Source organism: Acinetobacter sp. Res13-Abat-PEC15-P4-01 (assembly GCF_015676285.1).
Taxonomy (GTDB): domain Bacteria; phylum Pseudomonadota; class Gammaproteobacteria; order Pseudomonadales; family Moraxellaceae; genus Acinetobacter; species Acinetobacter nematophilus.
Window position 1 is genome coordinate 57,672 of sequence record NZ_JADAIN010000046.1, and the last position, 57,671, is coordinate 115,342.

A 57,671-nucleotide genomic window follows, 5' to 3' on the forward strand; every position below is an offset into this window, starting at 1 on the left:
ACACGGCTGCCGACTTGAAGATAAGAAATACTCCCTGAATCGGTAATTTGGACTTGTGGATGCCAAATAAAAGGTAAATAACTAAAAGCACACCAGAGACATATAGGGATTAGAAAAGAACATAAGCTTAAGATCAGCCTGTTCTTTTGACCCATATCCTTTGCGACATAACCCATATTTGTCATCCTCATTTTTGCTTGAGTATTACGATTGTTGGAAAAAGTAATATTGTTTAAGCAAAATAAGTGCCATGAGACAGAGTAGGGGTAGAATTAAATGAGAAAGTAGGTGTGCGTTGAATGCACAGAATAAATTCAATGATCTTGTTTCTGAAAAACAAAAAGATAGAATTCTATTGAATGAAAATATTGAAAATTAAATAGGGAAGGCAATGAAAAACAAAAACGCAGTGTACTTTGTAAACGATGAGTATGAACAAAATACACAGATGTTATTGAACTGATCCATTAAGATGCCGCGCTATTCATCGGAATATGGCGGCATTCTAATCGCACAAAATCTAGATCATGATTCACTTAAGTTGAACATCAAAACATATTCAACTTAGATGGAAAAATTTATCTTAAAACGGAAGCGGTTCCAAGCCTTTGACGATATCATTAAATTCAGAACCGTTGAGCCAAAATGATTTCTTTAAAAAGAGTGTGGTCATGATACTTTCGGCATCATCACTGTTTGTGTTTTCACAGAACAAACCATATTGACTGCCAAGTACATTATTGTCTTCAATTAAGCGAATATAGTACGCATGTTGTTCATCAGCATAACCAAGAATTGCATCACGTTGAGTAGCCATTTTTATGTCTCCACATAGAAAATCAATCAAATAAGTGCATAACGAAGATCAGCGAACTTGCTCAACAAAATCAATAAAATAACATTGTACTTATACTGTAAATTATTGATTTATGATAAGTATATTGACTGTCTTTGACATCCTTGTTCAAAGAAATGTATCAAAACTGATCGATAGGGCTATTGTTATTCAAAAAAAAGTTGCCGTCAACTTGAATTTGTAACTTTTTCAAGGTATATTGATTTTACTGGTTTTTATGTAGCATACAGGATAAAAAATGACTAAAAAAGTAGAATTTGAACATGGAGGTGCGAGAGCCAATGCTGGACGCAAAGCACAATTCAGTGAGCCTACCAAAGTAATCCGTGTGCCTGAATCCCAAGTTGATTTTATCAAAAATTGGTTACTGAAGAATTTCAAAAATGGTCAGTTGAATGATTTAAGCTCCACCATGAATATTCAAACTGTTCAAGCAAAAAACGATAAGGTTTATCAAATTCCTTTAGCAACTGAACGGGTTGCGGCAGGCGTCCCATTCTCAGTTCAGGACACCATTGAGCAATCTTTGGATATGAACGAGTATCTGATTCGAAATGAAAGCTCAACTTTTATTGTTAAAGCCAATTCTCTTTCAATGTTGGATGTCGGTATAGATATTGAAGATCCATTGATCGTCGATCGTAGTATCACGGCAAAGTCGGGTGATATTGTGATAGCACGTATTGACAATGATTTTACCGTAAAGCGGCTCATGATTGATAAGCATTTTGACCCCCCTAAAGTTTGGTTAAAAGCAGAAAACCCTGAATTTAAGAATATTTATATTGAAGAAGGGCAAGAGTTTGAAATTTGGGGCGTGGTCACCTATAACTTAAAACGAATGCGCTAATCAAGATTTTACCTGGTCAGCTTTTATGACTCAGGTTTTAAAGCAACATTCATGTTGCTTTTTTTGATTTAGTTTTGATCAGCTTTACTCGGCAAAAGAAAACAATATTGGATGATATTACTGCTGCATCAAAGACCTTCTAGAAATAAAAACTTAAGCATCGAAACCTGCCTTTTGCTTTCATTATCTGTTTATTCGCATGATTACTTCTGGCAATCATTTTCAATAATTTAAAAATAACACAATTTACAGATCTCGCTTCGGCATATTTTTTGCTGTCGTTAAATTAATTAATTTATCGAATGGTAAAAAATGAACGAGAAAATATATCCTTGTAACGCCAGATCAGACGCCGAATTTATTATTTTGTCTTCAGGTTTAGGGGGGCATGCAACATTCTGGCAACCGCAGATTGATTCGCTTACTCAATATTTTCATGTCTTGGTCTATGATCAACACGGCTGTCATGCAGATTCTGCACATTTACCTCAATCCTATTCCACTCAAAATATGGCTGAACAAGTACTGGCAATTCTGCAGCAGTACAAAATCAGTCAATGCCACTTTATTGGGCATGCCTTAGGGGCAATGATTGGAGCTGAACTGGCTGTGCTTGTGCAAAATACGGCTATTTCTTTACTGAGTCTGACCATGATCAATGCTTGGAATACATTGGATCCCCATACACAAAAATGCTTTGAGACTCGAATCGCTTTATTAAAAGATTCTGGGGCAGAAGCTTATGTACGTGCACAAGCTTTGTTTCTTTATCCCGTTGCTTATATCTCAAAACATCACCAGGAAATTCAACAGATAGAGAATCTAGGTCTGCAGGACTTTCCTCCATTCAACAATGTAATGACACGATTGAAAGCATTGATGGAATTTAAAATCTTGGACGTTCATCAACAGGCTTTATCGAATACAGACTTGTATTACATTGCCAATAAAGATGATTTTCTGGTGCCTTATCAAAAAACTCATGATCTTCAAGCAGCATTAGGGCATGGGAACTTAACTGTATTGGACTATGGCGCACATGCATCAACAATCACAGACAGTAAAACACTCAATCATCTGTTGATTAAAAACTTAAAGGAGAAAAGATAATGAAAAATCAAAAGAAAATAGATTTAGACCAATTATTTAATCAGGCCAGAACACACAATGGATGGTTAAATCAACCAATCTCAGCTGAACAAATTCACCAACTCTATGACCTGGTTAAAATGGGACCTACCTCAGCCAATTGTTGTCCTGCGCGATTTGTATTTTTAACCACTTTTGAGTCAAAAGCCCTGCTTAAACCAGCATTGTCGTCAGGAAATATCGAAAAAACAATGACGGCTCCTTTAACCGTATTGGTCGCCACAGATCAAAGGTTTTATGATCAGTTTGCTAAATTATTTCCGCATAGCGATGCGAAGTCCTGGTTTACATCCAGCCCTGAACTTACCCAAGAAACAGCGTTTCGCAATAGTTCAATGCAAGCCGCTTATTTGATTTTAGCTTGCAGGAGTTTAGGATTAGATACGGGACCAATGTCAGGCTTTGATCCTCAAAAAGTAAATGACGCTTTTTTTAAAGATACGAATGATAAGATTAATATGATTATTAATATTGGTTATGGAGATCATACAAAAATATATTCAAGATTACCGAGATTGGATTTTGAGGAAGCGTGTAGGATATTATAAATAATGTTGAAATAATAATGAATTAAATCAAACCGTATCTATTTTTTGATACGGTTTCTTTATTTGATATGGGTATTTAATTTAGGTGTATTGAAAAATGATCTAATTCAGCGCATTTTGCACCATTTTAGTATATGGGTAATTGAGGAATGTGAATCATATTTTTTACCAAAAGGTAAAATAAAAAATAAAAAAATAAAATTAAATATAATAAACAATAATATAAATTTAGTGGCATGTACTATGCATTATTAAAAAAATAAAGGCGTCTAAATTTTAGTTTATGGCGAAGTGCGTTAATTAGAATATTTTTTATGCAGTGAGGTTTAATGATGAAAATAGGTGTATTTTGTCCAATTGGAAATAATGGCTGGTTGCTTTCAGAAAATGCTCCACAATATAAACCAACATTTGAGTTAAATAAACAGATTGTACAGCGTGCTGAATATTATGGATTTGATTTTGCACTCTCCATGATTAAATTACGCGGCTTTGGCGGTAAAACAGAATTTTGGGATTATAACTTAGAAACTTTTACCTTAATGGCGGGGCTTGCTGCTGTCACCAGCAAAATTAAAATTTTTGCGACGGCCGCAACTTTGGTAATGCCTCCTGCAATTGTGGCGCGGATGGCATCAACCATTGATTCAATTTCAAATGGACGGTTTGGTTTAAACGTCGTGACTGGATGGCAACCGCCTGAATATACGCAAATGGGCATGTGGCCAGGGGATGATTATTTTGCCAAACGTTATGATTATCTGTCGGAATATGTCGAAATTTTACGTGAGCTATGGGCAACAGGAAAGTCGGATTTTAAAGGTGAATTTTTCAAAATGGATGATTGCCAAGTCAAACCAACACCTCAAGCAGACATGAAAATTATCTGTGCAGGTCAGTCTGACACGGGTCTCGCGTTCTCGGCACAATATGCAGATTACAACTTCGTTTTTGGTAAAGGACTGAATACACCGACGGCTTATGCTGAAATTAACGACCGTTTAAAAGTATATACCGACCAAACAGGGCGTAAAGTTCAAACTTATGTGCTGTTTATGGTGATTGCAGCAGAAACAGACCAAGAAGCGATGGACAAATGGAAAAATTACAACGCAGGTGCGGATGTAGAAGCCATTAACTGGCTGATGAACCAAGGGGGTAAAGATCAAACTTCAGGTACAGATACCAATATTCGTCAAATGGCGTCAAGCGTATCGCCAGTAAACATCAATATGGGCACGATCGTGGGGGCATATGAAAATGTTGCCGGTATGTTGGATGAAATTGCCGAAATAGAGGGTACGGAAGGGATTCTGTTAACTTTTGATGATTTTGTAAAAGGTGTAGAGGATTTTGGTCAGCGTATTCAACCTTTGATGAAAAGTCGAGAAGCCGTTGTTGCCAGTTATCAAGAACCAAGCCCGACCATTTTGGAGAAAAGCGCATGAATATAATAGAAAAAAGTAAAGCTGTTCCGAACATTGTTTGTGCCGATTTTACCTCACAAGCGGGTACAGGCAAACTTTTAAAAGCCGAACCTGAATCGATTCAGCTCGCCCCTGAGCATACCGCACTTATTGTGATCGATATGCAGAATGCGTATACCTCGCTTGGTGGTTATCTAGATCTCGCAGGCTTTGATGTCTCAAAAACTCAACCTGTGGTCGCAAATATCAAAAAAGCGGTGGATGCTGCGCATGCTGCGGGGATTCAAGTGATCTATTTTCAAAATGGCTGGGACGCTCAATATCAAGAAGCAGGCGGTTTAGGTTCTCCGAATTTTCATAAATCCAATGCCTTAAAGACCATGCGTCAAAAACCAGAATTAGCAGGCAAATTATTGGCGAAAGGTGGCTGGGATTTTGCATTGATCGATGAGTTAAAACCTGAAGTACAAGATATTGTCATTGAAAAACCACGTTACAGCGGTTTCTTTAACACCGCTTTAGATAGCATGTTGCGTGCACGTGGTATTCGAAATTTGGTTTTTGTCGGTATCGCAACCAATGTCTGTGTCGAGTCAACATTAAGGGATGGCTTCTTTTTGGAATATTTTGGCGTCGCGCTAAAAGATGCTTGTTATCAGGCAGGACCAGAAGAAGCTCAAAGGGCTGCTTTGTATAACATTAAAACTTTTTTTGGATGGGTGTCAGATACTGTTTCTTTTGTAGAGGCTTTTCAATCCCAGCCAGAAGCTACAGTAGCTTTGAATCAATCAGCATAAGTATTTTTAAACGATTTTTAAATTTTTGCCATCTGTTGTTGATTCATTCTATGGCGAAGATGGGTTTTATAAAAATGAGGAATTTTAAATGTCTAAACAAGTCGTGATCCCGGCAGGAACTTCAAAGCCACTCGCACCTTATGTTCCTGCAACCAAAGCGGACAATATTGTCTATGTTTCAGGCACTTTGGCATTTGATGAAAATAATGATGTAGTTTACGTCGGCGATGCAGCAGGACAGACTCGGCATATTTTAGAAACCATCAAAAAGGTCATAGAAACAGCGGGTGGCACCATGGATGACATTACCTTTAACTCGATCTTTGTCAAAGACTGGGCAGATTACGCTGCGGTCAATACTGTGTATGCTGAATATTTTCCCCACGATAAACCCGCACGCTACTGTGTTCAGGTGGGATTAGTCAAACCTGATGCCCTCGTTGAAATTGCTTCTATCGCGCATGTGGGATAAGCCTTCGTTCAATTTTATTGATCACGTGAATTTTATTTTTCAAAGAAAATTTTAACCCCTTTGAACATTTGCGCATTGGGGTAGGAGAGCCATGATGCAAATGATCAAACCCACAAATACAGTCACTGGTGAAATAATTGAATTTACTCAATCCACTGGAGCAAGAGTTCATTTAGAAATCGATCAGACGTTATTCAGACAGGGGATGTCCAATTTAGGCGCAGCAGTCAATGTGATTACCACGAAAGGTACTGCTGGACAAGCCGGTTTTACAGCTTCCGCAGTATGCAGTGTGACTGATACTCCTCCCACTTTATTGGTCTGTTTAAATCGTTCTTCTTCTGTTTACAGTACATTTTCAGAAAATAAAGTTCTTTGTGTCAATACATTGGGATCAAATCAAGCAGATTTATCGAATTTATTTGGTGGGAAAACACCCATGCAGGAAAGATTTGCACAAGCGAACTGGAGTGTACTGGTGACTGGATCGCCAGTGTTAGAGAGTGCATTGATTTCGTTTGATTGTGAAGTTGTTTCAAGTCAATCCGTAGGAAGCCATGATGTGCTGTTTTGCCAAGTCAAAGCGATACGGCACAATCCAGACTTAAATGCGCTTCTTTATTTTAAACGTAACTATTGTGAACCTCAAAATGTATGTTGATTTTTAGATATGGGGAATTAAAAAATGGCGACAAAAGAACCGTGGTTTGCTTCATTTAAACCTTATACAGGAAATTTAGATCAAACACCTGTACAGATCGATGAATATTTACCTGTAGGAAAAAGCATCGTTCTGGGCTTGCAACATGCTTTTGCAATGTTTGGTGCAACTGTTTTAGCCCCTCTATTGATGGGTTTTGATCCGAACTTAACCATATTCATTACTGGAATCGGCACGATTTTATTTTTTCTCATGACGGGTGGGAGAATGCCGAGTTATCTTGGATCTAGTTTTGCATTTATTGGTGCTGTAGCGGCTGCAACAGGTTATGCGGGTGTTGGAACAAATCCCAATATTGCACTGGCTTTAGGCGGAACCATTGCCTGTGGTTTGGTTTACGCTGCGATAGGTTTAATCGTAATGAAAACAGGGACAGGTTGGATAGAAAAACTGATGCCACCGATCGTTACTGGAGCAATTGTAATGATCATTGGATTAAACCTTGCACCTGTGACCATTAAAAGTGTATCAGCCAATTCATTTGATACTTGGATGGCAATTCTCACAATCGCGTGTATTAGTATCATTGCTGTATTTACTCGAGGCATGATGCGTAGACTTTTGCTGTTACTGGGTTTGGTCTGTGCCTATGTCTTGTACTTTATTCTTGCCAATGTTATGGGTTTAGGCAAAGCCATTGATTTTTCAGCAATCAATAATGCTGCTTGGTTTGGCTTACCGCATTTTGTAGCCCCTACATTTAATGCCAATGCAATGCTTTTGATTGCACCTGTCGCCATCATTCTGGTTGCAGAAAACTTAGGTCACTTCAAAGCCGTTTCCGCCATGACTGGACGAAATTTATCACCTTATATGGGGCGTGCTTTTTTTGCTGATGGTGTTTGCACCACTTTATCTGCTTCTGTGGGGGGAACAGGGATGACCACTTATGCTGAAAATATTGGCGTGATGGCGGTGACTAAGATTTACTCGACAACGGTATTCGTGATTGCGGGTGTTTTCGCCATCTTACTGGGGTTGTCACCTAAATTTGGCGCGGTCATCAGCACCATTCCTGTTGCATTACTCGGCGGAGCGTCCATTGTAGTATTTGGTTTAATCACTGTGGCAGGCGCAAAAATTTGGATAGATAACAAAATCGACTTTACTAAAAACAGCACCCTGATTATTGCTGCTGTAAGCCTGATCATGGGAGCAGGTAACTTCAGTGTACATATAGGTTCATTTGATCTCGGCGGTATTGGTACAGCCACCTTGGCAGCGATTATTCTAAATCTATTTCTCAATCGTGCTGAAAAGCCATCAGGTGCAGTACAAAATGGACCTGATGAAAGCATCAAGTCATTTACACCTAGCACTTAAAAGGGAAATGAGTGTGATGACAAAGAATAGACAGAATGATGAATTGTTCCAAGTCGCATTCATAGGGCTTGGTGCAATGGGATGGCATATGGCCTCACATCTGCCAAAAGTGTGTAAAACTGTGAAAGTCTGGAATCGAAATTTTGAAAAAGCACAACAACATGCGCAAAGGTTTGGAACGATCGCTGTAAATTTACAAACAGCGGTACAGGCAGATATCATTTTTTCTTGTTTACCGACCAGTACAGATGTTGAAAATTTAATTGCAAGTGTAAATTTAAAGCCTGGAAGCATCTGGGTGGATTGTACCAGTGGTGTTCCCAGTTCAGCATTCCAGTTGGCTGAAAGGTTAAAAAAGTTAAACATCGATTATTTGGATGCGCCTGTTTCAGGACAAACTATTGGGGCTGAAAATGGTACGCTGACCGTAATGCTGGCAGGTCATCATGATGCTTGTTTACGCGCAAAACCATTTATTCAAGCCTTTGCTGATCTTATTGAGTACGTCGGAGAAAGCGGGTCTGGTTTTGCTGTAAAAGCTGTTAACAATAGCTTAATGGCGGTGAATCTTTGGGCAGTCGCCGAAGGGCTGAGTATTTTAAAAGCGCAACAAGTGGATTTAACTGCGGCGCTCAGCTGTATCAATCATTCGAGTGGGCGAAGTGGGATGTCTGAAACCATCATTGCACAGCGGGTCTTAAATGGTACATTTGATCGAACCTTTGCTTTAAACCTGCTTCAAAAAGATATGGGGATTGCCATAGATTTAATGCGACACAGTCAACTTGAACTCCAAGTACTGCAAGCAACGCAAGCTTGCTTCGATCAGATCGAAACAACAAAGGCGGCTTCCCTGGATTTTTCAGCAGCAATTCAGCGTTTGGAACAGGATACAGGCTACCAACTGCGGTTTTAAGGGAGGGATGATCAGGTATTGAAAATTAAATGATCGTTTAATTTTCTGACTGCTATTCCTGAAATAGGGACATGCCCAAACCATAGTTTTAGATGGGATGCCCTATGCGACAATTTTTGTCGCACAGGGCATTTTTATATCTAGTAATCAATTTCCCAATTCATATAATAGAACCTGTAAGCACGATGAGATTTAAAATATGAATGATTTAATTAAAGTACGCGAAGTTTTAAAAAATATTCAAAACCAACATAATAAAAATCGAGCCATTTCTTTAGTCGGTATGGTTGATTTAAATGAACTCGATATTACATGGCTGATTGAAGAAAATTATATTGAGATTGATGATGCTATTTCATATTTGGATAATAAAAATATTGTTTTTATTAAGGATTTAACTTTTAAGGGTAAAAAACTGCTCTATCAGCTTAGTGTCTAGTGAGGTTGTATAAAAATAAAAAAGATATTTATAAGAACTCGATAAAATAATAAGAATATTTTTATTATGATGTTCTATAGAATAACGATGAAGAAAAATAAATAACAATAAAATATGATAATTAATAATTTTAGATCCAAATTAATAGATTCATATTGATTTGGATTTTTTATATGCGTTCAATGCGCGTATATACTTAAACTCGCCATTCACGAATTTAAACTTGTGAAGTGGCAAACACTGATTAAAAATGAATGAAGATTCACTGATACTAAACGGATTTTAGGATGAAACGGCCCAAGTATATTCAAAAAGTAGAGTGGGAAGCGCGTTGTCAGTTGGCAGCATTGTATCGCTTAATTGCACATTTCAAAATGACAGACTTGATTGATACCCATATAAGTTTACGAGTTCCCAATGAACCTGATCATTTTCTCATTAATCGTTATGGTGTGACTTTTGATCAAATGACCGCTTCTGATTTGGTTAAGATTGATCATCAAGGCAATATCGTAGCTAAAGGTGATCAAGGCAAGATGGTTAATGTTGCCGGGTTTGTGATTCATTCAGCCTTGCATCATGCCAATGAACAGATTAATTGCGTGATTCATACTCATACAGCAGATGGTATTGCTGTTTCTGCACAAGAAAAAGGTCTGTTGCCTTTGTCCCAACATGCACTGAAGTTTTATAACAATATTGCCTATCATGAGTACGAAGGGATTGCTTTTTCTACTGAAGAACGTGAGCGTTTAGTTAAAGACCTGGGTGACCATCGTTGTATGATCTTGCGAAATCATGGTTTATTGGCAACAGGGAATAGCATAGCTCGAGCATTTCATGAGATTTATTTTCTTGAACGTGCTTGCCAGATTCAGATTAAAGCCATGAGCAGTTCAAAACTACATTATCCGAGCAAAGAGGTTTCAGAATATACTGTGAAGCAATTTGAAAGTGATGCTGCTGAGCCGATTATTAATGCGGCTTGGAACGCTGCTTTATCATTGATTAAAGATCAGAAAAAGGACTATTGCCGTTGAGTGGCGGCGATACCCATGCTGGACTAAGATGAATCAGCGGTAAGGAAATCGTATAAAAAAACCTCCATAGATTATATATGGAGGTTTTATCTCGACAGGTTTAGCTGTTTAAGTCAAACCAAATAAATTGGCTATCTTCATGTGCTGTGAGTGTTGAATCTTCATCAAACAAGTAAGCATCGCCTGCTTTAAGTACTTGACCGGCAATATCAATCTCACCTTCGATCACATGCACATAGTTAAATTTTTGAGTCGCTTTAACTTGCAGGCTGTGATCTTTTTCCAAATATGCTGCTTTAATTTCAGCATTTTGACGAATATGCATGGGAGCATCATCATTTGGACCGACAATCAATTGCCATTCATTAGGTGATTTTTTAGGATCACGTTCAATTTGTTGATAGTTTGGCTCGGCATCACGAACATTTGGAATTACCCAGATTTGAAGCATATGGACAGCTTCATCACCTTGATTGATTTCGCTATGTTGTACCCCCGTACCTGCACTCATCAATTGCCATTCACCTGCATTGATATGACGTTCATTTCCCATACTGTCTTTATGTGAAATAGTGCCTTTCAATACACAGGTCAAGATTTCCATGTTGTCGTGAGGATGAGTACCAAAGCCATTGTGTGCGGCAATCGTATCATCGTTGATCACACGGAGAGAGCCTACACCCATATATTTTGGATCATACCAGCTACCAAACGAGAAGCTGTGCTTGGTGTCCAACCAACCCATTTTGACATGACCACGGTTTTCACTGCGATGTAAAAAAGTATTCATCTCCAATCTCCAATTCTTTATTTTTTAACATGTGTTGATTTTAATATTTAAATATTTGAGATGAAACAATGAAATTACAACACATTGTTTTGTTTTTGCAACGATACTTAAGGAAGCTGTAAATAAAAAACCAGTGCAAAAGCACTGGTTCTCTATAGTTAAAGCCTTTGATTATTCAAGGAACTTAACAGTAACACCTGATTTTACTTTTTTACCGAGATCATTTGCATCCCAGTTGGTTAAACGAATACAACCGTGTGATGCAGTTTTAGAAATCGCAGATGGGTTTGGTGTACCGTGAATACCGAATGATTTTTTGCTTAAACCAATCCAGATATTACCTACAGGTGCATTTGGACCAGGTGGTAAGGACAGGGGTTTCAAGTTCTTGCCTTGTACAAAGTTGCTCGGTGAGTAGCTGTACCAAGGGTTACGTGCTACACCAGTCACTTTATATGTACCTGTTGGTGAAGGCGTATCTGAACTACCGATGGTTGCCGGGAAAGAGCCAACCATTTGGTTCTGTGCATTAAACAAATACAACTGTTTGGCACCTTTATGGGCAACGATCAAATGAATGTTTTCAGGCAATTCATTACGGATGTTGGTCACAACAATTTTTTCACCAACTTTGTTGAAGTTCGCTTTTGGATTCAGTTTCTTCAAGAAATCTTCATCCATATGGAATTTTTCACCCAACATTTCAGTCACACGTGTGTAGTACAAACCTGGCATTTTTGCCTGTAAGGCATAATCATGCGGGATTGATTTTGCATATGGACCCTTTAAGTCTTCAGCGGTGATGGTGTATTCAACAAAAGCTGGCTTATTGCCTTGTTGAGCCACCAGCGCATCCCAAGTTTCTTTGGTTAATTCACCCGTCGGTTTAATACCATTCATTTGTTGGAATGAGGCAATGGCTTTCAGGGTGTTCATACCACTCGAACCATCAATTGCACCAGGAGAAGCATGGGCATTATTCAACATGACATGTGCACGCGCATAAACAGGGAACTGTCCTCTGCCAATATTTTCATACCATTGTGCGTTATTTATTCCGTCTAAAGTCCAAGTTGCTTTAGGTGCATTTGGATTGACCGGCGCTTTTGCTGGCGTCGTTTGAGGTGCAGAAGGTGCAATACCCGTACCCGAAGTTTTATCTTCAGTTTTTTCTAAATTCTGTAGCGTATTGGCTGCCTTGTCTAAATCTTGCTGCTCTTGCGGACTGATCTGTGCTTCTACACTTGAAGCAGAACTGTCAATGGCAAGTGGATCAATAGGATCTTCAACAGGAGCAGCAACTTTTTTAGGCGTTAGCGGTTGCTCAGCTGTAGATGCAGCAAATGCTGTACCTGTTAATACACAGCTTAAACTCAAAGCAAGAATTGAGCGAACGAACATGTAGATCAACCTTAAGAATTATTCATAATTTATGACTAAAAATCTGCTTAAGTATTACAGAATTTATAATGTGTTGCAGTATTTGTTTTGTGTTAATCATTTTTTTCTATAGACTTTTTTGTCCCAGATGAGTTTTGTTTTGTTTTCGTATACAAAATTGTTGTCCCAATCAATAAGCTCAAAACTTTATTGAGAAAAATTTTCAAGAAATGAATATCGGCGGAACCTTTTTGTTATGATGGAGCGAATTTAATATTTGATTGGGAAAGTAAATGACGACCTTAAAAAATGATCGTTTTCTACGTGCCTTATTGCGTGAACCAGTAGATACCACACCAGTTTGGATGATGCGTCAAGCGGGACGATATTTACCAGAATATCGTGAAACACGTGCTAAAGCAGGCGATTTTCTTTCTCTTTGTAAAAATACTGAATTTGCTTGTGAAGTGACTTTACAACCGTTACGGCGTTATGCATTGGATGCTGCAATTTTATTTTCAGATATTTTGACAGTACCTGATGCTTTAGGTTTAGGTCTTTATTTTGAAACAGGCGAAGGACCTAAATTTCATAAAACTGTACGCACAGAACAAGATGTCGCAAACCTACCAAAATTCAATGCTAAGTCTGATCTTGCTTATGTGATGAACGCAGTTTCAACGATTCGTTCTGCATTGGCGGGTCAAGTGCCTTTAATTGGTTTTTCAGGCAGTCCTTGGACATTGGCAACCTATATGGTTGAAGGTGGTTCAAGCAAAGACTTTCGTTTTACCAAACAGATGATGTATGCGCAACCCGAAGTCTTACATGCATTATTAGACCGTCTCGCTGACGCCGTGATTGAATATTTAAACGCACAAATCGAGGCAGGCGCTCAGGCTGTTCAAATTTTTGACAGTTGGGGGGGAGCATTGGCACATCGCGAATATTTAGAATTTTCACTCAAATATATGCACAAAATTGTCGCAGGCTTAAAACGTGAAAATGAAGGGCGTAAAGTGCCGGTAATTTTATTTACTAAAGGCGGTGGTCAATGGTTGGAACCAATGATCGCGACTGGTGCAGATGCGTTCGGTTTAGATTGGACAACACCTTTGAATGTCGCGCGTCAAACAGTCAATGGGCGAGCAGCACTACAGGGTAATTTAGATCCTGCGACCCTCTATGGTTCGGCAGCGACGATTGAAAAAGCAACGCAAGCGATGTTGGATGATGCCTATGCGAATGCTGAAAAAACAGGTTATATCGCCAATTTAGGTCATGGCATTACCCAGTGGGTCGATCCTGACCATCCGAAAGTATTTATTGATACTGTACATGAGTACAGTGCGAAATATTTAGGTTAAGTATTTGTTATTGCTCATATGATGAATTACTTTAAAGCATTGTTTGAATTTCTCCATAAGGCAGCTTCCGCTGCCTTATTTGGTATCTTGTTGCTGATTGCATTTATGGTCACAGCGAGAATGGGAAGCCAAGAGTTTTACGGTTTTTTCCGTTATGATTATCTACTGTTTTATGCACTGATGATTCAAGTCTGTTTGCTGTATTTAAAATTGGAATCATGGGCGGAAGCTAAAGTCATTGCATTGTTCCATATTATGGCAATGGGCATGGAGATTTTCTTGACTCATCCGCAAATTGCTTCTTGGCAATATCCACAACCTGCTGTATTTAAAGTTTTAACTGTGCCTTTGTTTGCAGGGTTTATGTACTCAGCAGTAGGAAGTTTTTTTGCTCGTTCACTTCGTCTTTATCAGGTTTCTTTTTTTAATCTGCCACGTTTTGGCACAATGTTGTGTTTGGCGGTATTGTCATATCTCAATTTTATGAGCAAATTCTTTATTCCAGATTTTCGAAATGTACTTTTCATCTGGAGCATTGTGATTTTTTGGAAAACCAAAATTTGTTTTAAATTACAAAAGCATGAAGTACAACTACCTGTGTTGCCTGTCTTGATTGTTTTGGCATTTATTATTTGGATTGCTGAAAATATTAGTACTTTTAACAAAATATGGTTATATCCGAGTCAAGTGGATGCTTGGCATATGGTGGGGTGGGGCAAGCTGGGTTCTTGGTATTTGCTGCTCCTCCTCAGTTTAGTGTTGGTACTTAAAATTCTTGGAGATCGAAATAAAAATGGGCGCTGGGTGCTCAAAAATACAATAAATAATTTCTAAGTTGTCGAATTTTGATTTGCTTATCTGAATTTATGTGATAAATCTACGTGGGTGTAACAGTAGTTACATAAATTTGAAAATAACAATTTGCATATGTTGCATCTAAAATAATACATATGACAATTCTGGAGAATTATATGTTAAAAAAAATCGCTTTAGCTGCTGTGTTGGCTGCGGGTTCAAGTGTTGCGATGGCTGATCCAGACGTCGGTTGTGGTGTGGGTTCTCAAGTTTGGGCGGGTCAATCGGGTAAAGTACCTAAAATTCTCGCAGCAACGACCAATGGACTGTTTACTAACCAGTTACTCGGTATTACTTTTGGTACTTTAGGTTGTAATGGTAATGGCAAAGTGACTGCGCAAGTGGTTACTTTCACGAATGAAAACTCTGAATCACTGGCACGTGATATGGCTGTAGGACAAGGTGAAAGCTTAACTGTACTTGCATCTTTGTTAAATGTTAAAGATGCTGATAAGGCACATTTCTATGCTGTGGCTAAATCTAACTTTGCCAATATCTATTCAGTAGAAAATCAAAATTCTCTACAGGTATTGGCATCACTTCAACAAGTGATGGCAAATGATGCTGTTTTAAAAGCTTACGTTTAAGCCAGAAAAAAACCCTGCTTTGGTGCAGGGTTTTTTTATTCAAAATTACTGCTCAATATATGATTGAAAATGAAACAAGATAAGCTACATGAAACAGGGAAAGTCGTGAGTTGATCCCAACTTATAATTACCGCATTTTATAACCATGATAAATTGATGATTGAATGAAATACTTAGCACTTAGTTTTAGCATATTCAGTACATTACTGACCATTCATTCGCATGCAGAAATACCAACATTAGAACAACAGACTTTAGCGCAATATTTACAGCTTGCTCAACAAAAACAATTGGCTGAACAGGTAACATGGAAACGTTTACTTTATGCTGAGGGCACTGCTGAACATGGATCAAATCAAAAAAAGCGCTATCAAAGTGAAGTCAGCTATTCAGGATATTTTTTTGCGCCAGATGGGCGAACCAATATTCAACATGAGTTGGATGCCGATATCAAAGCATTGTTCCAAAAGGCTGAACCGAATCAATCCATTCGCTGTAAATTTCCTGCCCGAAGCCAGTGGTTGATGCAGCAGTTAAATATTACTGAACAACAGTTACCTGTTATTTCTTGTCCGGAATTTGATCAATGGTTTGGACAAATCAAACCTTATAAAGCCACCTTGATCTATGCGACGGATTTTATGGGAAATCCAAGTTCAATGTTTGGACATACCTTACTTCGGCTTGATCCAAAAGATCAGAAGCAATTGAATTTGGTATCCTATGCAATTAACTATGCTGCCACCGTCAATAGTGATGACAACTGGTCGTATGCGTGGAAAGGTCTGGTTGGAAAATATCCAGGTGAATATTCATTAATGCCGTATTATCGAAAAGTAAAAGAATATGGTGATTTTGAAAGTAGGGATCTTTGGGAATATGAACTCAATTTAAATCCAGAGGAAACTGCATTTTTAGTCAAACATATTTGGGAAATGCAAAAAGTCAGCTTTCCTTATTATTTTGTCAGTGACAATTGCGCTTATCGATTGCTTGGTTTACTTGATCTTGTTCGTCCCAATTCGAATTTACGAAAAAAATTTACTTATGCTGCCATCCCGATTGAAACCATCAAGGCAATTGATCAACAAGGATTAATTCGAGAAACCGTATATCGTCCTGCATTAGAAACACAATTAAATTCGCAAGCCAAGCAGCATGGTCATCCCCTGGCTAAGATCGCACATGAAGTTGCATCGCTAGCGCCGCAACAGATGCCTCAAGCAATAGCTTCCTATAGTGATGCAGATCAGGCGAAAATTTTAGAAATGGCGTATGACGATTTATATTTGCAGTTTGTGGCGCGACAAGTCGATGCAAGCTTTACCCAGCCACGCTTTAGACAGCTGCTTGGTTTGCGCAGTCAGATTTCAATTGCAAAGCAACGTCAAGCGCCCTCTGAACCTAAGATAAATCCAGTCAAAGGACATGATGCACGTAAATGGTCGGTTGCTCTAGGTGAGGTGCAAGGGGACAAATATGCCGAGATTGGTCATCGACAGGCTTATCATGAATTAACCGATCCGCAAGGTGGTTTCCGGACAGGTACGCAGTTACTGTTCTTGGATGGTGCGGTACAGTGGCGAAATGATCGTTTCAAGCTTGAACATCTTGATTTACTCACGGTGAACTCCTATAACCCGATTACCCCTTTTAAAACACCAATAACATGGGGCTTTACTTTGGGTTGGCAACAAGAAGCAATTCAGAATGGGCGGTTTACAGACCAACAGCAGCACGGCGTAATAAGTACAAAAGCGCAGTCTGGTTATACCATTGCAGATGATGACCGAAAGCATTTGTGTTATGCAGAGCTGCAAACTCAGTTGCAAGCAGGAAAATCATTGGATAATGGATGGCGGATAGGTTTAGGTCCGACTTTAGGCTGTCAAAATATTTGGTCAGAACGGCTGAACAGTGTGGTTCAAGTTGAGTTACCGTACTGGCAAGACTCCAGTCAGTGGAATTTACGGGTGAACGGCATGTTTCAGTACGCACTGGATTCACAAAATAGTCTAAACCTAAAATGGGAATATCAGCAGCAAAATCAAATAGACTGGCAAAAGATCGGTTTGGGTTATGTTCACTATTTTTAGCGATTAAAACCTTCGAAAAATTAGCCCAGTAGGTTTTGGATTCGAATTCGAAGAATCTATTGCCAGTTGCGTAAAAAAGGACTTCTGCATTTTGCAAAATAATCGCCTTGATCAAGCGCTCGGATTGTATCGAGATAACCCGCATCAAGGGCTTCCTCAAACTGTTTAAAGTCCGCAAAAACTTGAGCCTGAATTTGATAAGTTCTTGCGCAGATCAATTCACCAACTTTATTTTTTAAATACGAAATTTCAGATTTTAGTGTATTGAGGCTGATATTTTCATCTTCATACAGGTAAAGGTGTAATTGCTCTAAGCTTAGACCCATTGGGTTGAGAATTAAAATACAGATAATTTCAAATTGTCGAGGTGTTAAAAGTACGGGATGATGATTGATTTTTATTTCATATGGGCTTGAATAGGCATGGATGGATAAAAACCGTTTAGGTTCATCATTTATTTTCTGTGAGATCATCTCTGCACACTGTGTTGCTGCCAATGGCCCAAATATATTTTCTTGTTTAAAACGGTTAAATAAAATCACCTCCCCATAGATGTGATTAGTCTTTAAATCGAGAATAGCAGCTTTATAAACATATTCATTTCGTGATTCAAAAGGATAGTCTATGCGTTGGTGTGTCGGCAATTGACTGGGACATGAAGTACACCAGTACAAATCTTTATCTACATCCCAAATTTGTATGGTGATTAAAGCCAATGAGGCGGTATTGATTAAGTCATTTTTACATGCAATTAAAGCAAATCTCAGATTTTGATGGGCGAGTGAATTTCTCTTTATCGGTATTAGATTCTGGGTGATCGCAGCATTTTTTTCATCCATGGGTTAAATCACATCATATTTTTTTGTGTATAAATTCTAAATACTATATTAATTTTAACAAATAAATGGCAAGTCTGTATTTTTTATATTTCTGATTGAGCATGCTTTTATCCAAACTCTATTTCTCTATGCGCTTCAACTTTTTTCCTACCTTTGTTTGTTAGATTGAAATTGAATCTGTTTTAACGGAAGAAACAGACCAGTGATTAAAACAAATGAATAAAAATGGACGTAATCCAAGGAAAGGCACTTTTTTTGCTTATACAAGAAAAGGCAATCAAAAAAGGAACAAAGATGAACAATCACAACGAACCATTATCTGTCGGTAAGGCGGACGATTCCAAAGATTATTTTGCGCAACGGGAACTTAAAAAAGGTGCAGTCGGGTGGCTGTTACTGGTTGGTTTAGGGATTGCCTATGTCATTTCAGGGGATTTTGCGGGTTGGAATTTCGGGATTGCACAAGGTGGATGGGGAGGGATGTTTGTCGCGGTTGTTCTTGCGGCGATTATGTATTTGTGCATCTGCCTTTCCATGTCTGAAATGTCGACCATGATGCCTACCGCAGGTGGTGGGTACAGTTTTGCTCGTATGGCATTTGGTCCATTTGGGGGTTATCTGACTGGAACTGCAATTTTGATTGAATATGCGATTGCACCGGCAGCAATTGCGACATTTATTGGTGCATATTGTGAGTCCCTATTCGGTATAGGGGGATGGATCATTTATTTGATATGTTATTTGGTCTTTATGGGGCTTCATCTAAAAGGTGCAGGCGAGGCACTAAAAATCATGTTTGTGATTACAGCGATCGCCGTGGTTGCAGTTGTGGTGTTCTTGGTTGCCATGCTTCCACATTTCAAAAGTGCAAATTTATTTGATATTGCAATAGATTCATCAAAAGCTGGTGCAAGTCATTTTTTACCGCAAGGCTATTTAGGCATTTGGGCAGCAGTTCCTTATGCGATTTGGTTTTTTCTTGCTGTTGAGGGTGTTCCTTTGGCTGCGGAAGAAGCTAAAAATCCAGCCCAATCTCTGCCTCGTGGTTTGATTGGAGCCATGCTGATTTTAGCTGCATTTGCTATTTTAATCTTGCTTCTTAGTGCAGGCGCAGCAGGTGCCAGTGTATTGAAAGACTCAGGCGCGCCGTTGGTGGATGCAATTGTTAAAGTTTATGGACAGGGTGGGTTGGCAAACTTTGTCAACTTTGTCGGTTTGGCAGGTCTAATCGCAAGTTTTTTTTCCATTATCTATGCCTATTCGCGACAAATTTTTGCGCTTTCTCGGGCAGGCTATTTACCCACCTCGTTGTCTCTGACCAATAAAAACAAATCGCCTTATTTAGCCGTAATTATACCGGGCATCATCGGTTTCTTATTGTCACTGACCAAACAGGGTGATCTGCTGATTTTAATCGCAGTATTCGGTGCAACGATCTCATATGTATTGATGATGATGGCACATATCAAGTTGCGCATTTCACAACCTGATGTACACCGCCCATATAGAACTCCAGGAGGAATTGTAACTTCAAGCATTGCTTTGATTTTATCGGTTATTGCTGTCGTTGCAGGTTTTCTTGTTGACCCTAAAGTATGGTTTATTGCTTTGGGAATTTATGTGGTCTTTATTCTCTATTTTCTGGTGTATAGCCGTTACCATTTGATTTCAGGGACACCCGAAGAAGAGTTTGCCAGTATTAAGGCAGCAGAACAGGAATTATAAGTATGGCTTATCGGCACAATGTTGCGCAGCAACACTATATTTTCCACGATTTGAAAACTTTAATGGCAAAGGCGACACCGTTACGCTCAGGAGATGAACTGGCAGGCATCGCTGCCAACAATGCAACAGAACGAGTAGCTGCACAAATGGCGCTTGCTGAAGTGCCGTTAAAAACTTTTTTAAATGAAGCGGTCATTGATTATGACAAAGATGACATCACACGTTTAATCATGGATGAGCATCGCTCAGATTTGTTCGCACCAATATCACATTTTACTGTAGGTGACTTTAGGAACTGGTTGTTAAGTGAAGAAGCAACGGCTGAGACACTGGCAAATTTAGCCAAGGGTCTTACTCCCGAGATGGTGGCAGCTGTCAGTAAAATCATGCGCAATCAAGATCTGATTCTGGTGTCCAGTAAATGCGAAGTGGTGACTCAGTTTCGCAATACGATTGGCTTAAAAGGTCATTTATCTACACGCTTACAACCCAACCATCCTACCGATGATGTATTGGGGATTTCTGCAAGTTTATTGGATGGGTTGATGTATGGTAATGGCGATGCGGTGATTGGCATTAACCCTGCGACAGATAACCTCCATAATCTTTCTGAGTTGCTCAAACTGCTCGACCACATTATCCAGAAGTATGAAATTCCAACCCAATCGTGTGTATTGACGCATATCAGTTCAGGGATTCAACTTGCAGAGCAAAATATTCCCATTGATCTGATGTTTCAATCCATTGCAGGAACACAGTTAGCAAATGATGGTTTTGGAGTAACGCTTGAGTTGCTCCAAGAGGGTTATGAAGCGACTTTAGCACTGAATCGAGGAACAATTGGTCAAAATGTGATGTATTTTGAAACAGGACAGGGCAGTGCCTTATCGAGTAATGCCCATCATGGTGTGGATCAACAAACGATTGAAGCACGGGCTTATGCGGTTGCGCGTAAATATAATCCTTTATTGGTCAATACCGTGGTTGGATTTATTGGTCCTGAATATTTATATAATGGCAAACAGATTATTCGAGCAGGTTTGGAGGATCATTTCTGCGGCAAGTTACTCGGTGTACCGATGGGTTGCGATATTTGTTATACCAACCATGCCGATGCAGATCAAAATGACATGGATGTACTGTTGACCCTTTTTGGAGCTGCAGGTATTAATTTTATTATGGGAATTCCTGGTTCAGATGATGTGATGTTGAATTATCAAACCACATCTTTCCATGATGCACTGTATTTACGTCAGTTAATGGGATTAAAACCAGCCCCGGAATTCTCAGCTTGGCTAGATCACCAGGGCATTTTTCATCAAGAACAACGACAGATTCAATGGCCGAAAAGTATGCCTAAAAATTTTGCAAAATTATTATCTTAAAAGGCGCATCAACCATGAAGCTCTCCAAATTTGAAACGTTCACGAATGGTCTGTATGAAGATCCATGGCACAAACTCAAGCAATATACCGATGCACGAATTGCAATGGGGCGAGTCGGCTGTAGTATTCCTACGCAGGCTTTGCTTAACTTTCAGCTGTCGCATGCTCAAGCCAAAGATGCTGTTTTCCATCAATTAAATGTTGAAGACATGCAGCGCAAGCTGACGGATTTAAAATTTCCAAGCCTGGTGGTAAAAAGCAAGGCGATAAACAAAGAAATTTATTTGAAACGTCCCGATTATGGACGTCAGTTATCTCAACAATCTCAGACACAGCTAATGGAGTATGTTGCTGACCATCCGCAACCATACGATGTATGTATTGTTGCGGGTGATGGGCTTTCTGCGCGTGCCATCGAAGAGAATGCAATTGCTTATATCAATGCGTTGCGTGAACATATTCTTGCCGAGGGATGGACACTTGCGCCAATTGTGATTGCGACGGGAAGTCGAGTTGCATTGGGAGATGAGGTTGCCCAAACGTTCAATGCACTTATGTTGATTATGCTGATTGGTGAACGTCCCGGTTTGAGTTCGCCTGATAGTATGGGTGTTTATTATACATGGAAAGCCCGTAAAGGCTGTCTGGATTCAAGTCGAAACTGTATTTCCAATGTTCGACCTGCGGGATTAAGCATTCAAATTGCGACTCAGCGTTTAATGGCACTCATGCGGAATTCATTCAGACTACAACGTTCTGGAGTGGATTTAAAAGATGATCATGTCGTGCCTTTACACAGTAATGAAAACCCGCCCAAATTATTATTCTAATCTTAAACATTAAATTTCGTAGATCAAGCAATGCCCGAGCGTGTTATTGGGTATTGTTTTTTATTTCATCAGGTCTTACCGTGAGCTTTTAATATAATCATTGAGTGATTTATGGTGCACTTCGGCTATGGTACAAAGTCCGCCTAAATCTTTAAAGTGATCTTTTGTTTAAAGTTTATTTAATCACCATGATCGATATACCATAACAGCTTAGCCAAAAAATCAGGGATGTCCAGGTAACGCATGTATTGCTGAGAATACTGAATTATTTCTTGCTTAAAAACGATAAAAAGAGATGCAATGACATATAAATGAGTCTAAATGACCTATGGAATTGTATTCAATTGGGTAAAATTCTAAAGACAGCACCAGCTCAATTAAAAAAATGATAATCAGCCAGAGGCAGGATGAACCATGGGAATATTAACGAAATTTATTAAGTCTGCGGTATATCATGAGCCATTACCGATTCGCCGTGATGTAAGATTTAACTTGCCGGCAGAACGGATTGCGGATTGGCATACCCCCGCAGGACCAATTTTTACGGCATTATTAAATACTTTTTCCATTGTTTTGCCTATTGGAGAGCGTTTCTTTATTGATGCTGTTCGAGCACATCGTGATTTAGTTCAGGATCCTGAATTGCAAAAAGCAGTCACCGCATTTATTGGACAAGAGGCGATGCATGGTCGAGAGCATGAGGAGTACAACAATGCGCTATTTACTCGATCTCCCATTGCACCGAAATTTGAAGCGCTGGTACTCGATATTTTTGGGTTGATCAAACAGCATTTACCTGCTTATTTTTGGTTGAGTGGGACGATAGCACTAGAACATTTTACGGCATTATTGGCAGATTCAGTGTTGCGTACACCTGAATTATTTGAAGGTGCAGAACAACATTATGCCAATATTTGGCGTTGGCATGCTTATGAAGAAACAGAACATAAAGCAGTTGCTTTTGATGTATGGAACACTGCGATGGGACAGGGACCTTATGCATATGCAATTCGTAGTTTTGGTTTGGTGATCGCAACCATTGTATTCTGGGGATTGGTGATTCCTGTGTTTCTTAATATAGTCAAAGGTGAAGGCAAGCTCAGCGATATATCAAGTTGGAAAAAAGCGTATCGTTATACTTTTGGCGAGATAGGCGCACTGAGAAAACAATTGGGAAATTATATGGATTACTTCCGTCCAAGCTTTCACCCTTGGGATCACGATAATCGTGCGCATATGCAACAAATGGAGCAATTGATCTATCAATTGACTGAAAAGAAATCATAATCCTTCAATTCATATTCATTTATGTCAATTTTTTCGATGAGATTGTTGATAAATTTTTGATATAAAATGATTTTTTTATTCCGCTGTTGAGATGACTTCTAGAAAGCCAAAACAGATTGAAGTGGCGATGAATTTCGTTCCACTTCCAATCCGGGTTGATCTAGATCATTTGACTGAATCAAACATTATCCGCATTAAATCCATTTTTTTAAAGTAGATGTCCTACCTGAGAAAGCACAGTTTTGCCTTTTTGGGTGACAACTAACTCTACATCTGGCGTTTCACTTGCACCTAACAGATTGCGATAAATGATGTATTGATAACTGCCATTGTTAAAAATATAGTGATGATTACCCCCTGAACCATCCATAACCACTTTGCCTTGGTTTAAAATCAAATCGGGTTTTTCAATTTGTGATTGTTTTACTCCCCACGCAGCATAACGATACAGACCATTTGGCATTTCATCGATACGTATTTGAAATTTAGCTGTTTTGAATTGTAAATCGGCTTTGTTAAAATTTCTCAGTGATGGATGCAATTTCTGTTTTTGTTTGGAAATTAACTGTGCCTTTAATTTTTGTTCTGCATCACTGCTAGAGTTGACAGCCTTAATCTGATGACCCTCTAGCCAAACTGTACCAAGATCGAGCATGACGCCACGCCATCCCACACTTTGCCACTGCGATGGCTTTGAATTGGCAATTGCATGAATGAGTTTTTGATCAAACACTTGATTAAAGCGCTGCTTCATTTCAGTGGGATTTTGAATACTTGGGAGGGGTTCTTCACGAGCTAATGGGTAGACAATATTGTTGGAAATCGCCGTGACATTTTTATTTTTAAATAGCTTAATTACGATCTGAACATCTTTGAGTTCATGACTATTCAGATTGTCGGCAAATGCTGTAGAAGTGGCTAATGCTGTGATAAAAAACAATAAATTTTTCATTTAAAGAGTAAATAAGTACTGGTATTTTTTAATCATACAATTAAATAAATAATCAGTGAATATTATTACAAATCATAGCTATAAAAAATTACACATATCTAAAGTATCTGTTTGAATTTTCCAGCCATACAACCAGTTGATTTGTAAGAGCATATACTCAGACTTCAACCACAACGAAGTATTTTTTTACCGTTTCTACGACTTCAAATGTACCTGAAAATCCTGGGGGAATAATACCTGCTTGTCCCGCTTTGATTTCTATGAATGTTTGGGTCAGCGGCTCATGTAAACGGACCACACCTTCAATAATCTGGAAAAATTCTTGTTTATTGTCTGCAAACTGAATGTGCCAAGCACCTATTTCACATTGCCAAATACCACAGTTCATATTGGGGTGTTCGTATAGACTTTCAGTAAGGCGTTTTGGATTTCCTTGAACCAAACGATCTGCACGAGGATAGTCTATACTCATTTTACCCTGTGTCAGACCATAGCCAGCCAACCAAATTGAAGACATGTTAAAAACCTGCTGAAAATAAAGCCCCAGTAGAATGAGGCTTCAAGAGTGATATGAAGATGTACGTGGCTTGCAGTTTAGTGCGCTTCTGGCACCGCAGAAAGAAACTCACGGCGTGCTTCTTTATCCGTTTTAAAGTCACCAACAAATGAGACAGTACGTGTGGTTGACTCTTGTTTACTTACACCACGCATCATCATACACATATGTGCTGAATCAATCACTACAGCAACGCCACGTGCTTGAGTCACTTCAGCAACTGCATCAGCGATTTGTTTGGTCAGTTGTTCCTGAATCTGTAGGCGACGGGCAAACATTTCAGTAATTCGTGCAAATTTGGACAAACCGAGTACATTCCCCGACGGAAGATAGGCAATATGTACACGACCATGGAATGGCAGCAAATGGTGTTCACATAAAGAATAAAATTCAATATTTTTAACCAATACCATTTCGTCATTATCCGAAGGGAAGACTGCATTATTGGTGACTTCTTCGAGCGTTTTGCTATAACCAGACGTCAAGTACGAAAAAGCTTTAGCCGCACGCATAGGCGTATCTTTCAGACCAGGACGGTCTAAGTCCTCGCCAACGGCAGTTAAAATATTTGCGTAGGATTGCTGCATAGACATAAAACGTGTTCACTTATACGGTTTGAACAAGGACGGCATTGTAGCAGAAAAATCGATAAATTTTTTCAATTACAAGATAAACCGCCACTGTGGGAGATTTTGGATTAAATCAAATAAAGAATTATGGGTTACGATTAAACTTTGGGTTTTTTTCACTACGTTTAAGCAGCACTAAAACAGCACCTGTACCTCCTTGTTTTTCAGGAGCACTCACAAATGCTAAAACATCACGATGCTGTCGAAGCCATCCATTGACATAGGTTTTGAGAATGGCTTCAGGACCTTTGCCATGCACGATTTTAATAACATTCTGATTTTCATCTTTTGCCATCTGAATAATCGTTAAGACTGCAGAACGTGCTTCTTCAACAGTACAACCGTGTAAATCAACTGCTTCAAACCAACGTAGATTGCCTGCTTTTAAATCTTCAAAAACCTTATGTTGCAGTGTTGCAATGCGATAACTTAGAGCAGCTTGACTGGCAACGGGGTTGAGCATTGCCTGAGTATCCGATAATTCCGCATCATCGGCTTCAAATGCACCTTCAGCAGCAGCACGTTTTGCGAGCATTTTTGCATCTGGCTTTTTTCTGACATCCTTACGCTCAATTTTAGCAATATTGCTGTTATCCAGTTTAGTCACACCTTTTAAAGCAGTTTTAAACAAATCAGCATCGTTAATATCATCTTCATGGGATGAAAGCACATGTTTCGATTCAGGTTGTGCTGCAACTTTTGAAGTATGTGGGTGAGTGATTTGTTTTTTGAACTGCTTTAATAAATCCAGTTGAGACTTGGAAAATGTAGAATCAGACTTACTCATAATTGCAAAAAACAATAGACGGCGATATTTGCTGATGATTATAGTCTGAAAGCGATTAAATTTGAACTGAATTGCATTCACAAGATACTGGGTAATTTAACGGCGCTCTGAAGTTTATGGTTTATTGAGATATGAATCGATTAATTTTAGCGCGCGCTTGTTTTTATACAGTTTTGCAATGTCTAATGCTGATTGTTGTTCATTAAATTTTGAAATACAGACTTTTTCAATTAAAGCACCTTTGTTGAGCAAAAGGGCAACAGTTTGAAATTGATTGAGTCGTATTGCTTTACCCAATGGCGAACACATGCTGAAATAATATGTATGGGGTTCAATTTCATCTATCACGATTTGGTTAAGCTGTCTAAGCCTCATATTCTTCAAAAAATCCAGATCATGATGTTCAATGGCCGCCATAATTAAATCAATATCTTGAAACTGAGCATCCTCTTTTAAATATTGAAGATATAAAATTTGGGCTTTTTTATAATCATCAATGTTTTGGTTTTGTGTGAGGTTTTTGATTAAATTTTGCATAAATTCATGCATGTCACTGAAATGATGGGTTGCTGCGTAAAACATGAATGCATTCAACATATATTGATCTGTTGATAAATGATGTTCCAGCTCAAGAGCTGGTTTCTCATTAAAATTGTGTTCGAACTGATCGAGCATTTCAAATAGAATCAGTTGAGATTGAATGTTGATTGCTTTGAGCAATGTGTGCTGTTGTTCTTTATATGCAAGATGGTAAGTTGATTTTTGGACTGTTTTATTTTCTGGGGAGATTGTAAAGTCAATATGAATAGATGGTCCTTGATAACTGATAATTTGAATTTGGTTTTTTTTAAACAGATAGTTTTTTTGCTTAAGAAATTCAATCTCAATATTTGGAAAAATCTGCCCAAGATCAAGTTGTGCAGCAATGATACCTTCAGATTGTTGGGGAATATTAAAATAGAGTATCCGTTTTGAATCAATATAATAGGGTGAACCAGAGTAAATGGATATTTCTTTTGCCCAAGTCATGTGTTGGAATAAATAAAACAGCGCTAAAAATAAAAAAACAAACCTCTGTGTTATCGATTTAAATTTCATTATTCTCAATTCTCAATTCTCAATTCTCAATTCTCAATTCTCAATTCTCAATTCTCAATTCTCAATTCTCAATTCTCAATTCTCAATTCTCAATTAAAGAAGAGGCTTAAAATAAATTATAGTATTGTTATCTGTGAGAATAATCTATGTACCTATTATTCATAATAAAATGGAAAAGTATAACTCAACAATCAGTAAGTAATAAAAAACAAAATAGACTCGTATTCCATCATTAAAAAACTGTCTATTCAACTGAGGCTGAATATACGGGTAGAAAGGGTGAGCAATCTCACCCTTTACACATGATTTATATATTTTGAGGTGTGCCAAACAGTGCTGAAAAAGCATGATCAGGACGAGATTGCTTCATAAAACTTTCACCCACCAGGAATGAGTGAATATCATGTTCCTGCATCATTTGAACATCATTTGCTGTTGCTATACCACTTTCAGTAACCAATAAGCGTGTAGGTTCAAGTAATTTTTTCAAACGCAGTGAGGTATTTAAATCGACATCAAAGGTTTTTAGATTACGATTGTTCACACCTAACAGACATTGATCCGAGAGTTTCAAAGCACGTTCAAGTTCGTCTTCATCGTGTACTTCTACTAAAACATCCAGCTTGTGTTCGAAAGCAGTTTTGGACATTTCTTCAAGTTGTTGATCGGACAAGCAGGCCACAATCAACAGGATACAATCTGCATGTAAGGCGCGCGCTTCAATTACTCCATAGGGATCAATTAAAAAATCTTTACGAAGGGCAGGTAAATCACAGTGATTACGTGCGATCTGAATATTTTCATCAGCACCCTGAAAGAAATCAACATCTGTTAAAACGGACAAACATGCAGCACCTGCTTGTTGGTATTGTTGAGCGATTTCAGCAGGATTAAAATTTTCACGAATAATGCCTTTTGAAGGTGAGGCTTTCTTAATTTCTGCAATTACTCCGGGACGTTTGCTGTTTAGTGCTTGAGCGAAATGACGGACAGGCGTTGCTGCACGAGCAAGTTCCTCAACATCCTTTAAACTACGTTGCTTTAAACGGATGTTAAACTCTTCATGTTTACGATCAACAATTTTACCTAAAATTGTATTGGCAATGTCTAGCATGGTTAATTCCTTCTATCCTTAAGCTTCGTATTCTTTGAGCGTTTTGGTAAATTCCGACAAAATCCCCATTTTTTCCAAAGCTTGCCCGCCATAGATAATATCATGTGCTAAAGCGACACCCTGTTTATAGGTATCGGTTAAACCTGAAACGTAGATGCCTGCACCAGCATTTAAAGCAATCATATTTGCCGCTTTTTCACCTTTGGCTGATTTTTTCTTGCCCAGTGCATCTTTAATCAAAGCAAGACTTTCAGCTGAACTCTCGACTGAAAGCCCGGTTAAGGTTTGAGATTCGATATCGACATCTTCTGGCTGAATAGTCCACTCCGTCACTTCACCATCTTTCAACTCAGCAACATAGGTTGATGAAGCTAGGGTGATTTCATCCAGACCATCTTTAGAATGGACCACCATGGCATGTTCAGCACCCAACTGTTTTAAAACCTCAGCCAAAGGACGGCATAATTCTGTAGAGAAGACGCCAATCACATAGCGTTTTACCCCAGCCGGATTCGTAAGCGGGCCAAGGAGGTTGAAAATACTGCGGAAACCGAGTTCTTTACGAGGACCCGCTGCATATTTCATTGCTTTGTGATGATTGGGTGCGAATAAAAAACCAACCCCCATTTCACGTATGCAACGTTCAGTTTGTTGCATATTGAGGTCAAGGTTGATACCAGCCTGTTCTAAAAGATCAGATGAACCAGACTTTGATGAAACGCCACGATTGCCATGTTTTGCTATGGTTGCACCTGCAGCAGCAATCACGAATGAGGACGCTGTCGATACATTAAAGAGATTTTGTCCATCACCGCCTGTACCCACAATATCAACTAAATGAGGAATGTCACTGACTTCAATTTTAATCGCAAACTCACGCATGACACGTGCGGCAGCCGTAATTTCATCGATACTTTCGCCCTTTAGACGTAATCCCATCATCAGTGCACCTATTTGTGCATCTGTAGCTTCGCCTTGCATGATGGTGCGCATCACTTCTTCCATTTGCGGTTGAGTGAGTTCAATATTTTTGGTGATGTTATTTAAAGCTTGTTGAATATTCATGATTTGGTACTACGCTCATTTCGCATAAATTTCTAAAAAGTTTTTAAAGATTTGATGACCATGTTGACTCAGAATTGATTCAGGATGAAACTGCACACCTTCTATTGGCAGTGTCTTATGTTTTACACCCATGATTTCTTCCATTGAGCCATCTGTTTCATTGGTCCAGCAAGTGACTTCAAGGCATTCAGGAACTGTAGCTTGATCAATCACAAGTGAGTGATAGCGTGTCGCTGAAAAAGGTGAAGGTAAATTGCTGAAAATCCCTTGATCGCTGTGGTACATGTCAGATAAACGACCATGCATCACGGTTTTGGCACGAATAATATCGCCACCAAAAGCTTGACCAATAGCTTGGTGCCCTAAACAAACACCAAGAGTAGGAATTTTTCCAGCAAAATGTTGAATTGCTGGAATAGAAATCCCGGCCTCAGAAGGAGAGCAAGGTCCAGGGCCAATGACCAGATATTGTGGTTGCCATCGTTCGATATCCTCTAAAGTCACGGCATCATTGCGAACAACTTTTACTTCTTGGTTTAACTCGCCAAAGTACTGGACAATGTTATACGTAAAGCTGTCGTAATTATCGATCATTAGAAGCATATCAAACTTAACCTTTTGAATTTAAAAACTAATTTTAAATTGATGCCATATCGTACTCAATTCTGTACTCAATGTGCTTAAAGTAACCTATTTAAAAGGATATAAAAAAGCCACCTTAATTGGTGGCTATATTAGCACTGTTTGTCGTATCTTTTACAATGGTTTGAACATAACTCAGGAACCAATAACTTTTACGACCATCCTTATAAGGTCGGTTAATAAAACCCTCTCTAATTTTACGATCCAAAGTTTCTGGCTCAATGTTCAGCATATGGGCAAATTCAGCCCGACCAATTTTGCGCTCTTCTTTTTGATTTACTAATTGCTCAACAAGATTGGTTAAATGTTGAAGAGATTCAGATTCAATTTTTAACGTACCCATCAACCTTCCTCCTTTTCCTTAGCCCACCACAAAACTGGACCATCTTCTGTGTCATACGCAGCAACTAAAAATAAACCTTCTTGAGGTGGAACTGGTTTCCAATTAGACCAGTCAGCGCTGTCATCACTAGGGATTTCAGGAATATCTTGGTAATCCCAGTGATCATAAATTATCTCTACATCAAGAGTCTTTTTAAGCTGTAACCATTGCTCATTAGTGTAATGCTCAGCCCCATCAGCGATAGTGTTGTGTTTTGCAATATCAGGGTGGAACCAGTACGCTGATCTTCAGACCATTGAGTTGTGTATTTATACAAGGCATTTGCTTCTGCAGGTGAATTTGCTTTTTCTGCGCGCTCAAGGAGTTCTGCAAGCAATTTATTATATTGTTTCTCCTCAATATTTTTTAATGCATTCGCTTGAAACTCAGTAAGTTTAGAGTTTTTTGCAAGATTTATTTCTGTAATCTGTTCTTTGCTAAACACTTGTTCATTCAAATCATAAAGGGTGGTGTTAATTTCTTCCTCAGAATTACACGAATTAATGCCATTGATATAAATTTGATGATCAAGATTTGTTGCTTTAGGGGCATATTGTTCATGATCTAACTCAAGTAATTTTTCTTCAGTTAATTTACATAAATGTTGAGTGTGCTCACGTTCTAAATTTCCGTTAGCAAAAAACACTGGGCGTAATGAAAGTACAGCTTCAGTAGTCGTACAGCTTGCAATCTGCGTAGCAAATTTTTCAATTATTGAAGTTGGATTTATTTCAATTTCAGCAACTTCATCTACTGTAAAAGCAGGGCGTGTTTTAGGCGCTGGTTCAGTTATGTTTTCCTGATCATTTTTATCAGCATTTACCTCAACTGCCAGACATCATAAATCAATTCAGTATGCCTGGAGAATCTTTTGAAAAACTAGCAAGTCGGATTGCTGCAAAGCTTTCGGATCCCAATGAACTACAGAACTGGAAATCACAGCTGCAGATGGTTGGGTTTAAATCAAAGAGCAGAGGTGTAGCTTAGGTGGAGAGCATCTCAATTGCTGAATATAAAAAACTTTATGGTCCGAGAACCAGGAAGAAATCAAAGCACAAAAGCAGTACTCGAGTTAAAACTCAACGAGGAGAAAGTATCGGTGAATCAATATTGGCGAACCAGTTAAGAGTTTTAAAAATTAGCTTTGAACAGGAATATAAATTCCATCCAAAACGTAAGTGGCGAGCAGATTTTCACATTGTAGGCAAATTGCTGATTGTATGTTAAATGATGTTGAATTTATGCCAATAAAAAAAACAAACGCCAAAAGATACAGTTTGTCAGATTGATGATAACGAAGCTCGTGCTATACAACATCTCGTATTGGATCTACAAGGGCAATCTGAAATATTAGATGATTGGATGGATGCTGTGATTAGTCGATATTTTTATTTCAATAGTTGGTCTGAAATGATAACTCCAGAACGAAGCTAGAATGAGGCGCGATCAGATGTTAAGTGTGGGTTGGCTGTACTTCATAGCAGATACAGTTTCATATTTTATAAATAATAATTAAATAGTTTAATTTAAGTAATTAATTGTTAAGAAGAATACCTAGTTTCAGGTATTTATTTTGGCTAATAAAAATCTTAATTTATCAAATCACGTATTGATCTATGCAGGGATAAGAATATGAAAGATGTATTGAATGTAGGTGAAAGCCTAACATGTGGCCAAATGCTTGTTTCAAAGAATAATATGTTTAGAGCTATCATGCAATATGATGGAAATTTTGTAGTATACGATAATTTAGATAAGCCAATTTGGGCTAGTAAAACTGATGGTAAAGGTGGCAAAATCCTAACAATGCAAGCTGATAATAATTTAGTAATATATAAAGGTGATGGTAAGGCAGTATGGTCTGCAAAATCTAATAAGGAAAATAGTCAACCACAATTAATAATGCAAAATGATCAAAATCTAGTAATTTATAATTTAAATGATGGTAAAGCTTGTTGGTCAATAAACAAAGGAAAGCCTAAAGATGAATGGAAATGGGCTACGAATAATTGGATGCAACAGTCATATGATGTCTTACAAAATCTAACCTTAAAAGACTTTTGTATTCCTGGTTCTCATGATGCTGGAATGTACTATAGAGGTACTAGTACTTCAGGGGCTTTTGATTGTAATGTTTTAACACAATCCGTTCCAATTTATGATCAATTGGTTTATGGATTTAGATATTTTGATATTAGACCAATCTATTTGCCAAGAATTTCAGAGTTTAGAGTAGGACACTTTACAGATCCAATCAAGGTTATTGGGGTACAAGGCGCATGTAGTGTGGATATTAATAAAGTTATTGAAGATGTAAATAATTATACAAAACATAATAATGAATTAATTATTTTAAATTTATCTCATGATCTTAATTTGACAACGGAAAAAAATATCTCTGAAGATGATTGGAGAAAATTATTAAATTTATTTAAAACAAAATTAAATAATTTACTTGTTATGTCACATCGAAGTACAGAAACAGAGAAGGGCTTTCTATTGAAGTTAAAAGTTAGTGAATTTATTAACTCCAAGTCTGCTGTTGTAGTCATAGTACCCGATAGGCTTAGTGATTCATTATTCAATGAGTTAAAATATCAAGGATTTTACAGGCTTAAATCATTGGACTTATATGATGAATATTCTAACACTAATAATTTATGTTGTATGATAAATGATCAGAAAGCAAAATTAATAGATACCAAAGTTAGTAATCCTAATAAATATTTCTTGTTATCTTGGACTTTAACGCAGACTAATGCGCAAGCTGTTACATGTAAGTTACCTGGTGTGAATAGTATTAAGGATTTAGCAAATAAGGCTAATAAAAGATTTGATGATATTTTACCTACTGTAATAAAATATAAACCAAATGTTTTTTATATTGACGATATAAAAGATAATAAGTTAACAACATTTATTATTGATAATATAAATCCAAAGAAGTTAACTGAATGATAAAGATTTAATACTTAAATTTTTAAGGAATGATATGTCATTTTCATTCCTTAAAAGTCTCATTCAAAGCCTTTTGAACCGCATCTACACGCGATTTACAGGCTTTGTAAGCAGACATAGACTCTTCAACAATTTTCATTAAATTGTCGATATCAGGTTCTTCTTGAGAACTTCATAGCCTTCTTTGAAGGTTAATTCTTTTTTAGGCATTATTGTGCACCTTTATTACTTTTGCATCGATTGAACAATCCTGGAGTTCAACTTGGATGCTATCGTTTAAAATTTGTTGAATAGATCGAATTGCTTGCCCATTGCTTCTGACAATACCATAGCCTTTATCCCAAACCAAGATAATGAAGTCGCTGAAGAGAAGCCGAATAACTCACCTGCAACCATGCCAATCGGTACAACTTATCGAGGTGGTGTTTTTGCTGACGATATTCTTAACAGGATGCCAAACATCAAGTGAGGTTAAATGGCTACCTGATTGTTACTTCAATCATTATTGGAATATTCGTATGGTTTTTCATAGAATAGATTTTTGAATAGTGGTTTTAATACTGAAAGAGTCATTTTGATAGACATTATTCCAATCTTTTTAACTGTATTTGATGAATCACCTTCGAGTGGCTTTACTAACGTTAAAATGTTAAGTTTTATCCACTTATGAAAAATAGTTTATGTGGACGTTGAATGAATGTTTTAAATATAATTTTAATTGCACTTCTTTCCTGTTCTGTATCAAGCTTACAAGCGAAAGAAATGGATATCTCGAATTATAATTCAACAGGAGGAATATGGCTAAAGAAGCCAAAGTTTTCAATCAAAAATGAAGAATTAAAAGGCTATGATCGCGAAGCGGAAATTAATTTTAATTTTGATGCAAATGGGCAGATTACTTCTACTGAGATAATTAAAAGTACTGGGTTGATTGAGTTAGATAATAAACTTATTGCGGTCGTGAAAACTGGTAAATTCAAGCCACTAAAAGAAAATGGTGTGAATATTCCTTCTCAATTACCATATCGATTCAGGTTTGAAGTTTCAAGAGATGCTAAATTTGCAATTGAACCAAGTATTGTCGTAAAAAAATCCGATTTGGAAGGGAAAGATAGATCATTAAATATTTATTTAGAAGCAGATGATAGTGGAAAACTGACTAAGGCCAAGATCACTAAAAGTAGTGGGTTAACTAAATTGAATAATTATGTATTAAAAGAATATCTTGAAAAAGCAAGATTTCAACCATTAAGTATTAATGGAAAACCTTATCCAATTAAAATGACAAAGGAATTTAATTTTTCTTTAAATTTTGCTGAATAAGGATAGATTACTTAGTTTATTCAACATTTAATAGACTGTATCCATACTGAAATTGGTGATACCTACTGATTCTATAGATTGATTTTCTAATCATTAGTGTTGGAAGTGATGTCAACGACATTTTCCTCTAACCTTGTATATATCCCAGTTTTAGGTAATCCCCTCGAAAAATAAAAGGATGTAAAAGTAGAATTTTCTCTTAAGATAAAAGCAGGAGATTCTGCATGAAAACATCTAAATTTACTGACAGTCAGATCATGTCTATTTTGAAACAGGCGGAGTCTGGCACGCCTGTTGCCACTCTTTGTCGTGAACATGGCATGAGTAATGCGACTTTCTACAAGTGGCGTGCTAAATATAGTGGTATGGATGCCTCCTTAATTGCTCGGTTGAAAGAATTTGAAGCAGAAAATGCCAAGCTGAAAAAGATGTATGCTGAAAAGCGGCTCAAAGCCGAAATCATTCAGGAGGCAATGTCAAAAAAGTGGTAAAGCCATCTTGAAGAAAATACAGATTGGGGTTTTGGTCTGTGTTTCTCTTATCTACGCCATGTTGAAAATTACGGTTGGAATCATAAGCGCGTTTACCGTATTTACTGTGAGCTGGCACTGAATCTACGTATTAAGCCAAGAAGAAGGCTGAAACGACATGTACCTGAACCACTTAGGGAGCCGATCCGAGCAAATCAGGTTTGGTCATTAGATTTTATGCATGATCAGCTCATCAATGGTCGCAAGTTTCGCCTATTGAATATTATTGATGATTACCGTCGCGAAGGCTTAGCTATTGAAGTTGGATTCTCATTACCTACAGTCCGAGTTATTCGTACACTCAATTAATTACTGGAATATCGAGAGAAACCATCAGTGATTCGATGCGACAATGGTCCAGAGTTTATTAGTCACAAATTCATAGGTTGGGCAACTGAGCATGATATTCGTATTGAATATATTCAACCAGGCAAGCCACAACAAAATGCGTATATTGAACGCTATAATCGTACAATGCGTTATAGTTGGGTAAGCAAACATTTGTTCGAGACATTGGAGCAAGTGCAAGCTTATGCAACACAATGGTTGTGGCATTACAACTATAAAAGACCGCATCAAGCCAATGGAGGAAAACTACCTCTGATGGCTGCTTAACTTCTACTTTTAACTTCGGTTATTTATGGGAGGATTACCGATAATGCATTCTTAATCGCAGCATACAAAGTCAGTAAAATGCTTTTTTTGAGTGATGAGCAGATATCACTACTTAACCTACATCAACATATTTGTTATCTTACCGACTCTAAAAAAGAGTTGATAATCATGAAAAATATTTTATACGTTTCTTTAATTTCCTTGATTCTCATTGGATGTTCTACTGAAATAGAAAAACTTGAAAGTAAAAGAGATCGTTTGACAGAAAAAGCTGACAAACTTACAGAAGAGCATCTTGGTTTAATGTTCGAGTGTACTTCGATTCAAAACCAACTTATACCAACTGGTGATCTAAACTTAAGTAAAGAAAAGATGGAAAAGCATAGACAAGAAGTGTGTTCAAAAGCAGAAGAGGTTCACAGAGAATATTTACCAATGCGATTTGAAATTGCTGAATTGGATGAGAAAATTAAAACACTTAAAGCTAAAGAACCTAAATAGCGAAAAACCCACTGCGGTGGGTTTTTTTATGGATGAAATGTATAATGGGATGATTTGATTCTATATCATTTATTTGAAATAATTCATACCGATCTGTACATAAGAGGCTGATCAATTCATCATAAGTGATTTTACACAAAAGGTACTTTTTGATTAAGTTGTTTATTTTACATGAGTAGAAATCATATTTTTTAACATAACTAAAAAATAAACATTGTATTACTGTTCCATTAAGCGTATAACGGTGTTTCATTGATGCGGGATGGAGCAGTCTGGTAGCTCGTCGGGCTCATAACCCGAAGGTCGTTGGTTCAAATCCAGCTCCCGCTACCAATGAAAAAAATTTAAAGTTTATAGCCTAGTTCGCTTTATGCTTACTAGGTTTTTTTTATTTAATTCCGTATTTATCACGAATGGCTGACAAAATCCGTTGAGCTATTTTCTGTTAGGATATTGAAAAATAGATTTTTCTATTGAATAAAATATAAATGAGGGTTGGCTACTGGGTCAACTCATATACGTATCACCCTATAAATATGCTGATGTAAAATTGAAAGTTTAATCTCAGGCGAAATTGCCTCTCAGAATTGGATTTTAAAATATCGCTCTCAAATAGTGAGTGACTGAACTGTTTTGCAAAAGCACAATGAAATGAGAAAAAATGAATTTAATAAATGGATGGACGATTGCTAAAGCAGTCAATGGAGATCAAATTCAAGTCAGAATTATTCCACTAAAGCGTAAACAAAGTAATGTTGACGGTATTTCTTGGGTTGAAGTAGGTAAGCAAATTCAACTTGAAACAGGACAGAAGTGTAATTTTAATCTCGATGGACGATCTTTCTATATTGGATTAAACATGCTTTATCGAATAACACTCTAAGGTGCTCCATGCGCTTTTGTTTTGATTTAAATTATCTTATGGCTTGCTTGGGCTTCTTGATGATTCAAGTATTCTTGCATTGTTGAGTTGAAGATTAACTTGGAAAATTTACAATTTCTTGATAACGAAAAGGTCATAAGGGAGTAGGATAATTTGAATCAATACTTCGTTTATGGTTTATAGAGATTATTGAATGATGAGCTTTTCTATATTCGTCATATACATTAAAATTGAATCATGAAAAGACTCCAGAAAAAGCCCAAATGTCCTATATCGAATTGGACAACAGATCAAGACTGTTATTTGATAGAGAATAGTACATTACCTATTGAAAGTTTAGTTGATCACTTACCTTTTAGCGATGAAGAAATCCGCAAAAGAAAAGAAATTCTTGGCTTGGTCAGAAGACAAAGACAAATGATGAAAGCAATTTAATTAGAAAAATTTTTTAATTCAATTTTTTTTCTTTGAAAAATAAAAAGTTGTTGATTTTAAATTTTATTATGAATGATAATTATTTATGTTTCTTGTGAATCAATAATATAGTCTCTCGAAAGAATAAAACTGAACATCTTTGATTCCTCAGCTTGAATTTCTCCTCAAGCTGGGCTTTGTCTAACCTCTCGATTTGTATATCAAAAATCGAGAGGAGTTTTAGACTAGATAGCGGCTCTCAAATTTAAGCATTTAGAATGCGTCATGGGCTATAGAAAACTAATCTCTTTGATTTTTTAATGGAAAAATCTTTAAATAATGGTGCAATCCGTATAACGTAATTAAAACAAAGTAAATGAAAAGATTTATAGTTTTATGTATTTAATTTATATAAATTAATAGCTTAGCTTATGTGTTTCAAGATTGTTGTAATTTCATTATTTATACTGAATCAGGTGTAGCATCCGCCATAATCATTGATTGTGTTTATTAATATGAGATTTTTGCCATGTTTACTCCTGTAATTAATCAAACAAAGATGCATCAGAATCAATCACAATATTTTTCAATCGAACAACTAAAACGTTTTTTGAAGAAACAAATTCGTTTAAAAGCAGATCAAGGCGAATTATTCGTGAGTGAATGTCTTGCAAAAGATTTTGCACGCCATGAACTTGACAAATTAAGTGATGAATTTAAGAAAGCAGGATATAAGGTAAAGCTCAAAATAATAGGAGAAGAAAAAATATTTTCTGTTTTCTGGAACTGATTGGCGATTATTTTTTAATATATTACGCCGAAATAAAAAGAAACTTGTGAGTTTCACGAATTCAACAATTGGGTGGTTAGTTTCTGATACTGTTTAATTTTTAAGTGAGATTGAGCTAGATATGAAAATCATTTCGATCGCAAGTTTAGTTTTACTATTGGGTTTAACTGCGTGTCAAAAAAGAGATTCAGATACGCAAAAACAAGACCAGACTACAACTCCACATTCGGTAGATAAAGACAGCTAGATCGTCAGACTGTCCGCTTTTTTGCAATAAAAGTACTGTTGGTATTGGATTGAAGTGAGTTTATTGGTCTTGAGAAATTTAGCCTCGATTTGCGGGGCTTTATGCGCTTATCACATATCATCAAATATTTGACATTACACAATAACATTAGTTAAGAATTTATTTCTCAATAAGCAATCACATCCACACTTAAACAATTGAATATATGCTTATTAAAAACTTTAAGACTAAGGCGTATTTCGTAGATCTTGGATAGTTGGTGTTGGCAAATCAAAAAACGATTTTATGTAAATTTTTAGTATAACAGAAGAGCAGATTATTTCACTGATGCTGAATTCTAGAACGAGTTAATATACAAATGTTATTAATATTTTTAAAAAAAATATTAAGTTTAATTTAATTTTTTATTGATTAATATGCGTGGGTAGTGAAGCAGGTTGTGAATGGAATTTTTGGATTATAATTAACTTATTGAAATAAAATATTTTTATAATAAATCTTGGTGAATTTTTATTTTAACGAAAATATTTTATTTAAAGTTCAGCTATTATATTCTTGTATTTGAAATATTAAATTGTATATTAACTTTGCTACAATTTTTTCACACTAAAGATAGTGTTTTTTGTTTTATTTTTTAATAAAAATGATAAACTGGTCACACTCTGTATGAGGCCGTGGGGGCTAAATGAAAGAAGAAGTAAAAATTGCGATATTTGGCTTGAGCTTAAATGTACTTGATGCAATAAAGCAGAAAATACGATTAATGTATGATGACTCACTTCAAGTAAGTTGGGCGAACATTGCTGATCCGCATTTAGATATTCTTCTTGTGAATGATATGTTTTTTAGTTCACCTACAATTCAAAATTTGGTAGGCGTAAAAAAAGTTCCTTATTTAAGATTAATCAACAAAAATGAAAAATCAGGTCAAATCGAAGGGGATAAGCTATATTTACCTTTTTCAGCCACTGATGACATTAGAAAATGGTTTAAAGATCGTTATTTTCAGGTGCCTGTTAGTCATAAAACAGTGCATATTGTGAATCAAATTTCAAAGACTTTAGACCTCACAAAAATCGTTCCGGAATTTTTTAATGAAAGAAATGGCAATGTGCAAGTTTTTGATGCGAAGGGGAATATCGCTTTAGTGAATATTCGAACTCAGCAAGTTTGGGTAGATCCCTTACGTAAAATCCAAGGCACTGATGTTTCTTTAAATTTTACCTATGCCACCATGCAGATGGCCCAATCAGTAAGTTCAAATCAAGGTATAGAGCTTAAGTCTTGGCTATGGAATCTATTGTGGTATTCCAATGATATTAATCCTTCCATTCATAAAGGTGACTATTATCAACTTGTCGATTGGCCGCAGCCAAATCATCAAAATGAAAGACAAATGATTTTTAAAATAGCAGCTTGTTTTGAGCAGGGAGCGAGTATTGCGCAAGTCACGAAAAAAACTGGCTATAGTCATGATCAGGTTTATAAATTTGTTTCAATCGCTTTATTAAGCAATATACTCAATCATATACCTGAAGAAGAAGCAAAATTAATTGTTGAGGAAAAACAGTCAGCTGGCGTTCTTCGTGGTTTCTTTGGTAAATTACGGAAAAAATTAGGGCTGTAATTTGTAGTTAATGGATCAATTTAAAAAATGAGTACATAAATATGGCTTGTTTAAAAGTTGAGAATAAATATATTAATTTAATCAATATTTTGTAATAAGAACTTGAATAAATAAAGGTGATGATGTGATTTTACAACAGTATAAAATAGTATTTGGCGGCAAGATGGGAGCTGGTAAAACTGAAGCGATCAAATCTTTGTCTGAAATCTCAGTTTTATCTACAGAAGCACAAAATACTGATGAACAATCACACAGTAAAGCCTTGACCACAGTTGGGATAGATTATGGTGAAATCCGTTTGGAAGACGGTGTTGTTGTTGGCTTATATGGGACACCAGGGCAAGACCGATTTGATTTTGTCTGGTCAGTGATCTGTAAAGGTGCAATAGGTGCAGTAGTATTGATTGATCACTCTCAAAAAGATGCAATTGACGATTTGAAGTTTTATTTTCAAAGTTTTAAAGAATATGTTAACAACATAGTTGTCGGAGTTACACATGTTGATGAAAATCCACAGCAACTGTTAAAACAATATAAAGATTGGATGAGTATCAATCAGATCAATATGCCCATTTTCGCTGTAGATGCGAGAAAACAGGATGATGTATTGCTAATGGTTGAGGCATTGATTGCCCGCGCAGAAGTTGAATTCGGATAAAACCATTTCTTCTATACAATATTAAATATGATCGTATGCGGTATGACAGCACAGCGTATCCATTCTATGTATACGATTTTTAACATGCTTGAAATAATTGGATGTGATGAGTGTAAATCATTTCAAAATAAGCACCAAGATTAAACATTTTGATAAATATGCACAAAAATAGTGCGTTAAAATGGTGCTGTGTGATTTTAAAATAAGAAGTGTGTCTGAATATGGTGCAATTCTCTTTGCACTCAGTATAATAGAAACGAATTAATGGTTGCTAAGCTTATTTTCTGATAAGAAATTCAACAAATTAGCAATTATTTTAAAAGTTGGTATGCTAATTGCTTTATAAATACCAACTACTAACACGCACTTCACAAGTGCAACAAAAATTCATTGGAGCAAAATGAGCATGGCGAACAAGGTCCTTCAACTCATACAAGAAAGTGGCGCAAAATGGGTCGATTTTCGCTTTACTGATACTAAGGGTAAAGAGCAACATGTAAGTTACCCTTCAGATACTATCGATGAAGATACTTTCGAAGATGGTAAAATGTTTGATGGCTCTTCAATCGCTGGTTGGAAAGGCATTGAAGCATCTGACATGATTTTACGTCCAGATCCTGAAACTGCTTTCCTTGATCCGTTCTTTGCTGAAGCGACAATTGTCGTGACTTGTGATGTTATTGAGCCTTCGACTGGTCAAGGTTATGACCGTGACCCTCGTTCAATTGCTCGTCGTGCTGAAGAGTATTTAAAATCTACAGGTATCGGTGATACTGCATTCTTTGGTCCAGAACCAGAATTCTTTGTTTTTGACGAAGTTAAATGGGACATTGATATGTCTGGCGCTCGTCATACATTGATCGCTGAAGAAGCTGCATGGTCGACTGGTAATTCTTACGAATCCGGTAACTCTGGTCACCGTCCACGTGTAAAAGGTGGTTACTTCCCAGTTCCTCCAGTGGATTCTCATCAAGATATGCGTGCTGAAATGTGCGCGCGTATTGAAGACATCATGGGTCCTGGTCGTGTAGAAGTACATCACCATGAAGTTGCATCATGCCAATTAGAAATCGGTGTGAGCTTCAACACAATGGTGCGTAAAGCAGACGAAGTTCAACAGTTTAAATATGCAGTTTGGAATGTTGCACACCAGTATGCTAAGACAGCGACCTTTATGCCTAAACCAATGGTAGGTGATAACGGTTCTGGTATGCACGTTCATATGTCGATCTCTAAAGACGGCAAGAATCTGTTTGCTGGTGATGAATACGCGGGTCTTTCAGAGATGGCACTCTACTTCATCGGTGGTATTATCAAACATGCTCGTGCATTGAATGCGATTACCAACCCTTCTACAAACTCTTATAAGCGTTTGGTGCCACACTTTGAAGCACCGATCATGCTTGCTTATTCAGCGCGTAACCGTTCTGCTTCTATCCGTATTCCTTACGTTTCTAGCCCTAAAGGCAAACGTATTGAAGCACGTTTCCCAGATCCAATGATGAACCCGTACTTGGGTTTTGCGGCATTGTTGATGGCTGGTCTTGACGGTATTCAAAACAAGATTCACCCAGGTGAAGCTGCTGATAAAAACTTATATGATCTTCCTCCAGAAGAAGAAGCGAAAATCCCAACAGTTGCCCATAGCTTGGATATGGCGCTTGAAGCACTTAAAGCGGATCATGACTTCCTTCTTAAAGGCGGTGTGTTCACAAAAGAGATGTTGGATGCATATATCGAACTTAAAACTGAAGATGTACGTCGTTTAAATACAACAACTCATCCAGTTGAATTTGATATGTACTATAGCTTGTAATTCATATTTGAATTTAAGCGAAAAAACCTGCTTTATGCAGGTTTTTTTATTCTTAGGGGTTGATGGCTCAAATGAATCAGTTTGATCGACTTGAATAATGAAATTCTAACTTCACTGTATGCTGGGTATTTATCAAAAGGTAATTTGCTCAAGGTATAGTTCACGTGTTAAAAAATACAGTGAAATACAATTTTCCTTGATCAATAAAATGAATATTAAAAACATGTTGTTTAATGAAATTCAGCCTTCAACGTCACTCTTTATATCTAAAGTTTCAATAGATTTGCTTAGGCGAAGCCTAAAGAAAACGATCTACGCTTTAAAAGTACAAAATAAATTAATCACGAAAGACATCGAATAGTTTGTATTAAAGCATCAAGTTAACCGCCCATAAAACGTGGAAATAAAATCACTTTCAAAAATGGTCAAAAGTTTTGGCTATGGTTTTATATGAAAAAGTTGATTACCAAAAAGCCAGTACAATGACTGGCTTTAGTCCACATCAATACATGATGCTAATGCGATGCAACGCTACTTGGTTGGTATTTTTGAATATATTTTTCTCGGATTTCATTGCGTTCATCTGATGTAGATGCTTTTTGCATTTTTTTTCGCATTTCATTGCGTTCAGATGTACTCATTTGTTGCCATGCTTCACGCATTTTTTGCTTTTCTTGTTCAGGAAGTTGAGTAAACCAATCCATACGCTGTTGTAAAGCAGCGCTTTGCTCTGTAGGAAGCTCTTTTAAATTTTGATAGCGCTTGATCAATGCTTTTTGTTCATCTTCAGACAGCGCATCCCATGTTTCATTGACTTGCGTATTCGCATCTTTGGAAAAAATCCAAAAACGTTCAAATCCAGCAAAACTTGTTTGTAGAAAACTAAAAGCACAAAATGCCAATGCTAATTTTCTAGCTACCATGAGAATTTTTATCCTCACCAAAAACAGATAACATGTCTAAATCTTCCATCATCTGAGGTGAAAGTTTAGGGCTAATCACCACTTGTTGTGGTGCATGGGCTTCATTGGAAACATCAAAAGCGTTTGGGACAACAACAAAGCCTGTAATTGCTGCTGCAAGTGCAAAGCCAGTCATTTTCCAGTTGCCAAAGCGTGATGTCGGCTGATCTTGGATACGATCTAGCACATTGTTCATCACCACAGCTTTATTGCGGTGATGACGTGCAAGCTCGTCCAGTTTTGCCGTCACTTGTTTGGTGAAATCATCATTATTCATGTGATGAACCTCCATACGGATTTAAATGTGATAGCGCAGTTCTCAATCCTTGAATTGCTCTATGGTAATGGGTTTTCACACTACCTTCGCTACAGTTCATAATCGATGCCGTTGTCTGTGTGTCAAAACCTTCCCATGCCCGTAGCATGAATGCTTGTTGCTGGCGTACAGGTAACTCACTAATCGCGTCTTGAATTTCTTCGATAGTGACATCTTGATCTAAAAACTGAAGCGGGTTTGGCGTGGATTCATCAACAATTTCCATTGCTTCTTCATCATCAGCATCTAAATCAATTTTTCGAAACAATGAAAAGGGAGATGCTCTACGCGCTTCTTTACGGCGCCAATCCTGTAATTTGTTGTTTAAAATGGTGTAGAACAATGGATACCATTCTTCTGTGGATTTATCGGCATAGGACTTGTGTAAGGAAATAAAAGCTTCCTGTACCAAATCCATTGCAATTCCATTATGACCTTGTGTTGCATTCTCCATCATCACCAAGGCACGACCTGTCACATCCTGCATAAAAAAACGCAGGCGCTGTTCACTGGTACTCGTTTGAGTACTGGCTGTTTCAGTCTGTGACTTCTTTGGTGCTAAGTCCATAGAGATGGAAAATCCCGTCATTGGATACCCACCATTATTTTAAATTCATATCACTATAACGTTTAAAAAATGGTTTGGGTTGACACGTAAATCAATTATTTTTTTCAGTTTAAATGATTTTCTTCAATAACGGGCGATATTTAAAATAATTTAACCTTATAGTCGTTGACGAACCATTTCAAAGAAACAAATCGAGCCTGCAACAGCAACATTGAGTGATTCTTGACCGCCTGGTTGTGGAATAGATACGGCCTCAGCACGTTTCAGTGCAAATTCTGAAACGCCTTGACCTTCATTACCCAAAATCCATACACATTGTTTACGTAAATTTTTCGAGTACAGGCTTTCTGCTTCGTGTGAGCTGGTCACATACACAGGAATTTTGAATTGTTTTAAAATATCCTCAAGTACAACATTTTCATAAGTCTGCAAGGAGAAATGCGCACCCATACCCGCACGGAGAACACGTGGTGACCACAAAGAAGCAGAACCTTTGGTACAGACAATTTGTTCGATGCCTGCGGCAGCGGCAGAACGCAATAAAGTTCCAACATTTCCTGGGTCCTGGACATTTTCAAGAATTAAAGTGTCTTCGCTAAAATTCAAGGCGTGTGTTGAAGTCGGCAAATCAACTATTGCAAGACAGGCAAGACTTGTCCCTAATGTGCTTAGGTCCTTATACAACGCTTCGCTGATGACAAACACAGCACCTTGGTATTGGTCAATGATCTCACCCAGATCTTCATGATCCAATGCATGTTCAGTGGTGAAAATTGAATTAATTTTGCGTCCTTTTTCCAACCATGCAAGGCTTAGATGTGTTCCTTCGAGTACAGTTTGCCCTTGTTTTTTACGGTAAGTATTTTGCTCAATCAAACCTCTTAAGTGTTTAATTTTTGGATTGTCTTTTGATTCAAGGAAAATTGTAGGCATGGGAGAATAGATCCAAAAAAGAAGTAGGATCTGCTGTTTATCCTTAAGTGAATTTTCAACAGATCCTTACTGGTATTACGATTTCAAAGAGAGCGTAATATTCAAAGAATTAGTGGTGATAACGAGTAACAAGTTCAACTTCATTTTTAGAACCGATCACAACAGGAACACGTTGATGCAATTCAGTAGGTTGAATATCCAAGATACGCACTCGACCTGTTGTCGATGCTCCACCTGCCTGTTCCATTAACATACTCATTGGATTGGCTTCATACATTAAACGAAGACGACCTGCTTTTTGAGGGTCTTTGGTATCATATGGATATAGGAAAATACCGCTGCGGCATAGAATGCGGTGAATATCACCCACCATACACGCAACCCAACGCATATTAAAGTCTTTTTCACGTACAGAAGTTTTACCTGCTTGAAGTTCATCGATATAGCGTTTTACAGGAGCTTCCCAGTGACGTTGATTTGAAGCATTGATTGCATATTCTTTAGTATCCGCAGCCACTTGAACATTTTCAGAAGTCAGCAAGAACTGTTGGGTTTCCGGATCAAAGGTAAAGAATACAACACCAGCACCAACGGTAAGTGCCATCATCGTGGATGGACCGTACAGAACATAACCCGCAGCAGCCTGTTGTGAACCAGCTTGCATGAAATCTTCAGCTTGAGTAATGCTATTTTGGGCAGGGAGAATTGAAAAAATTGTACCAACACACATATTGATATCAATATTGCTTGAACCATCTAAAGGATCAAATAGAACCAAATATTTTCCGTTTTCTTGTGCCGGTGTGAATTCATCTAACTCTTCTGACGCTAAGCCACCCACATTTTGATTGGCTTTCAGTGCATCAATCAAATAATCATTGGAAATCACATCAAGTTTCTTCTGTTCTTCACCTTGTACATTTTCATGTTGAGCGCTGCCAAGTACACCTGCTAAAGCACCTTTTTGTAGCGCCTGATCAATGGTTTTGCATGTGTTGGCAATGGTTTCAATCACATTGGCAAGTTCAGGTGTTAAATTCCCTTGTTGTTGTTCTAAGTATTGGGATAGGGTGCGATATGACATATCAGAGGTGCTCCAAAAGCGATAAATTTTGATACATTAAACAATAGCGGTATTTTAGATGAGTTCCGCTGAAAATAAAAATTATCCTGTGTTATTTGTCGTGAAATTACCCTTGCAAGTATTTTAGAAAGTGTTATGTTGGATATACGGATAATAGCGTTAAGGAGCACTCACATGACAACGGCAAAGTTTGAAGCGACTCCGACTCAAAATGAAGGTATTGATCTTAAAGAGATTAGTGCTGAAAATGTGAAAGAAGCATGGAAGAATTACGAAGCTAAACCTGAATTCAAAGAATTCAATAAGCACGATATGATTGAATCCATGCAAAGTCCCAAGCCAGACGAGTCAAAGGCTTAAGCAATAAGAAGCGTTTGTCAGTTTGATGAGCGCTTTTTTAATTTTATGATTCAACTAAATTTCGACTCCTATCATCTCAATCATGCTTGAAATTCATCATAAAGAAGGCATTATCTTTCCTTTTCATTAATCAGTTGAAATTCCAGTTTTGATGTTTTAAAGCATTAAGGTCAGAGTGACAAATAGTCAGGATCGCCTAATATAAAAAATGCCCAATTGAATTGGGCATTTTTTTTATTGATTTTGAAAAATTATTTTAACAATGGGGGAACAGCTTCGTAGTTAATTTCGACACGACGGTTTTCTTTCCACGCAGATTCATCATGCCCAGCATTAATTGGCATTTCTTTGCCGTAACTCACCGCTTCTAATTGGTTTGGCTTAACACCGTTAGTGATCAAGTAGCTTTCGACAGCTTTTGCACGACGTTCACCCAAAGCCATATTGTATTCGCGCGTACCACGCTCATCGGTATGACCTGTTAAGGCAACTTTTGAATTTGCATTGGCAATTAAGAATTGTGCATGTGCTTGAAGTGTTTGATAGTCATCATTTGAAAGATCACTGCTGTCATAGTCAAAATGTACAACACGCTTCGCCAAGAATGCTTTATTCGCTTCAGTTACACCTTTTGATGAAGCGCCAGCTAGATTTTGTGCATTTAAAGCTGCATCTTCGCTTAAACCTGTTGTGTTGACAGTAGTCGCACTATTAGGATTTGTTCCAGACTCTACTGTTGCAGCAGGTTTACGGCTGGCACAACCAGTCATGACCAAGCTTGCTGCAAGCAATGGTAAAGTTAGATATTGAATAGCCTTCATATTGATCTCCGATACTTCCTTTTTAAATTAAGTCATGCTATGTCGTTTAAATTATTTAGGTGCCCAAGCTGGTTCACGTACTTCACCTTGTTCACTTGGTAAATTCATACGGAAACGACCATCTGTTGACATGATTGCCAATAAGCCTCGGCTGTCTTCACGCGTTGCGTATACCACCATTTGTCCGTTCGGAGAAAAGCTTGGTGATTCATCAAGACTTGTTGGAGTTAGAATATTGGTAATTCCAGTTGAAATTTCTTGAATCGCGACTTTGTAATTACTGCCAGAAGGGCGGTGAACCAATGCAACATATTTACCATCGGCGCTGAGCGTACCACGGGCATTGAATGCGCCACGGAAAGTTAAACGTTTGGTTGAACCATCATCAAAGTTATAACGATAAATTTGTGCTGATCCGCCGCGGTCAGAGGTAAAAATAAATGATTTGCCATCTGGTGCATAGCGTGCCTCTGTATCAATTGCACTGTCATTGGTCATGCGTTTAACTTGGCGAGTGTCTAAATCCATTTGGTATATTTCAGGATTACCGTGCATGGATGCAGTGAACAACATCGACTTTCCATCAGGAGAAAAACTAGGTGCACCATTCAAACCGCGGAATGAGGCTAATTTCTCCCGGGCACCAGAAGCCAAGTCTTGAACATAAATAGCTGGACGTTTTGTTTCAAATGAAACATATGCAATTTTCTTGGCATCAGGTGTCCAAGCAGGAGACAGAATAGGATCTCTTGAACTCAGAACAGTTTTAGGTTGCTCACCATCGGTATCAGCGATTTGCAGAGTATAACGTGTATCCGGTGTTGCAGGATTGCGTAGCACATAGGCAATACGTCCTGTAAAGTCACCTTGAATACCTGTCAATGCCTGATAGATGGCATCACTGATCATATGTGCAGCGGTACGTACTCGCGAAGCAGGAACCGTAAGCAATTCATTGAGTAAGAATTTTTGTTTTTCGACATCATATAATTGGTAATGTACAGCCAATGAGCCATCAGGGTTTGCCTTGGATTCACCTAAAACAATATAAGGCACACCTGCAGCTTTCCATGCTTCTGCATTAACATTGTTTACGCTGGCAGTCGCAGGCAGATTTTTAGATGAACTGGTAAAACGACCAGAACGATTTAAATCCTGCTCAATGATCGGATAGATCGACTGATCATTACTAAAAGGAAGAATGGCAATTTTAGGTGCAGACTCAGGCGCTTTAGCAATTTCTAAATGCAATTGTGCATAGGATGTGGTGATCAATGCAGGGCTCAATGCAGCAATTATCGCTAATCCTAATAGACGTTTAGGCATGATTTTCATTGGACTTCATGTACTCAAATATCAATTTTTAACTATGCTTAGCTTTGTAGCATAAAGACATTATTTTAATCTATATAAAGCATGTAATTATGAATAAAAGATGATAATTCGCTATTTGTTGATACAAAATAAATCTACATGTATGAGGTAGCAGAATGACAGTGTATCAAAGCTGTCAAAACAAATTGATAGACAGCATAACTGTGGACGAAACCTTGGATATCATTCTGTGGTAAAGTAAATGCGAATTTCTTGTAATTGCTTTTTAAGTGCGTGCTCTTCGGGCATTTTAAAGGGTGCTGCTTTATAAATCGCAGTTTTTATCGACAATGCAAATGCATCACTCAACTGTCCATCCAATAAAATATCTTTTACCTTTCCTTGTTCATCTAAATAAACTTGTACATGAGCACTTTCTGCTAAATGGGTTACAGGTCTTTTCCAAAATTTTGTAATACGGTTTGCTCTGTGCTTATAAATTTGATTGATGAGCTGTGCTTGATCAGGTTGATCTGTTTGGGTGGGAGAGTTCCTTGACAAGCGTGATGCATCAGGTGGAATTTCATCTGTAGATGGGTTTGAAGGTGCTTGCTGCGTATTGATTTCAACTGGTGTGTTGGTTTGAATTTTTTCAGCAAATGACAATGTTGGGAAACTCATGAGCAAGCTGTGAACCAGTAATGTTTTAAATTGCATTTTATTTTCCCAATGTGTCTTTATGTTCTGATTGATCATCGGTATCGTTTTAACAGCGGAGAATGCAAACCTTATTCTACAATAAAGCTGACCGAAAAACTTTGTACATCTCTCCTTACATCCGGTTGAGTGGGCATGGTGAATGGCGCTGCGTCGTAGATCGCTTGCTCAATACTTGCCTTGATATCTGGATCTGCTGCGTTGACGACAATTAAGTCAATCGAGCCATTTTCTCTAAGTTTTATACGTGCTTTGCCGTGAAGACCCGTTGCACCTATTGGCATATGCCAAGCCCTTAGAATTTTATGTGCAAAATCTTTTTTCGTACTGAATGCCAATTTTTTCATTTCAGCTTTTTGCTCATCGGCGGGATTGTTTTGTTTACTAAGAGCCGACACATTGGTGTTCAATTCTGACGGATGGATAGATGAAAAATTAGGTTCTGCATTCTGGCTGCTTTGATTTGCGAGTGTGTTTTGATAGATGACTGACAGAAATATAAATACAAAAATTTTCACAGATACTTTGTCCATAGTTTGAATCAAATAACAACCCTGCCGGAGCAGGGTATATATTCTTGAACTTATTTCACAGTAAAGGTTGCTGTAAAGCTTCGTGCTTCGCGACGTGCATCCGGATCAGAGGGCATTGGAAAAGGTGCTGCATTGCGTACAGCCTGCTCAACACTGGCTTTGACATCAGGATCAGATGCATTGACGATAACTGAGGCGACAGCGCCGCTTTCTGTCAGTGTAACTCGCGCAGTTGCTTTTTGACCAGATGAGCCAGCCGGCATGCGCCAAGCATTTCGAACTTTATTTTCAAAATCTTTTTTGGCTGAAGATGCAATCTTTCTCACCTCTGCTTTTTTATTCGCAGCGGCTTCTCTTGCTTTTTCAGCAGCAGAATTTTTTTCTTCCTCTAATTCACGAGCAAGATCAGCTTTACGTTTTGCATCTGCTTTCGCTTTTGCATCAGCCTCTGATTTGGCTTTTGCTTCTGCATCAGCTTTACGTTTCGCCTCAGCATCTGCCTTGGCTTTGGCATTTGCATCAGCTTTGCGTTTCGCTTCAGCATCTGCTTTGGCTTTTGCATCTGCGTTACGTTTCGCCTCAGCATCTGCCTTGGCTTTGGCATTTGCATCAGCTTTGCGTTTCGCTTCAGCATCTGCTTTGGCTTTTGCATCTGCGTTACGTTTCGCCTCGGCATCTGCCTTGGCTTTTGCATTTGCATCTGCCTTGCGTTTCGCTTCCACCTCTGCTTTGGCTTTCGCAGCTGCCTCTGCTTTAGCTTGTGCAGCTTTTTCAGCCGCTTCTTTCCTTACTTTTTCAGCAGCTTCAGCTTTGCGTTTAGCTTCTGCATCAAGACGAGCTAATCTTGCTTTTTCAGCCGCATCTGCTTTGGCTCTTTGGATCGCTTCTTGTTTTGCTTTAGCAGCAGCTTCAGCTTTAATTTTTGCCTCGGCTTCCGCTTTGGCTCTTTCAGCAGCATTTTTTGCCTGTTTAACTTTTTCAGCCGCTTCTTGTTGTGCTTTCTCAGCAGCAGCAGCTTTTGCCTTTGCTTGTTCTGCCGCTTTTTCCTGAGCTGCTCGCGCTGCAGCGAGAGCCATTTTTTGTTCTAAAGCAGCCGCTTTTGCTTCTTCAGCTGCTTTTTGCATGTCTATGGCTTGAGTATCTGGCTTGTGCAGGCTTGGAATTTCAGGTGCAGTTTGATCAGGTTCGGCAGTTTGCTGGATATTTTCTGAAACTTTTGAGTCTGCTGTTTCAGTGGACTCACTATCTACCAATGGCTTAGGTTCTGGTGGTGGTAAATCTTCAGGTTTGATGAGAACCGTTTTAATTTGCTTTGGCGGTTCTGGTGGCCGACTCAGACCAAGAAAAAGTAAGCCAGTAATCGCCACCACATGAATACCGAGAGTAAATCCAAGTGCAATCGCTTTTTCTTTAGATTGTGGCTTTTGAGTATTTTTCATAACTTACTTTACAGACTCAGTCAGTAAGCCAACTTGACTTAAACCAGCATCTTGTAATGCAGACATAAGTTTCATCACTTCACCATATGGTCGTGATTCACTACCATTAATCAAAACGCTCAATTGCTTGTTATCTGCTTGAGCCAGTTTTTGATTCTCTGTGAGTATAGATTTAAGCTCTTCTAACGTAATCACATCATTTTTATGTGTTTTATCTTCCAGTTGAATGCTTCCGTCTGCATTAAGCGTCACAATAGCAGGTCGGTCCTCAGATTGAATGGGGTTATTATTGGCTTGGGGTAAGTCAACTTTGACACCTGTGGTAATCATGGGAGCAGTGACCATGAAAATCACCAATAAAACCAACATAACGTCGATATAGGGAACAACATTCATATCACTTTTTAAAGGCTTTTTGACGCGGTCAAAACGTCCAGAGCGTTGGATTGCCATTATTCAGCTTCCTGTGTAGTTCCCACAGACTGACGTTGTAACAGCGCCACCATTTCTTCGGCAAATAATGCACGATCTGAATAAATTTCTTCACCTTTGGCAGTATAGTGGTTAAATGCCAATACTGCTGGAATTGCTGCAAATAAACCGATCGCAGTTGCAATCAGTGCTTCTGCAATGCCTGGTGCCACAGTTGCAAGAGTCACTTGTTCAACCTGAGCTAAACCGATAAATGCACTCATGATGCCCCAAACCGTACCAAATAAACCAACATAAGGTGCGACAGAACCAATACTGGCTAAAGCACTCAAGCCCTGTTCTAGACGACCTTGATCTCGACTTAAACCTACACGCAGAATACGTTCTGTCCCTTCTATCATGGGAACGGTATCTGCCTGACGCTTTTTCAATTTCAAATATTCACTTAAACCCTGATAAAAGATGTCTTCTAGACCATCGCGTTTAGAGTTTAGTTGTGCATTGTTGTAAAGTGTATTGAGTTCAGCACCTGACCAGAATATTTTTTGAAAATGATCATCACCTTGGCGAGCTTTTTTATAGCCCATATGTAACTTGGCAATCAGATACCAACTAAAAACAGATGCAAGTACTAAGACCAGCATGACCAATTGAACCACAGGGCTCGCTTGTAAAATTAAATCAGAGATGTGCAGAGAGGATTCTAGTTGTGTTGCCATAGTTACATGTGCCAAAAGTATTTTTTATTCGTGAGCTAATTCTCGAAGAATTAAATCACGGATTTCGTCAGGAATTCTACGAGGTTTCATATCAGTACTTAAACATGCCAATTCTACCTCGCCAGAAGCAAGCATGATTTCACCACGATATATATTTTGTTGCAACACAAATGACGAAGCTTTACATGAAACTACACTTGCTGTAACAGTAATAAGATCGTCCATCAGTATAGGGCGGGAATATTTCAATGCAATTTTATGAACCACAAAATTGTAGTCTTTTTGATGCCAGTAATGATCAATGCCAGAAGCACGTAACCATTCTGTGCGAGCACGTTCCATGAAGCGAATATGATTGGCATGGTAGACGATTCCACCTGCATCTGTATCTTCAATATATACACGGATCTCAAATTCGAATTTATTACTCATGTTACTATGCATTCCTGTGTTGTTTATTGCATATCTATCAACTGCTTGTCAGTGCTGACTTGTTTTAGTTCAATTTCAAATCATTCAGTTGGAATCAAGAATTTTATATTGCTGACTGAATCGCTGAATAAAAATTTACAATCTCTATAAAGAAATAAATCAACCCTACCCAAACATTTAATGGATGCTTTGAGAAAAAAATCTACATGAACAGTGAACTGGTTGATTGGACAGTACATGTATATAGGCTTTAAACGCTATATTGCAGAAAAGTAAATTGATTCGACTCACTGATAGATTTTTCACAAGAATTCAGCACTAACTTCGGCGCAAATTTTAGCATAAGGTGTGTTTTCTCAAATGGCACAAGATTACATTCCGAATCAGCTAGGCGTGACTGAATGTATAAGTATCAGGAAAGCTGCTTAACTATGCTAAGACAACAGCCTGCATTCGATAGGACAGATAAAGAGTATTTAAAAATAAACATTCATACTAAGAAAAGAAAAAATCGTAAGACGGTTATTTGTAAATATTGAGCAGATTGTGATTCAACACGGTCATGTTACAGATGAAAAAAGTAAAGTTTTAAAAATAAGTCGAAATATTGATCAAAGTTCAATTTTCGTAGGTTGGCTTTTTAATAAAAAAATTGACAATTGTCACATTATTTTAATTTAATTAAACAATTAATTTATAAAAACTTGAAAATTATTTTATTTCATTATATAAATCAATTTTCTTTGCAATGCGTACACTTGGCTAGCAAAGGTTTTTGCCCACTTCCCCAATAGTGGGCTTTTTTTTGAGATTATGATTAAAAGCTGATTGACTTCTACAGGCGTTTTGGAGAGATATCTCCATGGTCATTGAATCATTTATATTTCAGAAGAATGCTTACATGGTAAATTTATAAATAAACAGGTCAATAAGCGAAAGTTTTCAATGGTTGAATCAATACTTGTAGAGAATTTTATTTTAAAAATGATACATATTTATCTATAACAATATTTTTGATGATCATGTCTAAGCTTAATTGTTTAAAATAAGTTTTGAACGGCGGACTTATTCAACAGTAAATTATATTGAAGAAGCCGCTCATAATAACAATGTGAGACAAAGTCCTATAAGGTTTAAAATATCGGCGGGTTATAGGTAAGGGTACGCCCAAGAATCCACAATAAGAATAAAACCAAGGGAACATGGAACACCAGCTGGGTCACGGTAAATCCGATAACGTCTTTGGCTTTTAGTTTTAAAATGCCCAGCATTGGTAACATAAAGAATGGATTAATTAAATTGGGTAAAGCTTCTGCCGCATTATAAATTTGGACAGACCATCCTAAATGTACTTTTAAATCTTGTGCAGCTTGCATCACATAGGGTGCTTCAATAATCCATTTCCCACCGCCTGAAGGAATAAAAAAGCCTAAAATTGCAGAATAGAGTCCCATGACAACTGCGAAGGTTTCTTTAGATGCAATTGACACAAAAAATTCAGCAATATAATGAGATAACGATAAATCCTGTGCATTGATTGCATTGGTCATGATAAAAGCAATACTGCCATAAAGTGGGAATTGAATCAGTACACCCGAAATTGCAGGGACGGCTTTAGAAACTGCATTTAAAAAGTTTCGAGGTGTGCCATGTAAAGCAATACCGAGCATGAGAAAGATAAAGTTATAAGTGTTTAGACTGGAGATCGCTATAATTGGATTACTCTTGGTAAACTCATTAAACATCCAGATCAGTCCTAAAACTACAATGAAGATACTGAGTATGGGGGAGTTTTCTAACCAGTCACCAGGGCGCTTTCGGTCTTGTGCTTTGCTTTTTTCGTCTTCAAAATGGATGTCAAAATCATCTACAGTCTTGATGCTATTTGCTTTAGGTGCAGACCAGAATGCAATAGCAATCGATACAATAATCAATACTGCAGTCATCATCATAGACTGTGGCAAAAAGATCGTTTCAGAGAAGGGGATGATTCCTGTTAAATCGTACAGCGGTTCAGGTAAGCTCGCTTTATTGGCTTGTAGTTGAGCTGCAGAAGAACTAATTCCAAGTGCCCACGTCGCTCCCATACCAATAATAGCAGCGGCAGCGGCGGCACGATAATCCATGTTAAGTTCTTTACGTTTGGACAGTGCAATCACCAAAAGGGCTGTTAAAACTGTACTCATCGCCCAGTTAATCAGTGAAATCAATAAACTCACTGTTGCAACAAAAACGATTGCGTTTCTTCCTGAAGTGGGAATTTGAGCCATTTTTTGAATGAGCATTTCGATCGGTTTAGAAACAGAAACGACATAACCTACAACAATTAGCATGCACATTTGCATGGTAAAAGGAATCAGACTCCAGAAACCATTGCCAAATGAAATGGCAACATCATGAACAGGTGCTCCTATTCCAATAGCAGCTATGGCAACAATGATTACACCCAAGAGTGCAAAGATATAGGAATCAGGAAACCATTTTTCTGACCAGTTACTTACTCTTATGGCAAATTTTTGTAATATGTTCTGAGAACTATCCATATTTAAACATCCTATTTATTTGGCGATAAAGCGACTGCATCCATAGTGAAAATATTGACGATTTCTGATTGACTGGTCTGCATCAGCCTGTTTTAACTATTTGTATAAAAATGATTTTTGAGCAATTGATCCATAAAGTTTGATTTTTTAAACTTACACTCCTTGTAAGCCTATTTGTTTGATTCGCGGTTTTTAGCGTGAGATAAAACATTCATGCTGTTTGTATTAAATTATTAACATTGAATTGAGCATTTTATAAATTTAAACTTTTAAACGTACGATAAGAAAAACTCATTAATCCAAAGCGCGCAGCCATATTTTTGCATGGCGAGATAAGGGCATCCGCATAAGATTTGATTCAACTTTTATATTTTTTTATGTTCAAAAATCCTCTCTCGTATTAAAAAAATTTTCCATGCTCAAAGAAATCACAAGAAAGGGCTAAAGCGCAGTGCAGCGAATTCCCCAATTTGCATGATTACAATGATTGATCGATCAGCTATACACAATGGAAACTTATAAAAGAATAGTTTTAACAATAATTTAGAATGAAATATCTGAGTAGATGATTTCTTGGGATTGATTCTGAAAATTACTTTTTAGTCATATTTAATTTTATGTGTAATATTTCTTTACTATTTGTTGTGGGTTTTGTATTCTTTTTATGCAAATAAGAATAATTATTATTTGTATTTGCGTGTTTTAAATTTTATTGTCCGAATTTATCTCGTTTATCAATGGGGATTTATGTATGAGAACGCTTGATCTTCGTCCTGTTTCGATAGCACTTTTAGGTATTACAACTAATACAGTCTTTGCAAATAACAATGCAGAAGTGAATTCTGCTCAACAACTTGCCACGATTGTGGTTTCAGCTGCAGGCTTCGAGCAAAAGCTAAAAGACGCACCAGCCAGTATTACGGTCATTACAGAAAAAGATTTAAAAGATAAACGGATTAATTCTATTGCTGATGCTTTAATTGATATTGAAGGTGTAGATATCAGTCCTGAAGCTGGAAAAACAGGTGGGTTGAATATTCGAATCAGAGGGATGGATTCTGAGTATTCCCTTGTTTTAATTGATGGTCGCCGTCAAAACAGTACAGGAGATATCACTCCAAATGGTTTTGGTGAATCCAATAATAGTTTTATTCCTCCAATTTCTGCCATTGAGCGGATTGAGGTTATTCGTGGACCTGCTTCCACACTCTACGGTTCTGATGCTATGGGCG

The 57,671-nt window shown here is 37.7% G+C and carries 59 protein-coding genes, 1 tRNA gene and 7 pseudogenes (2 of these 67 cut by a window edge); 35 read left to right on the forward strand and 32 right to left on the reverse strand.

From position 1 onward, the window contains the following. Positions 1–176: the start of an ABC transporter permease gene (locus IMO47_RS16195; protein WP_196076257.1), read on the reverse strand. 769 nt of this gene lie to the left of the window's left edge; only the first 176 of its 945 coding nucleotides appear in the window; the start codon lies at positions 174–176; its stop codon lies beyond the left edge, outside the window. A gap of 407 nt (positions 177–583) precedes the next feature. Then, entirely contained in the window at positions 584–817 is a 234-nt protein-coding gene (locus IMO47_RS16200) for a hypothetical protein (protein ID WP_004828949.1), read from the reverse strand. Between the two features lie 277 nt (positions 818–1,094). On the opposite strand from IMO47_RS16200, the gene umuD reads away from it, so the two are divergent. The 11 genes and pseudogenes from umuD (at position 1,095) to IMO47_RS16255 (ending at position 10,538) form a co-directional block, all read left to right on the forward strand. After that, a complete protein-coding gene (gene umuD / locus IMO47_RS16205; RefSeq protein WP_196076258.1) occupies positions 1,095–1,706 on the forward strand; it encodes a translesion error-prone DNA polymerase V autoproteolytic subunit in 612 nt (203 codons plus the stop codon). Positions 1,707–2,018: 312 nt separating this feature from the next. Beyond that, on the forward strand, positions 2,019–2,816 hold the full coding sequence (rutD, locus tag IMO47_RS16210; RefSeq protein ID WP_196076259.1) for a pyrimidine utilization protein D: 798 nt from the start codon (positions 2,019–2,021) through the stop codon (positions 2,814–2,816). After that, positions 2,816–3,403, forward strand: a complete 588-nt coding sequence (locus IMO47_RS16215; RefSeq protein WP_196076260.1) for a malonic semialdehyde reductase — start codon at positions 2,816–2,818, stop codon at positions 3,401–3,403. Before rutD ends, IMO47_RS16215 begins: the two co-directional genes overlap by 1 nt. A gap of 332 nt (positions 3,404–3,735) precedes the next feature. Continuing rightward, complete coding sequence (rutA, locus tag IMO47_RS16220; protein ID WP_196075766.1) at positions 3,736–4,851, forward strand: pyrimidine utilization protein A; 1,116 nt, start codon at positions 3,736–3,738, stop codon at positions 4,849–4,851. Further along, positions 4,848–5,627, forward strand: a complete 780-nt coding sequence (gene rutB / locus IMO47_RS16225) for a pyrimidine utilization protein B (RefSeq protein WP_196075762.1) — start codon at positions 4,848–4,850, stop codon at positions 5,625–5,627. Before rutA ends, rutB begins: the two co-directional genes overlap by 4 nt. An 88-nt stretch (positions 5,628–5,715) precedes the next feature. Next, positions 5,716–6,099, forward strand: coding sequence for a pyrimidine utilization protein C (gene rutC, locus IMO47_RS16230; RefSeq protein ID WP_196075763.1), 384 nt, complete (start codon positions 5,716–5,718; stop codon positions 6,097–6,099). Positions 6,100–6,271: 172 nt separating this feature from the next. Beyond that, positions 6,272–6,760: pseudogene (gene rutF / locus IMO47_RS16235) on the forward strand (NADH-dependent FMN reductase RutF); the annotation flags it as partial. A 24-nt stretch (positions 6,761–6,784) separates the two neighbouring features. Next, positions 6,785–8,143: a pyrimidine utilization transport protein G gene (rutG, locus tag IMO47_RS16240; RefSeq protein WP_196075764.1), complete on the forward strand. Its 1,359-nt coding sequence runs from the start codon at positions 6,785–6,787 to the stop codon at positions 8,141–8,143. A gap of 16 nt (positions 8,144–8,159) precedes the next feature. Further along, a complete protein-coding gene (locus tag IMO47_RS16245) occupies positions 8,160–9,059 on the forward strand; it encodes an NAD(P)-dependent oxidoreductase (RefSeq protein ID WP_196075765.1) in 900 nt (299 codons plus the stop codon). 199 nt (positions 9,060–9,258) lie between these two features. Next, positions 9,259–9,498, forward strand: a complete 240-nt coding sequence (locus IMO47_RS16250; protein WP_005032456.1) for a hypothetical protein — start codon at positions 9,259–9,261, stop codon at positions 9,496–9,498. A 287-nt stretch (positions 9,499–9,785) separates the two neighbouring features. Next, the gene (locus IMO47_RS16255; RefSeq protein WP_196077173.1) at positions 9,786–10,538 is read left to right on the forward strand and encodes a class II aldolase/adducin family protein; all 753 of its coding nucleotides are present in this window, start codon (positions 9,786–9,788) and stop codon (positions 10,536–10,538) included. 100 nt (positions 10,539–10,638) lie between these two features. Here the strand turns inward: IMO47_RS16255 and IMO47_RS16260 are convergent, their stop codons facing one another. Both IMO47_RS16260 and IMO47_RS16265 read right to left on the reverse strand, forming a co-directional pair. Continuing rightward, positions 10,639–11,328 (reverse strand): pirin family protein, encoded by a 690-nt coding sequence (locus IMO47_RS16260; protein WP_196077172.1) that lies wholly within the window; start codon positions 11,326–11,328, stop codon positions 10,639–10,641. A 171-nt stretch (positions 11,329–11,499) separates the two neighbouring features. Beyond that, complete coding sequence (locus IMO47_RS16265) at positions 11,500–12,729, reverse strand: L,D-transpeptidase family protein (protein ID WP_196077171.1); 1,230 nt, start codon at positions 12,727–12,729, stop codon at positions 11,500–11,502. Between the two features lie 272 nt (positions 12,730–13,001). Between IMO47_RS16265 and hemE the strand changes: the two genes are divergently transcribed. From hemE to IMO47_RS16285, 4 genes are all read left to right on the forward strand, one after another. After that, positions 13,002–14,075, forward strand: coding sequence for a uroporphyrinogen decarboxylase (gene hemE, locus IMO47_RS16270; protein ID WP_196077170.1), 1,074 nt, complete (start codon positions 13,002–13,004; stop codon positions 14,073–14,075). 21 nt (positions 14,076–14,096) lie between these two features. Next, positions 14,097–14,909 (forward strand): DUF817 family protein, encoded by an 813-nt coding sequence (locus IMO47_RS16275; RefSeq protein ID WP_196077174.1) that lies wholly within the window; start codon positions 14,097–14,099, stop codon positions 14,907–14,909. Between the two features lie 137 nt (positions 14,910–15,046). Next, positions 15,047–15,517 carry a DUF3015 family protein gene (locus IMO47_RS16280; protein ID WP_004828916.1) on the forward strand — a complete coding sequence of 157 codons (471 nt, stop codon included), beginning with the start codon at positions 15,047–15,049 and terminating at the stop codon, positions 15,515–15,517. A gap of 164 nt (positions 15,518–15,681) precedes the next feature. Beyond that, positions 15,682–17,613, forward strand: coding sequence for a DUF4105 domain-containing protein (locus IMO47_RS16285; RefSeq protein WP_196077169.1), 1,932 nt, complete (start codon positions 15,682–15,684; stop codon positions 17,611–17,613). Positions 17,614–17,669: 56 nt separating this feature from the next. On the opposite strand, the gene IMO47_RS16290 is transcribed toward IMO47_RS16285, so the two are convergent. Beyond that, the gene (locus IMO47_RS16290) at positions 17,670–18,452 is read right to left on the reverse strand and encodes a helix-turn-helix domain-containing protein (protein ID WP_196077168.1); all 783 of its coding nucleotides are present in this window, start codon (positions 18,450–18,452) and stop codon (positions 17,670–17,672) included. A gap of 294 nt (positions 18,453–18,746) precedes the next feature. Here IMO47_RS16290 and eat point away from each other — a divergent pair, with 294 nt between their 5' ends. The 4 genes from eat (at position 18,747) to IMO47_RS16310 (ending at position 23,679) form a co-directional block, all read left to right on the forward strand. After that, complete coding sequence (gene eat / locus IMO47_RS16295; protein WP_196077167.1) at positions 18,747–20,177, forward strand: ethanolamine permease; 1,431 nt, start codon at positions 18,747–18,749, stop codon at positions 20,175–20,177. A 2-nt stretch (positions 20,178–20,179) separates the two neighbouring features. Further along, positions 20,180–21,562: an ethanolamine ammonia-lyase subunit EutB gene (locus IMO47_RS16300; RefSeq protein ID WP_196077166.1), complete on the forward strand. Its 1,383-nt coding sequence runs from the start codon at positions 20,180–20,182 to the stop codon at positions 21,560–21,562. A 14-nt stretch (positions 21,563–21,576) separates the two neighbouring features. Beyond that, positions 21,577–22,392: an ethanolamine ammonia-lyase subunit EutC gene (gene eutC / locus IMO47_RS16305; RefSeq protein WP_196077165.1), complete on the forward strand. Its 816-nt coding sequence runs from the start codon at positions 21,577–21,579 to the stop codon at positions 22,390–22,392. A gap of 414 nt (positions 22,393–22,806) precedes the next feature. Continuing rightward, entirely contained in the window at positions 22,807–23,679 is an 873-nt protein-coding gene (locus IMO47_RS16310) for a metal-dependent hydrolase (RefSeq protein WP_196077164.1), read from the forward strand. Between the two features lie 208 nt (positions 23,680–23,887). Here IMO47_RS16310 and IMO47_RS16315 read toward each other — a convergent pair whose 3' ends face one another. From IMO47_RS16315 to IMO47_RS16360, 11 genes and pseudogenes are all read right to left on the reverse strand, one after another. Beyond that, on the reverse strand, positions 23,888–24,631 hold the full coding sequence (locus IMO47_RS16315; protein ID WP_196077163.1) for a hypothetical protein: 744 nt from the start codon (positions 24,629–24,631) through the stop codon (positions 23,888–23,890). Positions 24,632–24,788: 157 nt separating this feature from the next. Next, on the reverse strand, positions 24,789–25,148 hold the full coding sequence (locus tag IMO47_RS16320) for a cupin domain-containing protein (RefSeq protein ID WP_196077162.1): 360 nt from the start codon (positions 25,146–25,148) through the stop codon (positions 24,789–24,791). Between the two features lie 77 nt (positions 25,149–25,225). Continuing rightward, positions 25,226–25,774 carry a GTP cyclohydrolase I FolE gene (gene folE / locus IMO47_RS16325; protein ID WP_171064926.1) on the reverse strand — a complete coding sequence of 183 codons (549 nt, stop codon included), beginning with the start codon at positions 25,772–25,774 and terminating at the stop codon, positions 25,226–25,228. A 127-nt stretch (positions 25,775–25,901) separates the two neighbouring features. Further along, the gene (locus tag IMO47_RS16330) at positions 25,902–26,603 is read right to left on the reverse strand and encodes a Smr/MutS family protein (protein ID WP_196077161.1); all 702 of its coding nucleotides are present in this window, start codon (positions 26,601–26,603) and stop codon (positions 25,902–25,904) included. A 114-nt stretch (positions 26,604–26,717) separates the two neighbouring features. Next, the gene (locus tag IMO47_RS16335; protein WP_227552379.1) at positions 26,718–27,632 is read right to left on the reverse strand and encodes a hypothetical protein; all 915 of its coding nucleotides are present in this window, start codon (positions 27,630–27,632) and stop codon (positions 26,718–26,720) included. A 376-nt stretch (positions 27,633–28,008) separates the two neighbouring features. Next, complete coding sequence (gene trpC, locus IMO47_RS16340) at positions 28,009–28,815, reverse strand: indole-3-glycerol phosphate synthase TrpC (protein ID WP_196074522.1); 807 nt, start codon at positions 28,813–28,815, stop codon at positions 28,009–28,011. Positions 28,816–28,833: 18 nt separating this feature from the next. Beyond that, complete coding sequence (gene trpD, locus IMO47_RS16345) at positions 28,834–29,880, reverse strand: anthranilate phosphoribosyltransferase (RefSeq protein ID WP_196074523.1); 1,047 nt, start codon at positions 29,878–29,880, stop codon at positions 28,834–28,836. A gap of 15 nt (positions 29,881–29,895) precedes the next feature. Beyond that, positions 29,896–30,483 (reverse strand): aminodeoxychorismate/anthranilate synthase component II, encoded by a 588-nt coding sequence (locus IMO47_RS16350; RefSeq protein ID WP_196074524.1) that lies wholly within the window; start codon positions 30,481–30,483, stop codon positions 29,896–29,898. Positions 30,484–30,598: 115 nt separating this feature from the next. Beyond that, positions 30,599–30,865: a hypothetical protein gene (locus IMO47_RS16355; RefSeq protein ID WP_196074525.1), complete on the reverse strand. Its 267-nt coding sequence runs from the start codon at positions 30,863–30,865 to the stop codon at positions 30,599–30,601. Beyond that, positions 30,865–31,140, reverse strand: a pseudogene (locus IMO47_RS19770) (hypothetical protein); the annotation flags it as partial. The pseudogene IMO47_RS19770 and the gene IMO47_RS16355, both read right to left, overlap by 1 nt. Beyond that, positions 31,041–31,550 carry a hypothetical protein gene (locus IMO47_RS16360; protein ID WP_196074526.1) on the reverse strand — a complete coding sequence of 170 codons (510 nt, stop codon included), beginning with the start codon at positions 31,548–31,550 and terminating at the stop codon, positions 31,041–31,043. The pseudogene IMO47_RS19770 and the gene IMO47_RS16360, both read right to left, overlap by 100 nt. A 629-nt stretch (positions 31,551–32,179) precedes the next feature. On the opposite strand from IMO47_RS16360, the pseudogene IMO47_RS19775 reads away from it, so the two are divergent. Then, a pseudogene (locus tag IMO47_RS19775) lies at positions 32,180–32,413 on the forward strand (hypothetical protein); the annotation flags it as partial. 123 nt (positions 32,414–32,536) lie between these two features. Further along, positions 32,537–33,862 carry a hypothetical protein gene (locus tag IMO47_RS16365; RefSeq protein ID WP_196081025.1) on the forward strand — a complete coding sequence of 442 codons (1,326 nt, stop codon included), beginning with the start codon at positions 32,537–32,539 and terminating at the stop codon, positions 33,860–33,862. Positions 33,863–33,905: 43 nt separating this feature from the next. Here IMO47_RS16365 and xseB read toward each other — a convergent pair. Both xseB and IMO47_RS19780 read right to left on the reverse strand, forming a co-directional pair. Continuing rightward, positions 33,906–34,072: pseudogene (gene xseB / locus IMO47_RS16370) on the reverse strand (exodeoxyribonuclease VII small subunit). Then, positions 34,065–34,199 (reverse strand): annotated as a pseudogene (locus IMO47_RS19780) (exodeoxyribonuclease VII large subunit); the annotation flags it as partial. The pseudogenes IMO47_RS19780 and xseB, both read right to left, overlap by 8 nt. Here IMO47_RS19780 and IMO47_RS16375 point away from each other — a divergent pair. The 12 genes and pseudogenes from IMO47_RS16375 to glnA form a co-directional block, all read left to right on the forward strand. Beyond that, a pseudogene (locus tag IMO47_RS16375) lies at positions 34,200–34,331 on the forward strand (DUF1320 domain-containing protein); the annotation flags it as partial. A 224-nt stretch (positions 34,332–34,555) separates the two neighbouring features. Further along, the gene (locus IMO47_RS16380) at positions 34,556–35,185 is read left to right on the forward strand and encodes a TonB family protein (protein ID WP_196076663.1); all 630 of its coding nucleotides are present in this window, start codon (positions 34,556–34,558) and stop codon (positions 35,183–35,185) included. Positions 35,186–35,409: 224 nt separating this feature from the next. Beyond that, a pseudogene (locus IMO47_RS16385) lies at positions 35,410–36,330 on the forward strand (IS3 family transposase). Between the two features lie 168 nt (positions 36,331–36,498). Beyond that, positions 36,499–36,831: a hypothetical protein gene (locus IMO47_RS16390; protein ID WP_196076662.1), complete on the forward strand. Its 333-nt coding sequence runs from the start codon at positions 36,499–36,501 to the stop codon at positions 36,829–36,831. A gap of 256 nt (positions 36,832–37,087) precedes the next feature. Then, a tRNA-Met gene (locus IMO47_RS16395) sits at positions 37,088–37,164 on the forward strand. A gap of 328 nt (positions 37,165–37,492) precedes the next feature. Next, positions 37,493–37,714, forward strand: a complete 222-nt coding sequence (locus tag IMO47_RS16400; RefSeq protein WP_196076661.1) for a transposase — start codon at positions 37,493–37,495, stop codon at positions 37,712–37,714. 237 nt (positions 37,715–37,951) lie between these two features. Beyond that, positions 37,952–38,149 (forward strand): acyl-CoA thioesterase, encoded by a 198-nt coding sequence (locus IMO47_RS19785; RefSeq protein ID WP_227552279.1) that lies wholly within the window; start codon positions 37,952–37,954, stop codon positions 38,147–38,149. Between the two features lie 508 nt (positions 38,150–38,657). Further along, positions 38,658–38,918: a hypothetical protein gene (locus IMO47_RS16405; protein ID WP_196076678.1), complete on the forward strand. Its 261-nt coding sequence runs from the start codon at positions 38,658–38,660 to the stop codon at positions 38,916–38,918. 121 nt (positions 38,919–39,039) lie between these two features. Continuing rightward, a complete protein-coding gene (locus tag IMO47_RS19790) occupies positions 39,040–39,165 on the forward strand; it encodes a hypothetical protein (protein WP_227552278.1) in 126 nt (41 codons plus the stop codon). Positions 39,166–39,850: 685 nt separating this feature from the next. Continuing rightward, complete coding sequence (locus IMO47_RS16410) at positions 39,851–40,792, forward strand: hypothetical protein (RefSeq protein ID WP_196076274.1); 942 nt, start codon at positions 39,851–39,853, stop codon at positions 40,790–40,792. Between the two features lie 124 nt (positions 40,793–40,916). Then, positions 40,917–41,450: an ATP/GTP-binding protein gene (locus IMO47_RS16415; protein ID WP_196076273.1), complete on the forward strand. Its 534-nt coding sequence runs from the start codon at positions 40,917–40,919 to the stop codon at positions 41,448–41,450. Positions 41,451–41,850: 400 nt separating this feature from the next. After that, complete coding sequence (gene glnA, locus IMO47_RS16420) at positions 41,851–43,266, forward strand: type I glutamate--ammonia ligase (RefSeq protein WP_009586679.1); 1,416 nt, start codon at positions 41,851–41,853, stop codon at positions 43,264–43,266. Positions 43,267–43,781: 515 nt separating this feature from the next. Here the strand turns inward: glnA and IMO47_RS16425 are convergent. From IMO47_RS16425 to IMO47_RS16445, 5 genes are all read right to left on the reverse strand, one after another. Beyond that, entirely contained in the window at positions 43,782–44,189 is a 408-nt protein-coding gene (locus tag IMO47_RS16425) for a DUF3106 domain-containing protein (RefSeq protein ID WP_196076272.1), read from the reverse strand. Continuing rightward, positions 44,179–44,505, reverse strand: a complete 327-nt coding sequence (locus tag IMO47_RS16430; RefSeq protein ID WP_196076271.1) for a hypothetical protein — start codon at positions 44,503–44,505, stop codon at positions 44,179–44,181. Before IMO47_RS16430 ends, IMO47_RS16425 begins: the two co-directional genes overlap by 11 nt. Next, entirely contained in the window at positions 44,498–45,112 is a 615-nt protein-coding gene (locus IMO47_RS16435) for an RNA polymerase sigma factor (RefSeq protein ID WP_196076275.1), read from the reverse strand. Before IMO47_RS16435 ends, IMO47_RS16430 begins: the two co-directional genes overlap by 8 nt. Before the next feature lie 156 nt (positions 45,113–45,268). Then, the gene (locus tag IMO47_RS16440) at positions 45,269–46,045 is read right to left on the reverse strand and encodes an RNA methyltransferase (RefSeq protein WP_196076270.1); all 777 of its coding nucleotides are present in this window, start codon (positions 46,043–46,045) and stop codon (positions 45,269–45,271) included. Positions 46,046–46,154: 109 nt separating this feature from the next. Then, positions 46,155–47,129: a class 1 fructose-bisphosphatase gene (locus IMO47_RS16445; protein ID WP_196076269.1), complete on the reverse strand. Its 975-nt coding sequence runs from the start codon at positions 47,127–47,129 to the stop codon at positions 46,155–46,157. Between the two features lie 174 nt (positions 47,130–47,303). Here IMO47_RS16445 and IMO47_RS16450 point away from each other — a divergent pair, with 174 nt between their 5' ends. Beyond that, positions 47,304–47,489, forward strand: coding sequence for an NF038105 family protein (locus IMO47_RS16450; RefSeq protein ID WP_004824653.1), 186 nt, complete (start codon positions 47,304–47,306; stop codon positions 47,487–47,489). Between the two features lie 251 nt (positions 47,490–47,740). Here IMO47_RS16450 and pal read toward each other — a convergent pair whose 3' ends face one another. The 9 genes from pal to IMO47_RS16495 form a co-directional block, all read right to left on the reverse strand. Next, positions 47,741–48,310: a peptidoglycan-associated lipoprotein Pal gene (gene pal, locus IMO47_RS16455; RefSeq protein ID WP_196076268.1), complete on the reverse strand. Its 570-nt coding sequence runs from the start codon at positions 48,308–48,310 to the stop codon at positions 47,741–47,743. 51 nt (positions 48,311–48,361) lie between these two features. Next, on the reverse strand, positions 48,362–49,645 hold the full coding sequence (tolB, locus tag IMO47_RS16460; protein WP_196076267.1) for a Tol-Pal system beta propeller repeat protein TolB: 1,284 nt from the start codon (positions 49,643–49,645) through the stop codon (positions 48,362–48,364). Positions 49,646–49,867: 222 nt separating this feature from the next. Further along, complete coding sequence (locus IMO47_RS16465) at positions 49,868–50,341, reverse strand: energy transducer TonB (RefSeq protein WP_196076266.1); 474 nt, start codon at positions 50,339–50,341, stop codon at positions 49,868–49,870. Positions 50,342–50,412: 71 nt separating this feature from the next. Next, positions 50,413–50,874: a cell envelope integrity protein TolA gene (locus IMO47_RS16470; protein ID WP_196076265.1), complete on the reverse strand. Its 462-nt coding sequence runs from the start codon at positions 50,872–50,874 to the stop codon at positions 50,413–50,415. 50 nt (positions 50,875–50,924) lie between these two features. Next, a complete protein-coding gene (tolA, locus tag IMO47_RS16475) occupies positions 50,925–52,313 on the reverse strand; it encodes a cell envelope integrity protein TolA (protein ID WP_196076264.1) in 1,389 nt (462 codons plus the stop codon). A gap of 3 nt (positions 52,314–52,316) precedes the next feature. Next, a complete protein-coding gene (tolR, locus tag IMO47_RS16480) occupies positions 52,317–52,766 on the reverse strand; it encodes a protein TolR (protein ID WP_196076263.1) in 450 nt (149 codons plus the stop codon). Further along, a complete protein-coding gene (tolQ, locus tag IMO47_RS16485; RefSeq protein WP_004824635.1) occupies positions 52,766–53,464 on the reverse strand; it encodes a protein TolQ in 699 nt (232 codons plus the stop codon). Before tolQ ends, tolR begins: the two co-directional genes overlap by 1 nt. Before the next feature lie 24 nt (positions 53,465–53,488). After that, entirely contained in the window at positions 53,489–53,896 is a 408-nt protein-coding gene (gene ybgC / locus IMO47_RS16490) for a tol-pal system-associated acyl-CoA thioesterase (RefSeq protein ID WP_196076262.1), read from the reverse strand. Positions 53,897–55,029: 1,133 nt separating this feature from the next. Beyond that, positions 55,030–56,439 (reverse strand): TIGR00366 family protein, encoded by a 1,410-nt coding sequence (locus IMO47_RS16495; protein ID WP_196076118.1) that lies wholly within the window; start codon positions 56,437–56,439, stop codon positions 55,030–55,032. Positions 56,440–57,190: 751 nt separating this feature from the next. Between IMO47_RS16495 and IMO47_RS16500 the strand changes: the two genes are divergently transcribed. Continuing rightward, positions 57,191–57,671 carry the 5' portion of a TonB-dependent receptor gene (locus IMO47_RS16500; RefSeq protein ID WP_196076119.1) on the forward strand. It continues 1,709 nt past the right edge of the window, so only the first 481 of its 2,190 coding nucleotides appear in the window; it begins with the start codon at positions 57,191–57,193; the stop codon falls past the right edge of the window.

Excerpts from the sequence above, each read along its gene's own strand:
- IMO47_RS16200 (WP_004828949.1), bottom strand. The coding sequence starts at position 817 with ATGGCTACTCAACGTGATGCAATTCTTGGTTATGCTGATGAACAACAT.
- umuD (WP_196076258.1), top strand. The coding sequence starts at position 1,095 with ATGACTAAAAAAGTAGAATTTGAACATGGAGGTGCGAGAGCCAATGCT.
- rutD (WP_196076259.1), top strand. The coding sequence starts at position 2,019 with ATGAACGAGAAAATATATCCTTGTAACGCCAGATCAGACGCCGAATTT.
- IMO47_RS16215 (WP_196076260.1), top strand. The coding sequence starts at position 2,816 with ATGAAAAATCAAAAGAAAATAGATTTAGACCAATTATTTAATCAGGCC.
- rutA (WP_196075766.1), top strand. The coding sequence starts at position 3,736 with ATGAAAATAGGTGTATTTTGTCCAATTGGAAATAATGGCTGGTTGCTT.
- rutB (WP_196075762.1), top strand. The coding sequence starts at position 4,848 with ATGAATATAATAGAAAAAAGTAAAGCTGTTCCGAACATTGTTTGTGCC.
- rutC (WP_196075763.1), top strand. The coding sequence starts at position 5,716 with ATGTCTAAACAAGTCGTGATCCCGGCAGGAACTTCAAAGCCACTCGCA.
- rutG (WP_196075764.1), top strand. The coding sequence starts at position 6,785 with ATGGCGACAAAAGAACCGTGGTTTGCTTCATTTAAACCTTATACAGGA.
- IMO47_RS16245 (WP_196075765.1), top strand. The coding sequence starts at position 8,160 with ATGACAAAGAATAGACAGAATGATGAATTGTTCCAAGTCGCATTCATA.
- IMO47_RS16250 (WP_005032456.1), top strand. The coding sequence starts at position 9,259 with ATGAATGATTTAATTAAAGTACGCGAAGTTTTAAAAAATATTCAAAAC.
- IMO47_RS16255 (WP_196077173.1), top strand. The coding sequence starts at position 9,786 with ATGAAACGGCCCAAGTATATTCAAAAAGTAGAGTGGGAAGCGCGTTGT.
- IMO47_RS16260 (WP_196077172.1), bottom strand. The coding sequence starts at position 11,328 with ATGAATACTTTTTTACATCGCAGTGAAAACCGTGGTCATGTCAAAATG.
- IMO47_RS16265 (WP_196077171.1), bottom strand. The coding sequence starts at position 12,729 with ATGTTCGTTCGCTCAATTCTTGCTTTGAGTTTAAGCTGTGTATTAACA.
- hemE (WP_196077170.1), top strand. The coding sequence starts at position 13,002 with ATGACGACCTTAAAAAATGATCGTTTTCTACGTGCCTTATTGCGTGAA.
- IMO47_RS16275 (WP_196077174.1), top strand. The coding sequence starts at position 14,097 with ATGAATTACTTTAAAGCATTGTTTGAATTTCTCCATAAGGCAGCTTCC.
- IMO47_RS16280 (WP_004828916.1), top strand. The coding sequence starts at position 15,047 with ATGTTAAAAAAAATCGCTTTAGCTGCTGTGTTGGCTGCGGGTTCAAGT.
- IMO47_RS16285 (WP_196077169.1), top strand. The coding sequence starts at position 15,682 with ATGAAATACTTAGCACTTAGTTTTAGCATATTCAGTACATTACTGACC.
- IMO47_RS16290 (WP_196077168.1), bottom strand. The coding sequence starts at position 18,452 with ATGGATGAAAAAAATGCTGCGATCACCCAGAATCTAATACCGATAAAG.
- eat (WP_196077167.1), top strand. The coding sequence starts at position 18,747 with ATGAACAATCACAACGAACCATTATCTGTCGGTAAGGCGGACGATTCC.
- IMO47_RS16300 (WP_196077166.1), top strand. The coding sequence starts at position 20,180 with ATGGCTTATCGGCACAATGTTGCGCAGCAACACTATATTTTCCACGAT.
- eutC (WP_196077165.1), top strand. The coding sequence starts at position 21,577 with ATGAAGCTCTCCAAATTTGAAACGTTCACGAATGGTCTGTATGAAGAT.
- IMO47_RS16310 (WP_196077164.1), top strand. The coding sequence starts at position 22,807 with ATGGGAATATTAACGAAATTTATTAAGTCTGCGGTATATCATGAGCCA.
- IMO47_RS16315 (WP_196077163.1), bottom strand. The coding sequence starts at position 24,631 with ATGAAAAATTTATTGTTTTTTATCACAGCATTAGCCACTTCTACAGCA.
- IMO47_RS16320 (WP_196077162.1), bottom strand. The coding sequence starts at position 25,148 with ATGTCTTCAATTTGGTTGGCTGGCTATGGTCTGACACAGGGTAAAATG.
- folE (WP_171064926.1), bottom strand. The coding sequence starts at position 25,774 with ATGCAGCAATCCTACGCAAATATTTTAACTGCCGTTGGCGAGGACTTA.
- IMO47_RS16330 (WP_196077161.1), bottom strand. The coding sequence starts at position 26,603 with ATGAGTAAGTCTGATTCTACATTTTCCAAGTCTCAACTGGATTTATTA.
- IMO47_RS16335 (WP_227552379.1), bottom strand. The coding sequence starts at position 27,632 with ATGACTTGGGCAAAAGAAATATCCATTTACTCTGGTTCACCCTATTAT.
- trpC (WP_196074522.1), bottom strand. The coding sequence starts at position 28,815 with ATGCTAGACATTGCCAATACAATTTTAGGTAAAATTGTTGATCGTAAA.
- trpD (WP_196074523.1), bottom strand. The coding sequence starts at position 29,880 with ATGAATATTCAACAAGCTTTAAATAACATCACCAAAAATATTGAACTC.
- IMO47_RS16350 (WP_196074524.1), bottom strand. The coding sequence starts at position 30,483 with ATGCTTCTAATGATCGATAATTACGACAGCTTTACGTATAACATTGTC.
- IMO47_RS16355 (WP_196074525.1), bottom strand. The coding sequence starts at position 30,865 with ATGGGTACGTTAAAAATTGAATCTGAATCTCTTCAACATTTAACCAAT.
- IMO47_RS16365 (WP_196081025.1), top strand. The coding sequence starts at position 32,537 with ATGAAAGATGTATTGAATGTAGGTGAAAGCCTAACATGTGGCCAAATG.
- IMO47_RS16380 (WP_196076663.1), top strand. The coding sequence starts at position 34,556 with ATGAATGTTTTAAATATAATTTTAATTGCACTTCTTTCCTGTTCTGTA.
- IMO47_RS16390 (WP_196076662.1), top strand. The coding sequence starts at position 36,499 with ATGAAAAATATTTTATACGTTTCTTTAATTTCCTTGATTCTCATTGGA.
- IMO47_RS16400 (WP_196076661.1), top strand. The coding sequence starts at position 37,493 with ATGAATTTAATAAATGGATGGACGATTGCTAAAGCAGTCAATGGAGAT.
- IMO47_RS19785 (WP_227552279.1), top strand. The coding sequence starts at position 37,952 with ATGAAAAGACTCCAGAAAAAGCCCAAATGTCCTATATCGAATTGGACA.
- IMO47_RS16405 (WP_196076678.1), top strand. The coding sequence starts at position 38,658 with ATGTTTACTCCTGTAATTAATCAAACAAAGATGCATCAGAATCAATCA.
- IMO47_RS19790 (WP_227552278.1), top strand. The coding sequence starts at position 39,040 with ATGAAAATCATTTCGATCGCAAGTTTAGTTTTACTATTGGGTTTAACT.
- IMO47_RS16410 (WP_196076274.1), top strand. The coding sequence starts at position 39,851 with ATGAAAGAAGAAGTAAAAATTGCGATATTTGGCTTGAGCTTAAATGTA.
- glnA (WP_009586679.1), top strand. The coding sequence starts at position 41,851 with ATGAGCATGGCGAACAAGGTCCTTCAACTCATACAAGAAAGTGGCGCA.
- IMO47_RS16425 (WP_196076272.1), bottom strand. The coding sequence starts at position 44,189 with ATGGTAGCTAGAAAATTAGCATTGGCATTTTGTGCTTTTAGTTTTCTA.
- IMO47_RS16430 (WP_196076271.1), bottom strand. The coding sequence starts at position 44,505 with ATGAATAATGATGATTTCACCAAACAAGTGACGGCAAAACTGGACGAG.
- IMO47_RS16435 (WP_196076275.1), bottom strand. The coding sequence starts at position 45,112 with ATGGACTTAGCACCAAAGAAGTCACAGACTGAAACAGCCAGTACTCAA.
- IMO47_RS16440 (WP_196076270.1), bottom strand. The coding sequence starts at position 46,045 with ATGCCTACAATTTTCCTTGAATCAAAAGACAATCCAAAAATTAAACAC.
- IMO47_RS16445 (WP_196076269.1), bottom strand. The coding sequence starts at position 47,129 with ATGTCATATCGCACCCTATCCCAATACTTAGAACAACAACAAGGGAAT.
- IMO47_RS16450 (WP_004824653.1), top strand. The coding sequence starts at position 47,304 with ATGACAACGGCAAAGTTTGAAGCGACTCCGACTCAAAATGAAGGTATT.
- pal (WP_196076268.1), bottom strand. The coding sequence starts at position 48,310 with ATGAAGGCTATTCAATATCTAACTTTACCATTGCTTGCAGCAAGCTTG.
- tolB (WP_196076267.1), bottom strand. The coding sequence starts at position 49,645 with ATGAAAATCATGCCTAAACGTCTATTAGGATTAGCGATAATTGCTGCA.
- IMO47_RS16465 (WP_196076266.1), bottom strand. The coding sequence starts at position 50,341 with ATGCAATTTAAAACATTACTGGTTCACAGCTTGCTCATGAGTTTCCCA.
- IMO47_RS16470 (WP_196076265.1), bottom strand. The coding sequence starts at position 50,874 with ATGGACAAAGTATCTGTGAAAATTTTTGTATTTATATTTCTGTCAGTC.
- tolA (WP_196076264.1), bottom strand. The coding sequence starts at position 52,313 with ATGAAAAATACTCAAAAGCCACAATCTAAAGAAAAAGCGATTGCACTT.
- tolR (WP_196076263.1), bottom strand. The coding sequence starts at position 52,766 with ATGGCAATCCAACGCTCTGGACGTTTTGACCGCGTCAAAAAGCCTTTA.
- tolQ (WP_004824635.1), bottom strand. The coding sequence starts at position 53,464 with ATGGCAACACAACTAGAATCCTCTCTGCACATCTCTGATTTAATTTTA.
- ybgC (WP_196076262.1), bottom strand. The coding sequence starts at position 53,896 with ATGAGTAATAAATTCGAATTTGAGATCCGTGTATATATTGAAGATACA.
- IMO47_RS16495 (WP_196076118.1), bottom strand. The coding sequence starts at position 56,439 with ATGGATAGTTCTCAGAACATATTACAAAAATTTGCCATAAGAGTAAGT.